The organism is Paenibacillus sp. FSL R5-0914 (assembly GCF_038004525.1).
Lineage (GTDB): Bacteria > Bacillota > Bacilli > Paenibacillales > Paenibacillaceae > Paenibacillus_AQ.
This window is the reverse complement of record NZ_JBBORH010000003.1, coordinates 1,153,428-1,211,098: the sequence shown is the minus strand read 5'-3', so window position 1 is coordinate 1,211,098 and position 57,671 is coordinate 1,153,428. Positions and strand designations below refer to the sequence as shown.

Genomic DNA, 57,671 nt, shown 5'->3' with positions numbered 1-57,671 from the left:
AGCTTCGTTAAATCAAGCAAGTCCTTCCGCAAAATATTGGCCGTCCCCTTCAGAGCCGCTTCATCCTCCGCGCGAATGACGATATTGGATTTATCCGTCAAGCGGAACTCGCCGGTTGTGCCCAGCCACTCACGCAAAGAAGGAATGACTCGCGGCTCCGGGTTCCGATCGCTCGTCTGCTCGTAGAGACCGGGTACGGTGACTAGCGCATTATCCGCTAACAGATATGTCGGATCGCTGTCGCTCTCGATTTGCAGCAGCAGCTGAACCTGAGTATCCACAAGCGGCGCATGAATATTGCCCTGCTCGTCGATCACCGGCAAGCTGTCCGTGTTCACCAGCGTCAGCGTATAACCATCCGGTACAGCGGGCAGGTTCAGCTGAGTGTCTCCCTCGGAGACGACGATGCTGTTTTTGACCGCATCCATCATAGGCGGCAACAGCGGTTTGCCCTTGTATACCTCGAATTCCCAGAAGGAGTATCCGTAATAGATACCCTCAATTGGACGTCGCGTTACTCCTTGGAACTTAACGTATTGCGCCAGTGTCGGCTCAAAATCGATCGTATCCTCGACTGATCCGCGGGCGACGAGCACGCGGTTGTCCGCGAATACGTTCCTCCAGGTTACCGCATCGTCAGACACGAGAACTTGATATTGTTCCGCCGGAGTCTGCCAGTTGATGATTACTCTTCCAATTTCTACAGGCTCGCCCAGATCAACGTAGAACCACTGGTCATCCGTTCTTTCCGAAGACCAGCGGCTTGCATCCCGATTGCCACCGTCGACCGCTTTCTCAGGCCCGAAAAAGTCTACTTCGTTCGACGACGAATAAGCCGTCTTTCCTAAAGCCAGATTACCTGTTGCGGCGTCGGACTTCTCCGATGAAACGGCAACTAAAATGAAAGCGGTAACAAAAAACACTAAAAAAATATTCCTATACCGTAAACGCACTAAGATCCCCCCCCGTTGTTTATTAGCTCGAATTTTACTCCAGCTTACCGCATGACCCTCCATGCTCAACTGCTGCAGCAATTTTATTATAAGTAGGGGCATTCGTTTCATCGATATACTTGTCTTTACAATACATATACAAATGTGGACATTCGGCCTTCTATGGTGAATCAAGCATGCCAACATTTCTGTCATATCTCATGCTAATTAATAGTACAAAATCGTGATCCTTTCGAAGAGTAGTGAAAAAGAAAAAAGCCATTTCAGTAGAATTGGCTTTTCTTCATGTTATGGAAATAGAGCCTAGGGGGATACGCTACGCCCTGCACATTCTCCGTCTACCCGTCATGGGAGTCTAAAACGACTATACCCATGAACAAATCTTGGCATTTGATGTGGAATTAAGGAGAATCGCCCTAGGCTTTAAGCCCTATTCTCGAGGGGGAGTATATCCGTTGCCCTATTCAGGACCCGCCGATCTTATAGGATAATATAGAAAATGTATCCACTTGAATAGGGATGGGAGTGATTCCTCTTGTTACAATTAAACAGCGAACTGTGGGGCAAGCTAACCGGTCCTTACGAGTCGGGCGAAATGGTACCTGAACTGTTGGAGCGTCTGATGCTTGATTTCGATAAAGAAGTTTTCGACGAGCTATTCCAGGAGCACTTATATCACCAAAATACGATCTATACCGTCACTTACGCGGCAGTACCTTATCTGGCCAAACTTGCTCTCGCATCAAAAAATATGGAAGTGCGCCATGAAATCTACATCACTTGCGGGATTATCGAGTCGTGTCATGACAAAACTAGATCTGAGCCGTATCCCTCGGATTGGAACGAACTCGCTGCTGAAGCGGGAAACGAGGTTTGCGCGGAGATGTACCAATCTTACTTAAAAGCGATAGCGGAGCTTGCTTCGCTGGTTCCAGAGATGTTGGCCTACGCCAAACAAGAAATAAGCAGCGATACCGAAAAAAGATATGTTCTCATTGCCGACGCGGCTTATCGGAAATCCCAGAGCGTGGCAAACATGTTTCTGAATTTTACGGCTGGCGACGAATATGCGGCCGTTTGCGCAGCATGTAATCAAGAGGCTTACTTGTGGCCGAGCGGAGAAGGCGGTCGTATACAAGCATTCGCGGAAGATCCGGTATTCGAACCCCTTCAGGCAGCACATGAGGTTACTCCGGTTGAGGCATTCGTTGAAGCGGAACATCAAATACTGGCGGAGCGAGCCGATCAGCTGGGCGATTCCTCTTTTTTGAACCAATTGCCGTATTTGGCCGGGGAAATGAATTGTCCTTCATGCGGCGCCAGAATGCAGGTTTGGCCTAGTTTGCTTTCGACTTTTGGAGGGTAATAAACAGGAACTGGATATCGCATCCATTTCTATGTTTGGGGGGGAATGACTTATCAGTGTTTCTATTTATTACACATGCACGAGGGAATACGTCCTAACAGAAAGCGAACAACAAGCAATCACAGCCATTGTCCAACGTTATGATCAGGATTTTGAAGGGAAAGACCGGGCGGAGTCTTTCACAGTGTACAAATTCGATTCGTCCAGATCAACGGAGATCTTCGCTGGCGCTACCAAGCTGTCCATGACGGATCAGATTGAAGATTTGCTGAACGATTTATTTCATTGGTTGAAATGTTTGACCGAGATACGTAGAAAAGTAGACGGTGGTGAATGGCATGTTCACCTGGATGATATCGATGCCGTGTGGGATGATGAATTAGGCTGGAAAATGCCTGAAAACTGATTTCCATAATGAATGCCATGCACTTGCTTGCCAGCATTCAAATCATAATCATTACCTTTTAGACTACTTACACTTGAAGTCGCTAAAAACGAGCTAATGTTCAATTTTAACGTCAGTTCTACTGAATCTCGGTAAACCCTAACACACTCAATGATCGTACTAAGCATCATTTTCTTTTTAGCAGTAGAAGCTTTCTTAAATACCTCGCGCCAAACAGGAATATAGGTCTGGAGAGCCTGCATTTCAACTTGTTCTACCTTTTTAGCATTGAGCTTCTGAATTACCTCAAAAAGAAATAGACCGCCCTAGTCCAAAGGATGCGGTCTATTTCTGCCCGTAATACCTGAAAGCAGCCGCCCTTAAAAGCGGCTATTGTACTGGGAGCCGTGTTTCCGCACGGCTGTCTTTGCATTGTACGATTTATCTACCCAAACTATACCACGATCAAAACCAAATAAAAAGTCACTCCGCTTCCTGAACAACAAAAGAAACGGCATTTCTGCCGTTTCTTTAGGATGGACTCTCAGGGGCTCGAACCCTGGACAAATAGATTAAGAGTCTACTGCTCTACCAACTGAGCTAAGAGTCCATATGAAGTTTGGTGGAGCCAAGGGGGATCGAACCCCTGACCTCATCGCTGCCAGCGATGCGCTCTCCCAGCTGAGCTATGGCCCCAAACGTAATTTTCAGATGTATGTAATCACACATTCTAAAATTCAGTTCGGTGTATTTAAGTCATTCTGACAAATCCAAGCGCCGTAGGCGACTCCTATATAATATAAAAAATCGCCTTCGCTGTCAACACTTTTTTTAGTCATTAGACTAGCCACAACTCTACAATCTGTCCAGATCCCCAGTGCTCTTAGATAGCAGACCCTTCAGTTCCTTCATAAACATGTTAATGTCCTTAAACTGGCGGTATACGGAAGCAAAGCGAACGTAGGCGACTTCATCTACTGGATAGAGCTGCTCCATAACCAACTCACCGATCTGTTGGCTCTCCACCTCAGCTACGGCGATACCGCGTAGGGATTTCTCTACCTCAGAGACGATCTTCTCTAGACGTTCTACAGAGACGGGGCGTTTCTCGCAAGCACGGATAAGACCACGCAGTATTTTATCACGGCTGAACTCCTCGCGGCTACCGTCTTTTTTGATCACGATTAACGGTGTTTCCTCGATCATTTCAAAGGTTGTAAACCGTTTGCTGCAACGCTCACATTCACGCCTGCGGCGGATGGACTTATTCTCATTCGCTGGTCGCGAGTCGAGCACTTTAGTATTTGTGTGATCGCAGTAAGGGCATTTCATAAGCTTCATCACTTCCTATTACATAATGTTTTTAGTCCCGGTATGTTAAACATCCGGCTTTTAAAGGGCTATTTCATTTTTTCCAGAAATCACCGTTTTTTTATTGTAATGATTATGGCAAGTCCGGCACATAATACAGTTACCAACAGAGGAGGTGAACAGCAATGAGCCAAAACAACAGCTCCAATAACCTTGTAGCTCCAAATTCCCGTGGTGCTTTGGAACAACTTAAATATGAAGTTGCCCAAGAACTCGGAATCACGCTTTCCCCAGATGGTTACCAAGGCAATAAAACTTCTTATGAAAATGGTTCGATCGGTGGTTACATCACTAAACGTCTTGTAACCCTGGCAGAACAACAATTGGCAGGTCAATACAAATAACCTGTCCACATAAGCTTACTGAAGAAGTATTAAACGATCGCAAGATCGTTTAATGCTTCTTTTTATACATAACACGGTTTTAGAATTCGTTGTAAATATCCGTGTACTGATCATAGTAATAGTTGACGCGCTGTACATAATGGCGGGTTTCACCAAACGGAATATCCTTAATGGTAGCATCCGTTCCATCCCAGATCCCCTCATCCAGCCATTTTTGAACTTTACCCGGTCCAGCATTATATGCAGCGATAACCGCTGTACGTTTACCTTCGAATTGACGGGATAATGTTGAAAGATACCAGGTACCTAGTTCAATATTTGCTGATGGTTCATGCTTTAGCTCCTCCATAGAAACATCAGGAAGCTTGGCCTTTTCAAGGGCCCATTTGGCGGTATCCGGCATAAGCTGCATTAAACCTATAGCACCTTTTCTGGATTCTCGTCCAGTTTTGAAGTTCGTTTCCACTCGGATAATCGAAGCCACTAGAAATGGGTCAATATCGTACGTAACGCTGTGCTTACGGATCTCATCTTTATAATGGATCGGATAAAACCAGGACATCCAGTTCGTACTCAGAAACAATATCGCAGTAAAACCAATGAATAACAGAAGAAGGACTCTTTTTTTACGTAACCATTTCATGATAAGCCCAGCCTGTCCCAAAGAACAGCAACCTGTTGCTCAGTGTGCGCAAGTTCGCCACTGTTGTCAATGATATAGTCCGCTTTGTTACGCTTCGCTTCAATATCCATCTGTGCATTTAAGCGTGCTTCTGCTTGTTCTATAGAAAGTCCGTTACGTTCCATTAATCGAGCGATTTGCACTTCACGAGGCACGTAGACCACCAGTATTTCATGGAACATGTTCTCGAGTCCTGATTCGAAAAGAAGAGGGATATCCACAATGGTTAACTTCTTTGGATCTTCTTCCTCCATGCTGTTCATACGTTCTTTAATCTCCCGCCGGATTGCGGGATGCGTCAGATTGTTCAGGGCTTGCAGGGCCGCCGGGTCTTGAAATACAATGTCCCCCAGCTTGCCCCTATTCAGTGTGCCATCCGAAGAGAGGATCTCGCTTCCGAATTGTTTCACAGCCGCAGCCAGCACCTCATGACCGGGGAGCATAACTTCTCTGGCGATCACATCCGCGTCAACCAGCCTCGCTCCCTTGCTCACAAGCAGTGCGGACACCGTGCTTTTTCCGGATGCAATGCCTCCGGTTAAGCCAATAATCATGTACTCACCTCATAATAGCTTCAGTATTCCCATTGTAATTAATAATAACGCGGGTAGTGCAGCAGCATGCTTCATCCAGTAGTTCCCGGCGAATCTTAATCCAGTCTTCATGCCCAGCAATAGAAATGTACCACTAAACAGAGCAATTGTAAGTGATGTCCATATCGGATTGAACCCCAGCAATGCTGCGCCAAGTCCAGCTCCAAAAGCATCTAGAGAGAGGGCAATCCCGAGCAGCATAGCCTCCATCGAAGAAATACTCCCGGAATCATCCATATCTGCAGAAGACGGAGTACGTAAGATCTGTACAACAATCCCCAATCGTCGTAACTCAAGGGAAAAGACAGCCGACTTTGCCTGCTCAGGAGCCATGGTAACCTGTTCTACAACATCTTCAGTATCAACAGCTACCTCTGCCCGAGCTTCTGTGGATAGCACATTTTCTTCACTACCTACTTTACGCTCACCTGTCTGTTCCTTCTCTTTCTGCATTAACATCTGGACGAGCGACCAGCACCCCATTAGCACGAGTATAACAGCGCCAACCTCAGAAGCTGCATGTGGAGACACTACCTTGGCAAGCAGAACACCCACTTGCATTGATACACAGATAACTACCCCCGAACAAAGCGAGATAATCAGAATGGAGAGCAATGGTATTTTCATTTTACGCAGTCCATATGTAATACCAACGCCAAAACCATCCAAACTCAAAGCAAAAGCTAGTAATATTAGTGAAAAAAATGGGCTGAGCACCCGCAATCCCTCCTGTGAAGAACCGGAACACTGAAGAATACACTTCATTCAGCTTCCGTTCTCTATTAAGCATTCTTCACACAGTATATGGGCGGGACAAGTAGTGGGTGCCAACCTAATTACTTCTTCAGTTTTCAACCTTACGCTGACAGCTTGGACAATAATGCGTGCCGCGGCCACCTACAACCGTTTTCTCAATCATCGTTCCACAGTGGTTACACGGCTGATCTTTACGACCGTAAATCAACAGCTGTTGCTGATAAGTGCCGCTCTCACCTTGACCATTCACATATGATTTTACAGACGAACCACCAGCGTTTACCGCTTCCGTTAGCGTACTGACAATAGCGTGATGCAGCTGATCAAGTTGCTCATCCGAAAGATCTTTGGCGCTGACTTCAGGATGTATCCCTGCACGATGTAACGACTCATCTACATAAATATTACCTATGCCGACGATATATTCCTGATTCAGCAGCAGTGATTTAATTTTTGTGCTTTTGCCTGATACAATCTGCTTAAACCTCTCCGGCGTAAAGGATGGCTCCAGCGGCTCCTGTCCTAGCTTATTAAGAGGAGGCAGCTGGAGGTCTTCACCAATCTGAAAAAGATGCATTGTACCAAACTGACGAACATCCGTGTAACGCAGCTCAGTGCCATCGGTAAAATGGAATATCACATGCGTATGCTTGTCCAGTGGATCTTCGTTCGAAAAAAGTCCGTAACGGCCCTCCATCCGTAAATGAGATACCAGCACCAGACCGTCTAACACGATGCGCAAAAATTTCCCTCTTCGTTCAACATTAACAATGCTATGACCTGCGAGCAGGTTGGCAAAAGCCTGAATATCATCCGGCCGCTGAATAATCCGGGCCAACCGGACGGTTACACTCTCTATCTGCTTTCCATTAACTAAATCATTCAGTGTTCTCTTGACTGTCTCTACTTCCGGTAATTCCGGCATGATGTCTTCACCTCAACTACATTATAGCTGATATGCACACCTTAAAGGGAGCCTATTTCGCTTCGTACCAGTTGCTGCCAAAACTTACCTCTGCTTTAAGCGGCACCGATAACTGCAATGCTCCACCCATTACTTCCGGCAAAAGCGTCTTCATGAGCTCCATTTCATCCTCTGGCACCTCGAATACAAGCTCATCGTGTACCTGAAGCAACATACGGCTCTTTAGCCCACGCTCAAATAGCGCCTTGTCCATATGCACCATCGCCAGCTTAATAATATCAGCGGCAGTTCCTTGTATAGGTGTGTTCATTGCTGTACGTTCCGCAAAAGAACGCAGATTAAAGTTCTTCGCATTAATCTCAGGCAAGTAACGACGGCGTTCCAGCAGCGTGGTTACATAACCATGTTTCCTTGCATCAACTACGATATCATCCATATATCGACGTACACCTTGGTATACCTCGAAATACTGCTCAATAAATTGAGCGGCTTCTTTGCGAGGAATATTCAAGTTCTGCGACAGACCATAATCACTGATTCCGTACACGATACCAAAGTTAACGGCTTTAGCAGCACGACGCATATTGCTATCAACCTGATCGGCGGTAACTCCAAATACATCCATCGCTGTCTTCGTGTGAATATCCATATCATGGAGAAAAGCTTCCTTCATCCGCTCATCACCGGAGATGTGCGCAAGTACCCGTAGTTCAATCTGCGAATAGTCCGCCGCCAAAATGGACCAGCCCGGTTCGGATGGAACAAACACTTTACGGATTTTACGTCCTTCTTCTAAGCGGATTGGAATGTTCTGCAGGTTCGGAAATTGGCTGCTAAGACGTCCTGTCGCAGCAATCGTCTGCCGATAGAATGTATGCACCTTCCCTGTTTTCGGGGAAATTTCCTTGAGCAGCCCCTCTACATAGGTGGATTGCAATTTGGCAATCGTGCGATATTGTAGAATCAAACGTACCACATCGTGATACGGTGCTAACTTTTCCAGCACCTCTGCGTCTGTAGAATATCCGGTCTTCGTCTTCTTGACGACAGGTAGACCCAGTTTTACAAATAAGATCTCGCCCAACTGCTTAGGTGAATTCAAATTAAACTCTGTGCCACAAATTTCATAAATTTCGGTGACCAGCTTGGAAATCTGAGCTTCGAATTCTTTTCCTAATTCTTTAAGATCCCCTTCGTTGACTGCAATCCCCTGTTTCTCCATATCCGCAAGAATACGTGATAATGGCATTTCGAGATCCTCGAACAGTCCGGTCATCGCCGTTTCAATCAATTCCTGCTGTTGTTTCTGTGCGATGCCAAGTACCGCAGCACTCTTACGTGCGACATGATTTCCTAAGATTTCAAGCTCAGGAATCTTATATTTGGCGCCTTTACCAAATACATCTTCATCAGGTGACAATCTTGGCAAGCCGTATTTCGTAGCGAGATCGTTTAGGTTCTGATTAGCTTCCGTCGGATCCAGCAAATAAGCCGCCAGCTGCACATCATGGGCTGCACCTGCAAAAGCAATCCCCTGCCAATGCAGTGCCAAATCAGCACGGTGAAGATCATATCCGCTCTTCGGAGCCTTCTCATCTCCTAACCAGTCGCGTAGCTTCGCAGCCGCTGGTTTCTGTAGTAATTCAAACGGCACATAATAATGTCGCTCCAGAGTAGATAGCCCTACCCCGATCACCTCGGCACGATGCGGATTATCCCCATTGGATTCTACATGCAGTGCCGAAATACTAGGGAGCGCTTCATTTAGCGCCTCAAGTTCATCTTCACTCACGATCGAAATATCGAGTGTAGCAGCTTCTACTTCCGCTGCACCCTCTTCTCCATCAGCTACTGGAGCATAGGCACTAAGTGACAACCTTTCCAGAAGTGATTTGAATTCTAATTTTGCGAGAGCGGGTCCTGCTGTATCCGCAGAAATTCCGTTAAAGATCATATCTTCCCACGAATGCTCAAGAGGCACTTCACGATAGATGGTTGCCAGTTTCTTACTCATGACAGCGTCTTCCGCGTGTGCTTCCAGTTTTTCTTTCATTTTACCTTTAAGCTCACCGGTTCCTGCTAATACACCTTCAACCGATCCAAATTGATGCAACAGCTTGAGCGCTGTTTTCTCACCAACACCCGGAACGCCCGGAATGTTATCACTCGCATCACCCATCAGTCCCTTAAGGTCGATGATCTGCTCGGGTGTTAAATCATATTTCTCACGAATTTGTTCTGGTCCATAAAGCTCAACCTCAGTAACTCCTTTGCGGATCAACGCAACGGTCGTATGTTCGGAAGCCAGTTGAAGCATATCCTTGTCTCCCGACACGATCATAACCTGCCGGCCTGCTTCATCTGCTTGGCGAGAAATGGTTCCAATAATATCATCGGCCTCATAATTGCCAATTTCAAACTGCGGTACACCCAGATTTCTGAGCAAATCTTTCAGCAGTGGAAACTGCTCGGAGAGCTCGGGAGGTGTCTTTTGCCGACCGCCTTTATAATCCTCATAACCTTCATGCCGAAATGTGACTTTCCCTGCATCGAAGGCAACAATCATATGTGTCGGCTTGTGTTCTTCAATTAAACGGAGCAGCATCGTTGTGAAACCGTACACCGCGTTCGTCTGTTGCCCTGCTGTATTCGTTAGCGGGGGCATCGCGAAGAATGCGCGGTAAATAATATTATTTCCATCTATAAGTATCAACTTGTCCATAGTGCACCTCGCCTTTTTCATGCTTACTTCTTACATCTTAACATATGGCCTGTCCAAGTAGAAACGGCTATACAACAAGTAGCCGTCCTAATATAAGGACGGCTACTCAATTTACCTAAAAATAAACAAAAGATGTGAAGGTGCAAGTAATGGAGGAGAGGTTTGGAACTGTAGGAGCAGAGCGCCCGCCTTTGTCTCTGGATTTACACCACTAAAGGTGGTTAAAATAAAATAAATCTGGAGACAACAGCGGCCGAAAATCCAAACACTCTCTGTAATTACCAGCCACTGAACATCTTTTGCAAAACACTACTCATTCAAATCTGGACGACTACCGGTAACCAGGTAAACTACGCTTTCACCAATGTTAGTAGCGTGATCGCCAATCCGTTCGATATAACGGCCTACCAGTGTCAATAACATAGCTTGGGATACTGTCTCCGGCTTTGTTACCATATAAGAATACAACTCATTGATCATTGCACCATATAATTGATCGACCTGATCATCATCCTGTGCCATTTTATAAGCCAGATCAGTGTTCTCATCCAGGTAAGACTGGATCGCCTCATCGATCATAATTGTCACGATTTCAGCCATACGAGGAATGTCTACAAGGGGCTTAATCAGCTGTTGGCCTTGAAGACGCATGGTCGCCTTAGCTACATCAATCGCCAGATCCCCCATGCGTTCCAAATCGCTTGATATTTTGAAGGCAACGATAATGCGGCGCAAATCCTTAGCTACGGGCTGCTGCGTAATAATTAAGCGTGAGCCAATTTCCATGATTTTATCTTCCATGGCATTCAGCTGTAAATCCGCTTCAACGACTTCCTGTGCGAGCGTTGTATCTAGATTTTGTAATGCATTAATTGCACCTTCAAGAGCATCCTTAACATGCTCACCCATCTGCTGCAGCAGACTGCGCAGCTCTTCCAAGTCTTTATCAAATTCTTTTCTGCGAATCATAATAAGAGCGATCCTCCTCATTAACGTATGGTCAGCTTGCCATTTCCAGGGACGAACACCCTTTTAAATCTGATCAGCCGAAACGTCCGGAAATATAATCTTCAGTGCGGGAATCTTTAGGGTTCGAGAAAAGCACCTCTGTGTCCGCCGCCTCTACAATTACACCATTTAAGAAAAACACGGTTCGACCGGATACACGTGCGGCCTGATGCATGTTATGAGTTACCATAACAATGGTATACTCACTTCTTAATTCCTGAACAAGCTCTTCTATCTTGAGAGTGGATACAGGGTCGAGCGCAGAGGTTGCCTCATCCATTAGCAGAATATCCGGCTGTACCGCTAACGCTCTAGCAATACAAAGCCGCTGCTGCTGTCCACCAGACAAGCTAAGGGCAGATTTCTTCAGAAAATCTTTCACTTCCTCCCATAGGGCGGAGTGACGCAAGCTTTTTTCTACGATCTCATCCAGTTCACTTTTGGAACGGATGCCGTGTAAACGGGGACCGTAAGCTACATTGTCGTAAATCGACTTAGGAAAAGGATTCGGCTGTTGAAACACCATACCGACCTGCTTACGCAGGCTTTCCACCTCTACCTCATCACTATAAATATTTTTGCCACCGATGTTTACTGTTCCTTCTATACGTGTGCCAGGAATCATATCATTCATACGATTCAATGTGCGAAGCAATGTGGATTTCCCACAACCGGAAGGTCCAATAAAAGCGGTAACCTGTTTCTCCGGGATTTGCAGATTCACATTCTTCAGTGCGTGGAACGACTCATAGTAGAGATCAAGATTCTCTATGTCAATGATGGATTTCATTAGTGTTTACGTCTCCTTCTCATCATCTTCGATCTCCATGATAAGCTTTTAGTGTAAATACAGTTGGAGAGAAATGTTAACGCAATGTAAAATCAGTGAGATGAATGGGTCCACATCACAGTATTTCCCCAGAAGCCAACTAGTACTCCGAGCATTTCTTATTTATGAAAAGTATAGAAAAAATAGAACTCCAGTCACTCTAAATGACCGGAGCTCTTTTTTTATTAACCACTAATTTATAGCCTACGCCTCGAATCGAATCGATATGAACGGATTCTGGATCCAGCTCAAGCTTTTTACGAAGTGAACTTACATGCACGTCCACCGTACGCTGCCCACCAATATAATCAAAGCCCCATACAGCATTCATGAGATCATCTCTCGTCAACACAACTCCTGGCTTACGAGCCAAATATAATAGCACTTCGAACTCTTTAGGCCGCAAGTTAATACTATGACCACCAAGGGAGACTTCATATCTCTCAGGGTAAATCTCTAATTGACCTAAGATAATGGTAGAAGCAGAGATAGGTGTTTCTGTAGGTGCTTCCTCAGCAAGTCCAGAAATCCTCCGAAGTACAGCACTTACTCTAGCGAGCAGTTCAGAGACGCCGAATGGTTTGGTTATATAATCATCAGCACCTGATTTCAGCCCTCTAACAACATCTTCTTCCGCATTTTTGGCGGTCAACACAATAATAGGTGTACGGATACCTTGTCCACGCAATTTATCAAGGATGTCAATGCCATTCATACCTGGCAACATCAGATCTAATACGATCAAGTCAAAAGGTTCCCTCGTCGCACGATCATATCCTGCCGTACCATGATCCTCTACTGTTACCTCGTAACCTTCCTGCGTTAAGTTATAGGACAGCAGCCGGGCCAGTGTCGGTTCGTCTTCAATGACAAGCAATCGTTGAGCCATAGGTTCCCCCGTCTTCCATATAGTTTGATTTTTACAAAGCAACAACAAAACAATCATATCACCACAATGTTAACTTGGTGTAAAATCAATAAGATGAATTTACAAAAAATCTAATCCACCTTTTCTTCCTGCAAGAGCGGCAACTCAATAATAAATGAACTTCCGATCCCCAGATCACTTTTAACCGAAATCACACCATGGTGCAGATCTATCAAGTGCTTCACAATAGACAGTCCCAGCCCCGTTCCACCGGAGCTTCTTGATCTTGCTTTATCCACTCGATAAAAACGTTCGAAAATGCGCGGCAGATCCTTTTTGGGAATTCCCATCCCTGTATCGGTAACGGTAAATTGGACATTCTCAGAACCATCTGGCTTCAGTATATTCTTAACATAGACTTTTACGCTACCCCCTTCATGCGTGTAATTAATCGCATTGGAGAGCAAATTCATAAAAATTTGACGTAGTTTATCTTCATCGGCCTCAATGAACAGCTCCTCAGGAACCTCTACGTTAAGACTAATACTTTTCTTCTCAGCCACTTTGCTAATGGTTCCCAGCACGGAATCAAAGAATTCAATGATATGAACAGGTGAGCAATCGAGCTGCACACGTTTAGATTCGATTTTAGATAATTCCAGAATATCTCCAATCAATCGATTTAAGCGTTCGTTCTCATCATAAATAATTTGCAAGAAGGAACGGGCTGTCTTCTCATCCTTAACCCCACCACCCAGCAAGGTCTCGGCAAATCCTTTAACAGCGGCAACCGGCGTCTTCAATTCATGGGATACGTTAGCGACAAATTCACTTCGCATCCGCTCCAGGCGACGAATCTCTGTTACTTCCTGCAGCAGGAAGAGCATGCCTCTATACGTCCCGTCCTGGATCATAGGTACTGCGTCCATACGTACAATCCGCTCTCTCGGATTGTAAATACTTCGTTCTTCATGGAGCGGTTCTTTATTCGATACCCCTTCTTCAAGCAGACGTGTTAACTCATAATGACGCTTTAGCTCCTTGTACGAATGACCCGCCATTTCACTGTTGCTAACATCCAGCATCCGCTCTGAGGCTCGGTTCAGCAGGGCAATTTCTTCGTCCGCATTGATCATTATGATGCCGCCAGTCATATTGTCCAGTACGCTTTGCAGCAGATCCTCATTATCACGAATAGTCTTAAGCTGAGCTTGAAGACTGTCAGCCATGGCATTTATTGCTGTCGCCAGCTGCCCGACCTCATCTTTACGCTTCAAATGGACTCTTGCATCATAATCAAGATCTGTAATACGCCGCGCGACTCTCGTGATTTGTTCAAGCGGTGAAGTCATGCTCGATGCCACTTTGTAGCTGACAATAGTTGCTGCCAGGAACAAAACAACTAACCCCCCAGCCATAATCATCCAAGCACGGTTAAGCCCTTCCGTTACTGCATCCAGTCCCATCGAGACCCGAATGTAACCGTCAAAACCATGATCTGAGGTCACCCGCTCAGCTACATATAACATCTCGCGATCTAAAGTTTCGCTGTAACGAATGGCTCGTCCAGTCCCCTCTTTAGCCGCAACAATCTCCTCTTCACGATTGGCGTGATTGTCCATCTCCAGAGGATTTTTCTCTGAATCCCCTAAAACTTCACCTGACTTACTGATAAAAGTAATCCGGGAATCTAGAAGCTCGGCGACATGCTCTGCCTGCTCCGTGTAATACGGAATGGCATTGGTGGCGTTCATATCTACAAATTCCAATGTGCCTGCGAGTAAATTTATTTCCCGGGACATGTTCTCTTCGAGAGCAGCTATATGGGAGCTCTTAAACAGATGAGCCATCGTAAATCCAGTGCCAATCATGGAAATACCGATTAAGGCCATAAGTATAAACGTAAGACGAGCGCGAAACGGTTTCATCTGAAGTGTGCCTCTCCCTTTTTCATTGTATCTTTTATCCTAACTTCATTTTCATCAAAAAACCAGTGCTACTATTTTCGTGACATAAATCCCTACTATAATAGATTATATAAAAATAACAGCCCAAGTTGATTATCTCTGGACTGTTACTTTGTATTACTTTTGTAAAATATCATGATTTCATTCTATACAGGTTGCAAGAAACCACTGATTGCCCTGAGCATCTCTAATACCCGCTCCTCTTTCTCCATAAGGCTTATCCAATGGTTCTTCAATGATGGATGCCCCGGCATCCAAGCACTTACGAAAGGTCTCATCCACATTTCTTACATATAGATGAATAGCGAGCTGTACTGGTGAATATTTCTCATTAGCTTCGGAAACCTCGATGATCGAATCTCCTATTCTAAGTTCTGCATGTCTAATCTTGCCTTCATCATTCCGCAGCATATCATTAATTCTTGCATCAAAGCAGTTCACAACAAAATCAATCAATTGATCTGCACCAGCCACGATAAAATACGGAGTAACGTTAAGAAGACCATTTCTAATATAATGTGGTACCATTCGTAAACCTCCTTTAGACAAGCATAAACACCTTCGACATCCCTATCTATATGGACGCTAAGTGATTATACGAGGAATATAAGGATAAATTATAGCGTGGAACATATAAATTCTTATATTTTCGATAAAACCGGAGAAAAAGCCATAGCAGCGGATGTCCCCACTTTATGACTAATTCACCGGACTGTACCCGACTTATTTAAATACAGGCTCTTTAAACTGAGTTAATTTTGCTGCGGAATCTTTCTCTACATCTGCGTGCAGACTGTTACCATGGGCATCCATCGTTACAATAGCAGCGAAACCATCCACATCCAAATGCCACATTGCTTCAGGAATGCCAAATTCCATAAAATCAACAGCATTTACCTTCTTGATGCATTCCGCATAATACTGTGCAGCGCCACCAATCGCATTGAGATATACGCCCCCGTGCTCCTGAAGAGCTTTTAACGTTTTAGGACCCATTCCACCTTTTCCGATGACGGCACGAATTCCAAATTTTTTGATAATATCGCCTTGATAGGGCTCTTCACGGATACTAGTAGTCGGACCGGCTGCTTTAACATGCCAGCCTTCCTCGTCCTTCATCATTACAGGACCACAGTGATAGATAACTGCACCGTTCAAATCCACCGGAGCCTCATGATCCATTAGATATTTATGAAGTGCGTCACGGCCCGTATGCATTTCACCGGATAAAATTACTACATCCCCAACTCGTAAACTACGGATATCCTCTTCACTAATCGGTGTAGTCAGGTGGACTTCGCGAGATCCAGTAGCTGCATTGTCTTCACCTGCATCTGCCACTTCCGTTTCCGACGCCTGGTCCCGTCCATCATCAACCGAAATCCCTGTACCACTCTCGTACAACCAGTCCTCTATATTGCCTGTTGACGGATCAACCAGCACACCTTGGCGACGGAAAGCCCAACAATTGTAGGCAACAGATACGAAAAAGCTGGCTGGCAAACGATTCATAACGCCGACCTTACAACCAAGCAGCGAAACTTCCCCACCAAAGCCCATCGTTCCAATACCCAACTTATTGGCATTCTCCATGATGTAGTCTTCCAGCTTGCTGAGATCCTCTATTGGATTAACATCCTCCACTTTGCGGAACAACTGCTTCTTAGCCAGCTCATAGCCAGTTGTGCGGTCGCCGCCGATACCAACACCTATAAAACCAGCGCTACAGCCTTGCCCTTGTGCCTGATAAACAGCATGTAAAATACATTTACGAATTCCGTCCAGATCACGGCCTGCCTTGCCCAATCCTTCTAATTCTGCTGGAAGGCTGTATTGAATATTCTTATTCTCGCAGCCGCCACCCTTCAGAATCAGTCTGACATCTATTTTTTCCTCTTCCCATTGTTCAAAATGAATGACCGGTGTCCCTGCTCCCAAATTATCTCCGCTGTTCTCACCTGTCAATGAATCTACAGAATTTGGACGAAGCTTACCATTCTTGGTCGCCCGTACAATGGCGTTGTGAATATCTTTTTTCATCTCAATCTGATTGATTCCCACAGGTGTGTGAATGATAAATGTAGGCATTCCCGTATCCTGACAGATCGGTGATACTTGCTGCTCAGCCATTCCGATATTTTGAGCAATCGTAGTTAACGCAAGACCTGACCGGGTAGCTCTGTCCTCTAGTGCGCGACCCTTGGCGACCGCCCGGCGTACATCACCCGGCAAGTTCGTGGACGTTTCAACAATTAGATTATAAATGCTGTCTTCAAAATGCTGCATATTCATTCAAGCTCCTCTCAGCAGATCCAGATTATCAAAAGTCTGATACAATTAGTATAATAATATCATACCTAGCAGCTCATGAAAGGGGTTACTTTAAAATTGAACTACCATTTTTCCGCCTATTTATATCGGCTTCAATACATTCAGCGCTGGAGCCTAATGCGCAGCACCGCACCTGAGAACGTTGCTGAGCATTCTTTCCATGTAGCTCTGCTCACACATATGCTCTGTTCCATTGGTAATATTCATTATGGACGTTCATTAAACGCCGAAAGAGCAGCAACTATGGCCCTGTTCCATGATGCCAGCGAAGTGTTCACGGGTGACATTGCCACACCAGTGAAATACAATAATCCTCGGCTACTAACCAGCTTCCGCGAAATGGAAAGAATTGCTGCGGAACGCTTGACCGGTATGATTCCTCCCGAACTTCAGGGCATTTACACGCAGCTCATGCAGCCAGAAGACAGTTCTCCCGATTCGGAGGACGTTCTCCTGCACAGCTACGTTAAGGCAGCCGATCGACTGGATGCTTACCTAAAGTGTGTCTGGGAGGTTGCTGCGGGCAACCGTGAATTCGCAGCGGCGAAAGAGCAGACAGGTGCGAAGCTACGCGGACTCGGCTTACAGGAAGTAGATTATTTCCTCACTCATATGGCTCCGAGCTTTGAAATGTCGCTCGATGAGCTGTCTGCTGGAAACTAAATCCCAAGATCAATACAAAAAGCTCTAATTCGGCTAACCCTGAATTAGAGCTTTTTATATAAGTATCTAGGTTTGGTTGGCTGAGCCTCTACCCGTTTACGACCTCGCCACCGTTTACATGGATGACCTGTCCGGTCACATAACTCGAATCGTCGGAGGCTAGATATACATAAGCTGGGGCCAGCTCCTCCGGTTGTCCCGGTCGCTTCATAGGCTGCGTACCGCCGAACTCACTAACCTGTTTTGCATCAAAAGTAGATGGAATAAGCGGTGTCCAAATTGGACCCGGAGCAACGCCATTTACCCGAATGCCTTTCTCTGCCAGATTCGTAGATAAGGAACGCGTGAAGCTCAGAATGGCTCCTTTCGTTGAAGAGTAGTCCAGTAATTGTGGACTACCACGATAAGCGGTAATCGAAGTCGTATTAATGATAGCTGATCCTGCTTTCAGATGAGGCATAGCCGCTTTGGTCAAATAAAACATTGCAAAAATATTCGTACGGAATGTACGCTCTAGCTGCTCGGACGTAATATCCTCAATCTTAGCTTGTGGATGTTGCTCCGCCGCGTTATTGATGAGAATATCCAGTTTCCCGAGGCCCTCTACCGTCTGTTTAATGAGATCTTTACAGAAGGTTTCCACACCAATATCTCCTGGAATCAGAATGCATTTGCGACCTTCCTGCTCCACCTGGCGTTTCGTTTCCTCTGCATCAGAGTGTTCATTCAGATATGAAATAACTACATCGGCGCCTTCTTTTGCAAAAAGAACAGCCACTGCCCGTCCGATCCCGCTGTCTCCTCCAGTAATAAGTGCCGCCTTGCCCTGCAATTTACCTGCCGCCTTATAATTAGCCGGCTCATATTTCGGCAACGGCTTCATTTCGCTCTCAATTCCTGGCTGATGATGCTGTTCTTGCGGGGGTAAGGTTTTCGTAGCTTGCTTGTCGTTTGACATAATCCTAGCTCCTCTCGTTAAGTAATTGATAGTTAACTGATCGTCTTAGGATGGCTCAAGCGTATACGTTTATACGCCGGCTTTATCATTTTTTTAAAATTGCTGTATGAAAAGTTACTTACCACATGGCTGAGAGAATCAAACAATCCGAAGTTTTTTGAACACAAATAAGGACTGTCCCCTAAGCCATGAAATGGCGATGTGGAACAGTCCTTATCGTTTAATGAAATTTAGCTTTGCTTCAGAAGAAGCAATTTTGCCTTAAGCTCTACAATTTTAGTTATAAGATCTCCCGCAATCAGATTCTTTTGATCGTCGGTTAGCTTGATATATCTGTCATACACCCAGTTTACTGCTGCCTCATCATTCAATACTAACAAATCTACAGCAGGAAGCTTGCCAATCTTAAAACCCACATTATTTGCTTTCTGTTGGTCGGTTAAGTTAGTCTTTCCCTGATAGTAACCCAACACCTTTAACTCCGAGTCATATAGAAGAACCATATATTCCTCTTCAAAATTCGGTTGAGTATAAAATGGTGATTCATCGTAATCAAAACTTTCATACGAATACTCAACAGCGCTATAACTTTTAGAAACCTCATTAAGATACGCTACCGTAGATGAAATATGTTCTACATTAAAATCCTTAATAGGGTCCAACATATAGAATGCTGTATTTGGGGTTGTAGTAAAGTACTTCACTTCAGGATGTTGCTGAACAAATGCACTAGCTATCGAGATGCTATTTTGAATGTATTGCGAATTGCTCGCTCCTGTAATGTTTACTCCTTCACTATATTTAGTTACCATTGACATATCAAGAGTAGTATATTTCACATTAAGATACAATTTTATTGTCTTATAGCCAATGGGTGCACCATTCTTATCAAATAAAATTATCGTCATGTAATCCTTTACATGCTCTGAGTAGATTGGAAAACTAATTAAAGGAGATACAGGGAAGCTCTCACGTTCTTTTTCCCAATCTAATGCTTCTTCAGGAACGGTAGTGAAATAATACTCTGCGTGATTAGTTTTGCTAAATATTTCGTGTGATAATCCAGTCATCTTAATTGTAATAGTAGCTGCATTCGTATATTTATATACAGCCTCCTGTACTAAAGTTATGCCGTTCACTTCGGGAACATTCACCGCAGGTGTCGGTGTTGGTGTTGGTGTTGGCGTTGGTGTGGTTGTTGGTGTTTCCCCGCCACTACCGCCTCCACCACCGCTCGAACCACCAGCAGCCGCTCCTACAGTAGGTGTAACGGTGGGAGTAGGCATAGTGATGGAATCCTTCAGAGATCCCTCTAACAGATCGGGCTTTTTCTCAAACGAAGACCCTTTAGCCCCATCGTTCACTGTTGCAGATAATAGCTGACCTTGTCCAGTTACCTTTGTGAGTGCATCCAGAATAACCTTATTCACAGTAGTACCTTGGCCTAGTTTAAGAATTGCTCCAGTCTGTACAAATATACTCTTGATTTGGGTTGCTCCTTCAGTTACAAGACGAACAACTCCGCCTTTTCTCTGAACGACTACTTGCTCTATGATAGAATTCTTGAAGTGTATAGAATCAACACCTCCACCCTTAACAAAGACTTTTCCTTTTACAGTTACATTATCTAGTGATACTTCACCTTCTCCAATGCCTTCATCCAAAAGCAAATCCCCGTATATAACAGCGTTCTGAAGGTTAACCCCATAAGTACTCACTGTTACACTCTCATAACCCGTTAGGTGAGCAGGGTCTTTGCTGCCAAAAACTCCTGACTGCGTGATATGAAATCCACCACCCATTGGTGTATTCAAGGATTCCAATATAGCTACTGCTTCAGCCCGGGTCATAGCTTGCAATGGAGCAAAATTCCCGTTAGGATATCCTTTCATTGCTCCTAGATTCACCATTCCCGCTACCTTGCTCTCACTCCATGACGCTATCTGGTCCCGATCTTTGAATTGATCCAATACGACAGGGTCTGGATCTTCCAATTTCAGCAGCATACTGATTATTACCGCAACCTCCTGGCGGGTAACAGGATCATTTGGGCGAACCTTATCGCCATAGCCCTTTATGTAGCCTTGCGTAACTGCCTTGGAGAATTCCTCATACAACCAGCCAGTTGCAGGCAAATCAGTAAATTTAACTGGGTTACTCTTTGTGATCTCGAAGAAACGATTCACAAGGGCAACAAATTCAGCTCTCGAAATGCTTTGATTGGGCCTTACTGATCCATCTTCAAATCCTTTTAACCAGCCCTTCTCTAACCAGCTTTCGATCTGCTGCTGCGCCCAGTGACCCTCATAGTCTTTAACCGAGCTATCTGCTGCTGCGGATACGGAACCCAACGAACTAAATACTAAACTGAGACCCAAGCTTACACTCACAATCCTTCTTAACTTCACACCCATCCAAACTCCCCCGTAATCCCTCAGATAATAAAATAATTGTAATTTTAAACCAATCGCATAAACATTTTTATATTACTCTATTACTACGTAATTGAAAACGTCTTTTTCTCTAAGAAATAACTACTGTGATTTTCTCAACACACAAAAAAACCCGCTCTCCATTACGGAAGCGGGCTCATAGTGCTACAGATTAAATAATATCGTTAAATACCATGAAGAATACCATCAGCAGCAATGACACGGACAGTAGCGCACTAAGCGTACGCAATTTGCCTGTTTCTGCTTTGACATCACGGTTCTCACGAATTCCAGCAGCAGCAAGACGCAAAGGCTTGCTCATAATACCACCAAGCGCAAACATTGCTAGCAACAATACAACGATAATGATCATCCATGCTACAGAATAATCACCTTTGGTCATCATGTAACCACCTGTAAGTAGTTGAATCACTAAACCGTACTGTGCAAAGCGGTTAAATCCAGTTACTGCACTTAACGTACCTTCTTTTGCTGCAGGCGACAATTTTTCAGCACGACCGATGATGAAAGGTAGTACAAGGTAAAATCCTAGTGCCAGCGTCCCGATCATATGTAAGAAAAACAAAACGTTCCAATCCATATCATATCTCCTCCAATTTAACTGTGATAATAGTTACATATAATTATACCCATAATATTAGAATAAGAAAAGCAACTTAGGTGTCCATTCTTTGAAGTTGTTGATATAAAAAAAGAGAGCGCCCTTAAGCCATTTCACAGCCTTAAGGACCCTCCCCTTTCATCTGACACAATCTACACAGATAATATTGCTGTTACGTTACGTACGGACTCTGCGGACTTATCTAAAGCCGCTTTCTCCTCAGCCGTAAGCTCCAGTTCAAAGATCTTCTCAATCCCATTCGCACCAAGAAGAGCTGGAACGCCCAGAAACAGATTGTCATAACCATATTCGCCTTCAAGCAAGGCAATAACCGGAATGATCCGTTTCTTATCCTTCAAGATCGCTTCCGTCATCTGAACTAAAGAGGCTGCAGGAGCATAATACGCACTACCATTTCCTAAAAGGTCAACGATTTCCCCGCCACCCACACGTGTACGCTTCACAATCTCCTCGATACGATCCGCAGGAATCAATGTATCGATTGGAATGCCTCCGACACTAGAATAACGAACGAGCGGTACCATATCATTGCCGTGTCCGCCTATTACGAAACCACGTACATCTTCAACGGATACGTTCAGCTCTTGCGCAATAAAAGTGCAGTAACGCGCTGTATCCAGCACGCCGGATTGTCCAATTACGCGGTTTTTCGGAAAGCCTAACGCTTCAAATGCAGCATAAGTCATCGCATCTACCGGATTACTCAAAATAATTACGATGGATTCCGGTGCTACATCTCTTACGTTCTCGCATACCGACTTTACAATCCCTGCATTGATATTCACAAGATCGTCGCGGCTCATTCCAGGTTTACGGGCAATCCCTGCAGTGATTATTACAATATCAGAATCTACAGCATCTTCATAACTTGAGGTTCCTATAATATGACTGTCGAATCTCTGCACAGGACCTGCTTCTTGCATGTCAAGCGCCTTACCCTTGGTTGGGTTTTCCATTTGTGGAATATCGAGCAGCACAACGTCTCCAAGTTCCTTTTGAGCTAACATAAGAGCTGTAGTAGCGCCGGTAAAACCGGCGCCTACCACTGTAATTTTATAACGCTTAATCGCCACAGATTCGCCTCCTAGAAATGATAAAGGTAAGGCTAATGTTATCTGGCTAATCTAACCTATAGGTGGTTAATAATTTCGTCTGCAAATGCGGAGCATTTCAGCTCAGTTGCACCTTCCATCAGACGGGCAAAGTCATAAGTCACGGTCTTATTGTTGATAGCAGTTTCCATACCTTTATAAATCAGGTCCGCTGCTTCCTGCCAGCCCAAGTGCTCCAAGAGCATTACGCCGGACAGAATAACAGAACCAGGATTCACAACGTCTTTGTCTGCATATTTAGGAGCTGTACCATGGGTAGCTTCAAAGATGGCGTGGCCAGTAATGTAGTTAATGTTCGCTCCAGGAGCGATGCCGATGCCGCCGATTTGTGCAGCCAGTGCGTCGGACAGGTAATCCCCGTTCAGGTTCAACGTAGCAATAACATCGAAATCAGTTGGACGAGTCAGAACTTGTTGCAGCGCGATATCCGCAATTGCATCCTTGATAATGATTTTGCCAGCAGCTTCAGCATCCTTCTGAGCAGCATTAGCGGCAGCCTCACCGTCACGTTCCTTAATCACATCATATTGACTCCACGTGAAGACCTTATCTCCGAACTCTTGCTCAGCTACTTCATAACCCCAGTTTTTGAAGGCACCTTCAGTGAACTTCATGATATTTCCTTTGTGAACAAGCGTTACACTCTTGCGTCCGTGTTTGATCGCATATTCAATTGCAGCGCGCACCAAGCGCTTCGAACCTTCGGAGGATACCGGTTTGATACCAATACCAGAAGTTTCAGGGAAACGGATTTTGTTAACTCCCATTTCTTTTTGCAGGAATTCGATAACTTTCTTCACTTCAGCAGAGCCTTCTTGATATTCAATTCCTGCATAGATATCCTCTGTATTCTCACGGAAAATAACCATATCCACCAGCTCAGGACGTTTAACAGGAGAAGGAACACCTTGGAAATAACGAACTGGACGCAGACATACGTACAAATCCAATTCTTGACGCAAAGCTACATTCAATGAACGAATACCGCCTCCGATTGGAGTAGTAAGTGGTCCCTTAATAGCTACAAAATATTCGCGGATTGCTTCCAACGTATCATTTGGCAACCATTCACCATATGTATTGAAAGCTTTTTCGCCAGCAAATACTTCGTACCAAGCGATTTGCTTAGTGCCACCATAAGCTTTAGTTACTGCTGCATCAAGTACGCGCTTGGAAGCTTTCCAAATATCACGGCCTGTGCCGTCACCCTCGATAAAAGGAATGATTGGATTATTCGGAACTTGTAGTTTTCCTTCTTTAATCGTGATTTGTTCGCCTTCTGTAGGTAGATCGAATTTTTCTAGTTTCAACATTTGAGTGTATTCCTCCTAAAGTTTTGTGGGATTTAAATAGCATTGACAAGCATCGAACAAAACTCTCATCATCATTAAAATCAAAAATTTAAAACACTATTGCTAGGGTTCATTCTACTAAACTTTAGGAGCAGCCCGCAAGGCTGCTCTTCTATCTTTCGTCTACTGGAACGTATTTCTGTTCAACCATACCCGTGTATTCTGCACGTGGACGAATAATGCGGTTATCTGTATATTGCTCCAGAATATGCGCAGTCCAACCTGAAGTCCGGCTAATTGCAAAAATAGGAGTGAACAGTTCACGATCTATGCCTAGCTGTGTATAAACAGAAGCCGAATAGAAATCAACATTCGGTCTTAATCCCTTTTGCCCGGTAATCAATTGTTCAATATTTACGGACATGTCGTAAAGGGTGGTGTCATTTTTCATCGTGCCAAGCTCCAGCGACATTTTCATCAAATGTTTTGCACGTGGATCACCATTCTTATATACTCGATGACCGAAGCCCATGATTTTCTCACGGTTATCCAGTTTCTTACGGATAAACGGTTCAACCGCTTCCAAACTTCCGATCTCCTCTAGCATCTTCATAACTGCTTCATTCGCCCCACCGTGAAGCGGGCCTTTGAGCGCACCAATAGCGGAGGTGACCCCAGAATAAATATCGGATAATGTCGCAACTGTAACCCGGCCAGCAAAAGTTGAAGCATTCAGCTCATGGTCCGCATGAAGAACAAGTGCGGTATCAAGTGCTTTGACAGATACGCTGTCCGGCTCTTTTCCCCACAGCATATACAGGAAGTTCTCAGCAATAGAAACGCCTTCTTTCGGAGCCACTGGTTCAAGCCCCTTGCGAATACGCGACAGTGCCGCCACAATAGTTGGGAGTTGTGCTTGCAGTTTTACCGCCTTAATCTCGTTCGCTTCTCTGCTCATATCGTCAGCCGCTTCATCATAGAGAGCAAGGCTTGATACAGCCGACCGCAATGCTGCCATGGTGTTGGCGTCTTTTGGATAGAGCTTCATTTGCTCGATTACCTGTTCAGGAATCTGTGCGAAGGCACTAAGATCCCGCTTGAGCGCTTCCAGCTCTGGCACCGTCGGCAGACTGCCGAACCATAACAAATAAGCTGTTTCTTCGAAGGTAGCATGTTCTGCAAGTTCATCAATATCATAACCGCGGTAAGTGAGTACACCATCCACAATAGAACTAATGGATGAAGTTGTTGCAACGATACCTTCCAAGCCTTTGGTAGCTGTCATAGCATATCTCTCCTTTGCCAACAAGGTATAAAAACAATCTTAGTTCCATGAAAACATTTCCAATTCAAAGCATTAAAAAATCTAATAAGTGCGTGTAAGAACATTTCCGTCAGGAATGCTGTATGACCAACATGCTTCGTATCTTTATTCATCATACTGGATTTTGTCGGTTATGTGAACAATGTGGAAGCTTTGGAGCGCATCAAATGATTTTATCAGAGAGATAGAAAAAAACTTCTAATCCTCTGATTCAATTTTTTCATTTCAGTTTAGAGATTCCGGCCCATTCTAATATTTATCCCGCATTCTAGTCTTTAAATCGATCCTATGAATATATATGAAGACGAGCTCTTATTCCCCTGTCTATGCAGGAATGAAGAAGGTGTGGTCTCGGTATGGATCGTTTGGTATTAAAAAGACTGCTGCGCGGCCTGTGGGTCGTTCTGGCAACTTCCATCCTCCTGCTCGCAATCTATTTATTACTTCCGCTGTTATACCCCCTGTTGCTCGCTTGGCTGCTCGCATATATCATGCATCCATTAGTACTTATTCTTAAAGGCTTTAAATTACCCAGCTGGCTTGCGGTATCACTTGCACTGCTATTTTATATAGGCGGAATCACACTAGTCTTAACCGCGATGATTACAAGACTCGTAAAAGAATTAATCGTCTTGCTGCAAACCTTTAATCTCCACACCGACCAATGGAAGGATCTTCTGATGTCCTTAAGCCAGAATGCAAGCATTCAGAACATCATCAACCAGATTAATCAATTCTACCGAGACAATCCTGACTATCATGCTACGATTGACAGCAATATCAGCAGAACAACGGAAACTGTAGGTTACGCAGTCACGCAAGTGGTCACGGGATTTTTTAATGTAATATTGAAACTGATCTCCGCACTTCCTAGTATGGGTACGATTCTTATCGTGGTTGTCCTTGCTGCCTTTTTCATTAGTACGAGTTGGGAGCGTCATAATGATAAACTTACAGGCTGGCTGCCGACAGTATTCCTAAAGCCTGTGTCAGATATCTGGAGAGATTTACGCAGAGCGCTCTTCGGTTATCTTCGCGCACAGGTCATCCTGATCTCCATCACAGCGATCATTGTAGTAATCGGGCTGTTGCTGCTGGGTGTGAAGTCTGCATTTGCTATCGGCTTAATGATTGGCTTTGTGGATCTATTGCCTTATCTCGGTGTGGGAATTGTGATGCTGCCTTGGGCGTTATATTCTTATATGACGGACAATTTGGCACTAGGGATAGGACTATCCATACTTTACGCTGTTATTCTTATTACCCGGCAGGTGCTTGAGCCGAAAGTGCTCGCCAGCAGCATCGGACTCGATCCCCTTGCCATGTTGATTGGCATGTTCGCCGGTCTGCAGTTGTTCGGTATGCTAGGGCTGATCATCGGACCCGTTGTCCTAGTAGTCCTTGTTGCCTTTAACCGAGCGGGCGTATTCCGAGCTTTGCACAGCTACATTGTTAGCGGCAGATTAAGATAGGAACCGATAATCATCAATTCGTAAAATAGCAAACAGAGCGGTCCCTTCAGCAATGACAGGGGGCCGCTCTGTTATTGTTGTAAAAAGTATACTAACGACGGTAAAAGGTGAAGGTGCCATTCTTCATCTTCTTCTCAATCCACTTCAGCAAAAATATACGGTACAAAGGCCGAGTTAATGGAAATACTAACGTGAAACCGACAATATCGGTTACGAAGCCCGGCAATATCAGTAGCAATCCTCCGAAAAAAATACATAAACCATCCAGCATCGTCCGACCAGGAACGCGGCCCTCCTGCATATGTGTTCTGCTGTCCTGCAGCACTTTCTTACCTTCAAATCGCATCATTAGTAGACCGATTACTGAAGTGGTCAGCATAAGCAGCAACGTTTTAAATGCTCCAAGTTGATCTGCTACGTAGATAAAACCGAATAATTCCACAGCAGGAATAATAAATAGTCCAGCCCATAACCATTTGCTTCTAATCATACTGAACCCCCTTCTTCCCGCAGCGCCTCTTTTATTGCGTGAAAGAGCTCTGGAAGGGCTCTATCCAGCCTAGCAGGCCTCCATTCCCGGTTCACCCAAACATGACTTGTCGTGCCGGTAACCAGCAGCTCCCCAGGTGGATCCATCGACCGCAACTCCCCTAGAGTAGCCAATAAATCTTCTGAATTTCCACCTTCTTCTTCCGAAAGCCTCCGCACTTGATACTCAAATACGACTCGTAACGCTGAGAAGGTAGTCATTCGCGCATACACGGAGATAAGATCATCATATCGCGCCGGACTTTTAAATTGCAAATCTGCTGAGGTGACAGGAAGTAAGACGCCTTGTTTCTCAAGTTCACGATAAGTAAAACCAACCTGACGAAACATCTCCGTACGACCAGACTCAAACCAGTTCAAATAATTCGCATGATACACGACACCCATCTGATCACTTTCCTGATAGCGAACACGCAGGGTTGACTTATACCATCGGCTGGGCAAGCCAGCTCGTTCTAATTCCATCTATAAATACTCCTTTCAGCATAGCAGCAGGGAAGCGTTAAGCCTGGGTCCCGCCTGAAGATAGCGTCGTCGATAATTTGCGCCGAGAGTTTCTGGCAACATAGAACAGCAGCATTGCTCCTGCGATAGAGCTCAACATACAAGACAGATTCATTACTTCTACCCCGCCTTGATTGAGCAAGAATCCATTCAGTAAATTACCGACAATGCCAGAAAAACCTGCAAACACCATATTAAATACACTTTGGCCAGTGGCCTGCATCTCGTTAGACGTGATCTGAGATACATATTCGACTGCAGCAATATAAAAGAACCCAAATGAAAGACCATGCAGCACTTGCACTCCGATCATTACCGATGGATAAGGAAAAGCAACCTGAATACCCCACCGCAAAACATAAATAAGAGCCCCAAGGAGCAAGGTCCGCTCACGACCCAACCTCTTAATCACCTTAGAAGCAAAAAGCATGGAAGGCACATTCGTCACCGATGCGAGAAAGAGCGCAATCCCTGCATAGCGAGTAGACCCTCCAACCGATTGAAAAGCAATTACAAAGTATGTACCAAAAGCAGCCATCGTCTGGTTCACAAGAAAGCTGCCACCCAAAAACGCAAGGAAGACCCGATTCCCCAACAGTTGTCTTACCCCCTGAGTAAACGATTGCCTCATCATATGATTCTCTTCCGCCTGCTTCGGCAATGTAAACGCAATAAGGACTGCAATCAGATTAAAAAAGAGAAAAGGTAGCCATATCGTGGATACAGAGAAGGTAGATACGTACACCCCTCCTGCATAAGCTCCCAGAGCCGCCCCAATGCTCATCATAAGCCGGATGCTACCGTAAGTGGCTCCAGCTCTATTCGCCGCCGAGATCGCGTAAGAATCGGCTATAGGAGCCTGTGTAGAGGAGAAGATCGTTGAGCACGTATACACCAGAAGAAGTACAATGAAATATTCCGAACGATAAAAGACAGCTAGTAAGGCCGGAACCGCCACACTTAGGATAAGTACTAAACGCGTCTGATTATACCGATCAGAGATAATCCCCCACATCGGCTGAATGGTGATTGCAACTAGTGTGCCTGTTGCCATTAGTATACCTATCTGTCCACTATTAAGTCCATTATGGACCAGCAGCAGCGAAAGATAAGAGCCAAATGAACCGCCGGCCAATCCTAAAAATAGATAAAAGCCGCGCAGCTTCGATAATTTTTCCATTTGTACTATGAGTCCTCCAGCTTTATATTTTTATATTTTAACAGAACACCCGTACTTCATATGTAATCATCGCATTTAATATAGCAGTACTATAAAGGCGGTGGACAAGTTGAGCATAAAATATAACTCTCTCATGGTAAATCATCCTTGTCTAACAGACAAATCTAATGCGAGCAATAGACAAAGCTCTGCTTTTGGCTGGTCATCTAAGAACTGGAGTGGCTACACTGTTACTGGTAGAAAAGGTGCCTTCAATCGCATTTCCGGTGAATGGACCGTCCCATACGTAAAACCAACCCACAAATCCACCTATTCCTCCGCATGGATTGGCATCGACGGCTTCAAGAACAGCAACCTTATTCAGACGGGAACAGGTCATGAATTCGTAAATGGGATTGCCCGTTATTACGCCTGGTGGGAAATACTACCTGACGTCGAGACCGTAATCCCTTTTCCAGTATACCCCGGAGATCATATGAAGGGTACTATCACAAAAATAAGCCACACGAAGTGGTCTATCACACTCCGGAATTTAAGCCGAAATTGGACCTTCCGAACGCTTCAGCGATATACTGGTCCGCAGACCTCCGGCGAATGGATTATGGAGGCTCCTGAGGTCGATGGTTCCATCGCAAAGCTGGCCCGCGTGGGCACTACCTGCTTCAACTGCTGTCGAATCAATGGAAAACAACCTAGGTTAACTCTTTCTAATGGAGGGATCATGGTCCAGAATAACACCACCGTTGCGGTTCCTTCCAGTCCAAGCCCTCGAGGGGACTCTTTTAGCGTCAAACGTATATACTAACAGCATAAATGGATTCAGCACAAAAAAAAGAGCTGCCTCATTTGTAGATTTTCACTACATCTGAGACAGCTCTTCTATTTTGCGTAAAATCTACGAATCAGGCAAAGCACAGTCGAGTACTACTCGATTGTGCTTACTTTTACCAAGTTAGTGGAACCGGAACGTCCAAGTGGAATTCCTGCAGTAATCACAACTAGGTCGCCAGCTTGAACCAGACCGGAATCCTTACCACCTTGGATTGCTGTTTCAAGCAATTCATCTGTGGAAGTAGCTACTTTACCGAATACTGGCGTTACGCCCCAAACGAGGGACAATTGACGCATAGTTCTTTCTTGTGTCGTAACAGCAATGATTGGTGCTTTAGGACGGTATTTGGAAACAACGCGTGCAGTATGACCTGTAACAGTCGAAGAAAGAATAGCCTTAGCGTTCAGATCCAAAGCGGAAATTGCAACGGATTGGCTGATAGCTTCTGTAACTGTAGTTTCTTGTAAAGTTTGTTGTTTTGAGAAAATTTCACGGTGGTCCAAAGCGGACTCCGCTTTCTCAGCAATACGGGACATTGTAAGAACGGATTCTACTGGATATTTACCAGCGGCAGTTTCTCCGGAAAGCATGATTGCATCTGTTCCGTCGAAAATAGCGTTTGCTACGTCACTTGCTTCAGCGCGAGTAGGACGTGGGTTACGTTGCATAGAATCCAGCATTTGTGTAGCTGTGATTACTGGTTTGCCAGCAACGTTACATTTTTGAATCATCAATTTTTGAGCCAAAGGTACATCTTCAGCTGGAATTTCAACACCAAGGTCACCACGAGCAACCATCAGGCCATCGGAAGCTTCTAAAATTTCATCAAGGTTGTCAACACCTTGTTGGTTTTCGATTTTGGAAATGATTTGAATGTGAGAAGCGTTGTTTTTCGAAAGCAGCTCACGAATTTCCTGAACGTCGCTAGCTTTGCGAACGAAGGAAGCGGCGATAAAATCGATGTCCTGTTCGATACCAAAAAGAATATCGTTGGTGTCTTTTTCCGTAATACCCGGCAAGGAGATGTTTACTCCTGGTACGTTAACGCCCTTCTTGCTCTTGATCGTACCACCGTTTACAATACGGGTCTTGATTTCAGTTCCTTGAATGTCGACAACTGTCAAACCAATCAGACCGTCATCAATAAGGATGGTGGAGCCTACTTGAACATCATTAGGAAGCTCGCTGTACGTGATGGAAATACGTTCTTGGGTGCCAAGGATTTCTTCCGTAGTTAGTGTCAGGTACTCGTCCTGAACTAGTTCAATCGGTTCTACTTCCAACTTGCCTGTGCGAATCTCCGGTCCTTTTGTATCGAGCAGGATAGCAACAGTTTTGTTCAGTTCCTTAGATGCTTGACGGATCGTTTTAATCCGAGCACCATGCTCTTCAAAATCGCCGTGGGAGAAATTCAAACGGGCCACATTCATACCAGCCAAAATCAATTTTTTGATATTCTCCAACGATTCACTCGCAGGTCCGATCGTACATACAATTTTACTTTTCCGCATTAGGTTTTCCTCCGTTTTTTCGTTCTCTCTGTCTCACTTTTTCCAACTACAAAATCTACTACAAGGCTAACTAATTAAATAGGAACTTTGTCACATGTGCCTTTAACTACGCCCTTATGAATATTACTGCAACTTAGACACAAAATCAATGTTGTAGGCTCTTTTAGATGTAATTTGAGCTCGAATTATCTGAACGCACAAAAAAAATTAAAATAATCCCGGCATTGCGTCGAGATTATTTTAATTCCAATAAAATGTATAATTTACACTTAATTCAATATGGTCCACTAAGTATGGTTATATGTCTTAAAGTGCAAATGGAAAGGCACTATTCACACTTCAGATTCCACTTCTTCTTCAAGGAAAATCTGCTCCTGCTGGACTTCAGCAAACTCACCTATTTTACGGAATTTACGATAACGATCTTCTTTCAATTCCGCTCTATCCAGAAGAATCAGCTCCTGCAAGTGACGCCATAATGCATCCTTAATTGCAGCTGCCGTAACTTCGTAATCACGATGTGCGCCGCCTTTTGGCTCAGGAACAATCTCTTCGATAACTTCCATTTCAAGCAGATCAGATGCCGTTATCTTCATGGCTTCTGCCGCTTGATCAGCCTTCGAAGCATCCTTCCATAGAATTGATGCAGCACCGTTAGGAGATATCGCCGAATAAATGGCATGTTCCAGCATAAGCACTCTATTACCAACTGCCAGTGCTAATGCGCCCCCACTTCCGCCTTCACCGATAACCACACAGATTACAGGAACACCAAACTGAGACATCTCGCGTAAATTACGGGCAATTGCTTCGGATTGTCCTCTTTCCTCAGCTGTATTGCCTGGATATGCACCTTTCGTATCTACAAAGGTTATAATGGGACGATTGAACTTGTCCGCTTGCTGCATCAGACGCAGTGACTTACGGAAGCCCTCAGGGTGTGCACTGCCGAAAAAGCGTAAAATATTCTCCTTCGTATCTTTACCGCGCTGCTGGCCAATGACCGTAACCGGGACACCGTTAAGTTTGGCGATACCGCCTACAATTGCAAGATCATCCCCAAACATTCGATCCCCGTGAAGCTCGATAAAATCTGTGAAGATCTGCCCCATAAGATCAAGAGAAGTCGGACGTCCTTGATGTCTAGCTAGATGCATTTTTTGGGAAGGGGAGATATTAGAATAAACTTCCTCCTCAAGCACACGGTACCGTTCTTCCAGTCTTGCTACCTCATCCGTAAAATCAATACTTTTCTCTTCGCCAAACTGCTTTAGCTCGGCAATTTTCTTGCGCATTTCAACCAGAGGCATTTCAAAAGGCAACTCTCCTGCCAACCTAAAATCCCCCTTTCACATCATGCAATTCCAAAATTTTGGTCAGTGTGGCGCGCATTTCTTTACGGTGCACAACCATATCAATCAAGCCATGCTGCAGATTAAATTCAGCCGTCTGGAAATCATCCGGAAGCTTCTGGCGAATTGTCTGTTCAATGACTATACGTCCTGCGAAACCGAATACCGCCCCAGGCTCAGCAATAATAATATCGCCAAGACTAGCAAAACTCGCAGATACTCCGCCAGTTGTCGGATCCGTAATTATAGAAATATAAAGGCCGCCCACTTCGTTGAAACGAGCAAGCGCTGCACTGGTCTTCGCCATTTGCATAAGACTTAGAATACTCTCCTGCATTCTCGCTCCGCCAGAAGTAGAGAAAATAAGGAGTGGAAGCTGCTTCTCCGTGGCTTCTTCAATCGCCCGGGTAATCTTCTCACCAACTACAGATCCCATACTGCCGGAGAAAAATTCGAAATTCATCACAGCTACGATCACTGGATGTCCGCCAATAGATCCCTGACCCGTAATCACGGCATCAGTTTGTCCCGATTTTAGTTGCTGTTGCTCCAGTTTAGAGGCATAACCCGGGAATTTCAGCGGATCTATAGAATACATTTCACTATCAAACTCAATAAAGCCCTCTGGGTCTAACGTCATAGCAATACGCTCTACGGCGTTCAAGCGCAAATGATGACCACAAGTAGGACATACTTTTAGATTCTTTTCCAATTCCTTGCTATACTGGATCGTTCCGCATTTATTACATTTACTCATTAATCCTTCTGGAATTTCCCGTTTGGGGCGTTCGCCTTCTGCAGGCACGCCGCTTCGCTCCAGACGTTCTGAAGGAATAGTCGCGTACTTCCGTTTCTTCTGAAATAAATCTTTGAACACACCCGCACCTCTTCAGCCGTTTATTTGCGTTATGCAGCTTGCCGCTGTCATGACTTTTCTCTTGATAGAAATTCAGGGATGCAGAATAAGATTAAGGACTTCCTGTACTTCCTCCAGTTCACCCGAAGGAACCAATATCTCAAACTGCTGCTTGGACATATTGATTGGACGGCATTTTACTAAAAAACCTTCTTCAGTCAGCTTACTCTTAATCATATCCGCCACTTTGGCGGTCGGCGCGATATATATTACCGTCCACATGCCTTGCAAGGCCTCCCCAATCTTAATTCCCAGCCGTATCCCGTATAATGGAATTATGATAACACAGTTTTCTTTTTTCCCGCAACAGGCGTAGGGCAAAGGAAGCAAGACTGAGGAACTCGTTCAAACGAAATGAATCGGGTCATTTATTCCGTATCCGTGACCAGAGGATATACTTTTGCCCCTTCCTGCCGATGAGCGATTCTAGCAGAAGCAGCTGCAGCGATACCCGCTACTAAGTCATCCAAGAACACGTGAATCCTCCCCTTATCATCGTTCAATTCACCAATGATTCCAAGCTTTATTTTGTCCAAGTACCCAAATCCTGTAAGTCCGATCATCCCATATACCCCTGTGATGCCAAGGGCTAGAGTCTCGTCCGCTCCATAAAGTGATTCATCCGCTTCCATTACTGCCTGGAGCGGCTGCGGAAGCAGTCTTTTCTCTGCCAGCTCATCAAGTGCGATCCCCGTCATTAACGTGTACTGCACTTCTCTTTTTCCCAATACAGATTTCACACTGGAAAGGCATTCTTCCTTGGATAAACCGGGATAATAGACCGATTGTAAAATATATACGATTTCAGCAATGGAAGAAAGTGATACGCCTCTACGTTCCAACAGATCAACTGCCATTTGATAGGACATGATGTGATTCCCCTTTCCGCCCAGGGATTCGCCCTGTGGTTTCCTAATGTATGCGGAAAAGGGTGGAATTGTTCTTATTTTATTCTTACGGTACCTGCCCCCAGCATAGACTCGATAGCCGCGATTAGCTCCTCGGTAGGCTTAATCCGATAATTATCGCTAAGGGCCAGGAGCTTCTGATCCCGTTCGTAGAACAGAATCGTCGCTACTGGGCCTGGATGATTCTGCAGCAGCTCCTTCAGGCGCGACAGCTGCGCAGCATTCTCGGCGGCCGGCGTGATCTTGATAAAGACACGCTGGCCTGAGCCCGGCGCTGACGCAGCAGCCGGTGCAGGTGTTGCAGGCGCAGCTGCGCTGCCTGCAGGGCCAGTGGCGGCCCCGCTAGCCCGCGAAGCAGGAGCCGCGCCACGCGGCTGCGCTCCTGCTGAGGCCGAGCGTCCCGCGCTATACGGACGGGACGCGGCGGCACTACGGCGCTGCAGCAGACCGCGGAGTGTCTCCGCGGATAGCAGCGCCACTTCCTCGGCCAGCAGCTTGAAGCCTTCGTCCTCCTGCTGCACCTTGGCGCGCAAGGCCAGCAGCGCGCCCTTGGCAATCAAGCTGCGGCTTCGCTTCCACACCTCGGGGAAGAGCACGACTTCGCAGCGCTCGATCTGATCTTCCCATTCGATGAAGGCCATCGATTTCCCTTGCTTCGTCGTAATTTCCTTAACGGATACGACCATGCCGGCCGTAACCGTCTGGCTCTCATCTGCGGCTTCACCGAGATCCATCAGCCGCTGTATACCCGGCTCCTCAAGCAGCTCAACACTATCGTCGAGCGGATGACCTGATAGATACAGCCCCAGCAGTTCACGTTCCATCTCCAGCTGCTGTCCTACTGTGAACTTAGGGATATCCGGATAGCGAATCTCCCAATTCGGCGTCTCCACCAAATCGTCGAACAACTGAATTTGCAGTTCATCCCGCTCCTTGCGCCATTTCGTTGCGGCGTCAACGGTCTCGTCCAGCATAGCTAGCAGCTGGGCCCTATGACCCGGCAGACAGTCAAAGGCTCCTGCCTGCAGCAAAGACTCCACTACCCGCTTGTTGCAGACCCGCAGATCCACACGTCGACAGAAATCGAGCAGGCTGTCGAACGGTCGCTCCTTGCGAACCGACATAATATTCTCCACTGCTAACGTGCCGACGTTCTTAATCGCTGCGAGCCCAAAGCGAATATGCCCTGTTCCCGTTTCCTCTCCTGGAACAGGGGTAAACAGTACGCCGCTCTCATTCACATCCGGCGGTAATACGCCGATGCCCGTGCGGCGGCAGTCCAGTACATATTCCGCCACCTTACGGTGGGTTCCCATCACAGCGGTCAGCATAGATGCCATAAACTGTACCGGATAATGCGCCTTAAGATAAGCCGTCTGAAAAGCCAGCACACCATAAGCCGCCGCATGCGCACGCGGGAAGCCGTAATCGGCAAATCGTACGATCATATCATAAACGGCATTCGCATCCGTTTCGTTATATCCTTGCTGCAAGCTCCCCTGTACAAAATGACTGCGTTCCTTATCCAACGTCTCGCGCTTCTTCTTAGAAACCGCTCGGCGGAGCAGATCCGCTTCACCAAGCGAGAATCCAGCCATAAGCGAAGCAATCTGCATAATCTGTTCCTGATACACAATTATCCCATAGGTATCCGCTAATATAGATTTCAAATCAGGATGCGGATACTCTACTTCGATCTGACCGTGCTTACCTGCTATATATTTCGGGATAAACTCCATCGGACCCGGACGATACAAGGCTAGGACCGATACGATATCTTCAAAACCATTAGGCTTCAAATCCTTAAGCACACGTCTTACACCCGCCGACTCCAGCTGGAAGACCCCAGTCGTCTCACCAGCACCTAACATTTCATACGTGAGCGGATCATGATCTGGTATGATTTTAAAATCTGGAACATTGCCACTCATTTCTTTAATCGAATTCATGCAGCGTTCGATAATCGACAAAGTACGCAGGCCCAGAAAATCCATCTTCAGCAGCCCAACACTTTCCAAATGCTCCATAGAGTACTGAGTTAACGCTGTACTTTCGTTGCCCTCTTGAAGGGGTACAGCATCAGTCAGCGGACCTTTGGAAATAACAACCCCGGCAGCATGTGTCGAAGCATGACGAGGCATACCTTCCACTTTCATTGCCATATCCAGCAAGCCTTTGATCTTCGGATTACTGTCATACAGCGCTTTTAGGTCTGGAGTAGTCTCCAGCGCTCTAGCAAGGCTGATGCCTAGTTGTCCTGGGATGAGCTTGGCAGCCTTATCTACCTCGTTATAAGGTAAATTCAGTACCCTGCCCACATCACGAACTGCAGCCCGTGCAGCCATGGTTCCGAACGTAATGATCTGTGCCACATGTTCTTTGCCGTATTTCTCCACCACATAAGCGATAACCTCATCACGACGCTCATCACTAAAATCGATATCAATATCCGGCATCGTGATCCGTTCTGGATTTAAGAAACGTTCAAAGAGCAAGTTATACTTAAGCGGATCTACATCCGTGATTCGTAGGGAATAAGCGGTAAGACTCCCCGCGGAAGAACCCCGGCCCGGACCAGTAGCAATCCCCTGACGATGACAATAAGCGATAAAATCCCACACAATTAGAAAATAATCGCTAAAACCCATATTCTCGATGACGCCAAGCTCATAGGCAAGACGCTTTTCAGCGGTTTCTCTTTGCTCAGGCGATGCCCAAAGCGGTGTGTCTATATACCGTTCTTCAAGCCCTTTAAAGCACAACTCTCGCAAATATGCAGCGGAGTCCTTACCTTCTGGAATTGGTGAATAGGCAGGCAGAATATGTTGACCGAAGGTAAGCTCCAAATTACATTTTTCTGCGATCAATAGCGTGTTACTGATAGCTTCAGGCACATGCGGGAACAACGCCGCCATCTGATCACTGCTTTTGAGAAACAGCTGATCTGTTCCGATCTTGAGCCGTTCCTCATCATCCACAGTTTTACCTGTTCCAATACAGATCAGAACATCCTGTACCTCTGCATCTTCCTTGGCCAAATAATGGACGTCATTCGTAGCTACAAGTGGGATCTCACAGGCCTTGGCAAGTGCGATCAGCTTCGGATTTACTCGTTTTTGCTCGGAAATTCCGTGATCTTGAAGCTCCAGGTAGAAGTCTTCGCCAAAAATCTCCTTATATCGCAGCGCAGCTTTTCGCGCCTCGTCATCTCTTCCATGCAACAGATGCTGCGGCACTTCGCCGCCAAGACAGGCACTGAGGCATATGATCCCCTCCGAATGAGCGGCCAGAACCTCCATATCAATACGAGGTTTATAGTGATGACCTTCCAGATGACCGATAGAGATCAGCTTCATCAGGTTCTTGTAGCCGGTCTCATTCTTGACGAGCAGAATCAGGTGATAAATCGGTTGATCTTTACGACTGCCTCGCTCACGGCGAGAGCCCGCGGTTAAATAGGCTTCACAGCCGATAATCGGCTTGATTCCATTCTCTTTACACGCTTTATAAAAGGGGATCGCCCCATACATCACTCCATGATCCGTAAGCGCCAGCGACTTCATGCCGTATTCGCCGGCCCGGCGCACGAGATCGGTAATGCGCGCCGCCCCGTCCAGTAAACTGTATTCGCTGTGCACATGCAAATGCACGAAAGGGCTCATCATCCCACTTCCTTCCTACTACATAAATCAAACATAAATAGTTGTTCAAAAAAGTCCGTTTTTATCACGAAGTAACCCAAGAAGCTTACTCGACATCGAAGATTGAATTCAGGCGAAACTTCCGGTGCTCACGTAGCTTCCACTACGCTCCACTCCTCATTTTCTACCTTCTTTCAATCTTCTCGGTGCTGAAAACCGTACTTTTTGAACTCGCACTATAAGATGAAACTATTTTATCATATTAAAGGGGGACCCGCCCATAGAATGGATTAAGAGCACATGGACAGGCAACGTTTATAGATGCCTCGTCCGGGAAGGGGCCTTTATGAGCATTTTTATGAGCAAAGCCATCCTCGATTTCTTTATCGCCTTCGGCATCGTACTTGGCGGAGCTATGGTCGGCGGAATCGGCGCCGTAGTATCCCTGCAACCACCGACGCAAACGATGCTAGATGTAGCAGACCGGATTAAAATATGGGCACTTGCCGCCGCTGTAGGGGGTACTATGGACCCTTTACGGGTCATTGAAAGCAATGTGATTGGAGGTAACCTCTCCCCCGCCATCAAGCAAATCATGTATATTGCCTTCGCTTTTCTCGGAGCTCATATGGGCAGCGAGCTAGTAAAATGGGTGTGCGGCAGGGGGTAACGCCAGTGAGAGTTCCACCATTCAGTCGTTTTCGTAGATTCACCCAAATTTCCGCTATATTCATGCTGGGGATCGTCGTAGGAGCCGTCATATACAACGGTATATACCATGTTGGATATAACGTGTTATGGCTGAATAATGCAGACCTGCGTGTACAGATCGAGCAATATCAAGAGGATATTAAAACACTCAAAAAATACAATAATACCTCTACAGTAATCAGAGAAATAAAAATTCGATCAGAGGAAAGCAAAGCCCAAGCAGAAGGCTCAACCTCAGTTGACCCCGTAACTTTAAAATTAATACTTAGTGAAATACGATCAGATCTGGAGCCCATGCGTGGCCGCAGCATGTTCGATATTGACACAGACAGTAAACTGGTTAGGCTGCTGCTGGATGGCAAGCTTTACATTGTGCGTGATAAGGAATACTCTGTCAAAATCCGGACGATGCTCGTCATGGAAGGTGTTCTGCAAATCTGGGTGGAAATCAGTCCTTTTAAGCGCAACTGACAACAATCGTGTGATACAATAATGGACAGACAAAAGTGGAAATTACTTCAAGGCTTTTGCACGACATGATAAAGGAGCTGGCTGTCCATGGTTTTATTTATCAAGTACTTATTGTTTATCCTGCTGGTGATCTTTGTAATCGGCGCCGCTGTGTACAGCTTATCCTCTCGCCGTGCCTTAAATCCCCAAGATAAGGGGCTAAAACGCTCCGTCATGAATGTGATGCTGGGCGCTATGCTCGTAACGCTTTCCCTGATTTCCATGTTTCTATTTCGCGGCTCCACCGTTAATATCATTGTTGAAGCTGCCTTTCTTCTAATCGGTGTGTTTAACATCTTCTCAGGAATACGCAGCTATAGTTATTACAGCCGTAGCCGTAGCCAGGAACAACACCAGTCGAAAGCCTAGACTATCCCTCTGATAGGATTACAAGAATAAAATAGACTACCCTCACTATCATCGTTGAGGGCAGTCTATTTAAGCATGTTTGTGATTCATTATCTATTAGCCGTGATCAATGGATTGCAGCATCAGAACAGCTTTCGCTACCAGGGTATCCGAATAGCTGATCTCTATTTCAAGCTTACATGTACGGCGACTAATCTCGAGCAGTCTCGGCATTACAATAATCGCGTGTTCGATCTGTACCGGCCGGATAAAATAGGTGGACATATTATCTAATACATAGTCATTTCCTGTTATATCCTTAGCTGCCTTAAACGCAGAGAGCGTCATTAGCGTAGACAATACACCTTCAGAAATGGTACCAAGGTCTGTGGCCATCTGAGGCGTAATAAAGCCGTGAAAAAACAATCGTCCCTCTTCATCCCGCTCATCCGCAAAACCGTTCCAGATGAGATGATCGAAGGTCTCCCCAAGCTGTGGAGTGTTACGGACATCTCGCAGACTTTGCAGCACTTCTTTACGGGTTAGGGAGCCCACCAATTTGCGGTTACGGTCTACAATGGGGAGGAAATCGACACCTTCCCACATCATGATCTGCGCAGCTGAAGCTAGTGAGGTATGCAGCGCAGCGGTAACCGGACTCCGAACCATAGCCTTTTCAATACTTTGCCCTTCTGCCAGGTCCTCTACTTCGCGTCGGCCGATAATCCCAATCACTCGGTTCCATTCATCTGTAACGGGAAAACGTTGCTCTCCAGTATCCTCAGAAATCTGTCGTAGCTCACCTACAGTGCTTGAAATTTTTAACGTAATCATACGCGGTTTGCTGTCGACAATATCTTCTACCAGCATAATTTTTTTCTTAATCAATCTATCAAAAATTGCTCGGTTAATCATTGATGCCACGGTAAACGTGTCATGTCTTGATGAAATGATGGGGAGATCCAGTTCGTCGGCTAATGCCTTCACTTCACGACTCGTCCCGAAGCCACCTGTAACCAGAACTCCGGCACCCTGCTCTAGCGCCAAGGAGTGAACATCATCGCGGTTACCCACAATAAGCAGACTGTCTGCGTCTATATAACGAATCATCGCGTCGACCTTCATCGCACCGATTACATATTTATGTAGATGTTTACTCAGTCCGCTAGCCCCACCGAGAACATGACCTTCCACAATATCAACCACGTCACCAAACGTCAGCTGTTCAGAAATGTTACGAGGCTTCTTTTCTACACGTACTGTACCAATCCGTTCCTTCGTAATGACAATTCCAAGATTCTCAGCTTCCTTAACGGCACGATAAGCCGTCCCCTCACTGACCAACATTTCTTTTGCAAGCTTACGAACAGATATTTTGGAGCCTACCTTAAGACTTTCAATATGCTGCAGCAGTTGCTCGTGTTTAGTAATTGCATCGCCTTGACCTTCCAACTGTTACACCCCCGTACTCCGATCTGTACTATACTGTACTCATTATACACGGAGAGAATGGCACAGTACAACCGATTCATAAGCATCGAATTCGAATTTAATTGCCCGTTATTTAGCAACCTTTTCCTCTTTTTTATAGTCTGAGAGTTAAAGAAAGAGGAAAGGAGCATTGTGGATATGAACAAGACCACGTTAATAATATTTACCATTACTTTGCTTTTCATAGGACTGATCGGCTGTGGAAATACGAGAACCGAAGTAAAACAATCAAGCCAAATAGAGCTGGATGCACAAAATATAGTTTCTATTAACTTAATAGAAGAAGACCAGCCGGTGACGACTATTTCTGAAGCATCATCCTTGGAACATTTCGTTCAAGTCATAACTGCTGCTGAATATGATAAAGGACAACTAGATATTGCTCCAAGCGATTACAGAACCACCGTAAACATGAAGGACGGTATAAGTTATGAGTTCTCTTTTTGGATCGTCGGAAGCAACAGTGGGTTACTCATTAAATCGGGCCAAATGGGTCACTATCGCCTGTCAGATATCAGCAAAAAAGATCTGTTGGACTTATTCCAATCGACTGTTAAAGAAGATAAGATTTCTCCAGCAGACACTACTAACCCACGGCCCCCTAACGTTCAAGTTACTGTTGGTGGTGAGCAATTCGATGCCATTCAAGGCTCTTATTGCTGGAATGACAATGGCAAAGGCGTCTGTGTAGATATGGCTTCTTACGATCAATTGGTTTCCAAACAGAAGATACATCCCAAAGCCATCAGCCGTGATCAGGTAGAACTCAAATTCTCATATGCACCCAAGGAGATAGAGGTTGTGGCTTCATTTCCTGGTGAGGAACGACCGGACGAAGCTCTTTCCGTAGAAAATAACAGTTTTCAACTCGCAGCAGGTAGCGGAAAACATCTGTATATAATCCAAGCAAGATGGCCTCAGGGGAGCGCCAGTTATGTATTTGAAGTAGAATGCTCTGCCAGTAAAGAGTAACCCGTTTGTTAGACAAACTGGGTAGTGGGTAGGCGAATAGAGAATAGTCCCTTAAGAAAAAAAGGAAAAATATGTTATGATGGAGAGGTGAAAGGGGATGACTTTATGCAATTTCTTTTTATACTCGCGATTCTCGTTCCTGCGGTGTGGTACTACGCGGCTCTAGGTAAACGGATATCTGCAGAAGAAAAGAAAGCTGGAAAAGATCTCTCGGATGAGATCAATCCTTTTACAGGTGCAAGATAACTTTAATCCCCCTGCTTTGCAGGGCAATTTTAAAGCCCACTGGCTTAAGCTAGTGGGCTTTTCTGTGAATCTAGGGGATTTATACCCTTCTTTTAGCTAATTCGGCGCTTTTCACTGCAATCTAGGGGATTTATACCCTTCTTTTAGCCATTTCAGCGCTTTTCACGGCAATCTAGGGGATTTATACCCCTCTTTTTACTAATTCGGCGCTTTTCACGGCAATCTAGGGGATTTATACCCTTCTTTTAGCTAATTCGGCGCTTTTCACGGCAATCTAAGGGATTTATACCCTTCTTTTTGCTAATTCGGCGCTTTTGTCGGGAATTTAGGGGATTTATACCCTTCTTTTCGCCAATTCGGTGCTTTTCACGGCAATCTAGGGGATTTATACCCCTCTTTCTGCTAATTCGGCGCTTTTCACGGGAATATTTAAATCTAGTTACTTAAGGAAGCACCCCAATTCTATGATCTTTGTGAAACTCTAGTTTCTTCTTTCCATTTGGACTGCCATTGCTCCAATTTTGCTTTTCGCACAGCTTCCAAACGCTTGGTCTTCTCCTCATCAACACCGATAATAAAATGCAGATGTGCCGCAATGACCATAAAGGCAAAAAGTGACCAGACCACCCCAAAACCAAACACCCAGCTAGGCCCATTCGCAAGCGATAACTTCGGCAGAGCATACAAAAGCATGGCCAACGCCAGCAACAGATAGACACCATGTTTAAACTTGTTTCTTTTTCTCATTACTAACAGCTCCTCGTAGACAAGATATTCGATTGAATCTATATCTCTACTCTATGAACATGAAGCCCGTAATATGAGACAAGTCCATAAAAATATACTTCTACTCAAAAAATTATATAAAATAGTATGCATTTATGTAGCTAGCAAAGCTTATATATGAGATGATTATTTCATTTAGGGGGCGATTTAGAATTGAATGCAACTTATACTCATACCGAATACATAATTCGAAAAAAGGTATTTTCGATCATGGGTGCGAAGCTTCATATTTATGATAACGCCGAGCAGCTTGTACTCTATTCACAAATGAAAGCATTCAAGTTGAAAGAGGATATTGCATTGTACACGGATGAGTCTATGCAAAAGGAGCTTCTGCGTATAAAAGCCCGCAATGCCATCGACTTTAGTGCCGTTTATGATGTGCATGATTCGGAGACTGGCGAGCATGTTGGTGCTCTTCGGCGTAAGGGACTCAAATCGATTTTGAAAGATGAATGGACGATTCTCGATCATCATGATCAGGAAATCGGAAAAATCAAGGAAGATAGCACCGCGATGGCTATACTCCGCCGCTTCATCTCTATTATTCCTCAAAAATATAATATCGAGATGAATGATACAACGATCCCGACTTTCAAACAAAATTTTAATCCATTCGTTACAAAAATCATTGCTGACTTCTCTGAGGATCCCAAGGGAATGCTTGATCGTCGCCTAGGTTTGGCTGCTGGTATTCTTCTCTGCGCAATCGAAGGAAAACAAGATTAGCGAGTTTACTCATGTGCTAGTCACAAGAATAAATAGGGTGTTCCCAATGCCAACCGGCTTCGGGAACACCCTATTTAGATTGCACTGATCAAACTTTTCAGGTGAATACCCGCTTACTAAAAGCGTTTATTCGCCATACAATTGCGACAAGCTCTCGGTAATGATCTTGTTTACATCCTCGATTACAACACTCAGACGGCGTTCTGCATCGAACAGACGGCGAATCCCAAGATTCATGTTAAGCACCTCGAATAATTTCTCCATCTTCTCCATTTCTTCCTGTGGAGGCATATCTCCGCTCATCATCCGTTGTTGAAGCTCCAATTGGCCATTACGGAAGTTGTCGAGCATCGCCTTGGCTTCAGGATCTGTTTCTACCAGTTTCATCGCGTTGGTGATATCCGCTACCTCAGTGCTTTCTTTAATGGCTTTCGCCAGTTCATGTGCTTTGTCGTGAATACTCATTATGATTCCTCCTAAAAGTTTTGTAAGTCACTACTTCTCGATTCGTCTTCGTACAAAACTCACTTCGAAAGCGTTGCTTAAGTTTTGTTAGCGTTCGCTTCCTAGAGTTACTTCGTACAAAACTCGCACCGGAAGCATACGCTTAAGTTTCCAAATATTGATTCATCCCATGCTTGTTTCGCTTCTTGGGTCAGACTTATGAAATGATGCGGCAAGGTTTTTAAAGAGTAGGTCAATCACCAAGGGTCATATGTCTCCATATGATGAATGATATGTAACCCTTAGCTACCAAATTGCCGGCATCATGCTGCCTACCGGAAGGAGATCCACGATGTCCCAATTCAAGATCCCGGTCCATACGGTCCACACGGGCATCCTGCAGGAAAACGCTATAATGCTTGGCGAACGATCCATGAAAAGACTCAAAATCCCGGCTCACGGAACGCTCCAGCTGGCTTTCGGCTCTTTCCGGCAGGAGGTTACCATTATCCCGGCTCCCAAATCCGAAAGCCTGCGTGTAAGCGAAGGACTGGCGCGGCGGACCGGATGGAAACATCGGCAAACCCTCAACGCCTCATACAACTCCGTAAGTCGTACCTTGCGACTTGGACCGTTGATCGGTGTACTCGTCAGCCGTGACCATCCAGATAATCTCGACAGGCTGTTTGGACCCATTACCATGTTCTGTCGAGAATTAACAAATGCCTGCCACTCACAAGGCGCCTATGTATATTTCTTTACCCCGGAAGCGCTGGAAACAAGCAGCTCTTCCATCCAGGGCTGGGTATACAACGAGGGTTGGAGGAAAATGAGTCTGCCCATCGCCGATGTAATCAACAATCGGCTAACGACGCGAAAGGTGGAGAATAAACCTAGCGTACAGCATTTTTTGGCGGATGTAAAATCACGGTATGGAACGCATTTCTTCAACGAAAAATTTCTTGACAAGACAGAAGTATTTGAAGCTTTAGCGCAAGACCCTTCATTGAAGCGGTATTTACCGGAATCGCATGCTTTAAACGGTTTTGCCGTTGTAAAGAAGATGTGCAGCCAATATCCAAGCGTGTTTCTAAAGCCTGTACGGGGCAGTCTCGGCAAAGGCATTCTCCGAATCTCCAAAGATGAAGGCGGAGGATACCGTTTGTTATCTACTACCTCAATAGGTACACGCAAGCAAAGCTACCCGACTTTAGCTAAACTGTACCAGTCCATTGCTCCCAAGATGAAGACAACGCGCTACCAGATTCAACAAGGATTACCTTTGATGGAGCTCGGTAAGCGTCCTGTAGATTTCCGAGCACTTGTACAGAAGAATGGTACCGGGAAATGGGGCGTTACCTCCATTGTCGCTCGCACCGCTGGTAGCAATCATTTCGTCTCCAATCTAGCAAGAGGTGGCAGTCTCAGTACTGTCCGTGAAGCCGTTAGCAAGAGCAGCCTTCCTCCAGGTACCAAGGATAGCGTACAGCTTCAGCTTCCAAGAGCAGCACTAGCCATTGCAAGAGGAGTAGAAACCTTTATCCCTGCTCATTTCGGAGAGCTCGGAATCGATCTGGCACTGGATCAATCCGGACGAATATGGCTCTTGGAGGTTAACTCCAAACCTTCCAAGAACGATAATACACCGCTAAACGATCAAAAAATCAGACCGTCCGTCAAGCAAATGATTCTGTATTGCCGCTATTTGGCCGGTTTATAAGGAGGACACAATGACTGAAACAGCTATGGGGTTCCTCGGCATTATGACGGGCCGTCGCCACGGGAATCCTCCGATTGCCGAGCCAGAATTTTGCAGTCATTTATGCCGTGCAGCTCCGCGCTATAACCTTAAAGTCCTCGTGTTTCATCCGGACGGAGTAGCGGCAGACGGGTCATCTATAACCGGTTATACATGGAAAGACGGAAGCTGGCACAATACGACCTCTACACCACCAGATATCATTTATAATCGTTGTTTTTACAATAGTCCGAAAGAAAGAAAAGAAGCCTCGTCTGCACTCTCTTTCCTTCACCGCTCACTACCTTGGTCAAGAGGTCTACCTGATAAATGGGGCGTATACGAGATCTTGAAGCGTAACCGAAGAGCCGCTATTTTACTGCCGGAAACTGTTCTTTATACCGGTACACGCAAGTTAAGCAATATGCTCGCTGAAAGAGAATACGGGGTCTTCCTAAAACCCAAAGCAGGCTCTCATGGCAAACGTACATTACATGCCATACTGCAGAACAGACGCTCTGGAGGAGGCATAAGAGTACGAGGGCGTGATGGGACAAATACACCCTTTCAATATGTATTCAGCTCGCAGGATGAAGGACTGAACTGGATTCATGAATTTATCGGCACACGCCGCTATATTATACAGCCTTATCTGCACCTAACTAATCGTAAGGGGCAACCGTTCGATGTGCGTGTATTGATGCAAAAGAATGGCCTCGGTCGCTGGGATCTTACTGGCATGGCCGTTCGGCTGGGTAATCATGGTTCACTGACTTCGAACCTGCATGGCGGTGGAACTGCGGTTCCTCCTTTGCCCTTTTTGCTTGCAGAATATGGTCAGGACGGAAAAGACATCATGCAGGAGCTTGCTGCAGAAGCTGCATACTTGCCTCCTCTTCTGGAGGCTGCATGCGGTAGGCTTGGAGAACTCGGCCTAGATTTCGGTATTGATTCGAGCGGTCGGATTCATTTACTTGAAGCAAATTCCAAGCCAGGGCGCACGGTATTCCGGCTGACGGGCGACCGCCGGGCTGCTAAGCTCGCCGCCGAGAATCCACTGTCTTATGCGCGCCATCTGCTACTCACACAGCGACGGATACCATCCCTATCTACGGACAGCTCCGTTATAAACGGGAGAATGATAACAATGGTTCCTAAGGAGGATTCATAAATGAGTCTCACTTTTTGCAATGTGCATTTTACTAAGCAGCCCCAAAGAGTTGTATATGTATCAGGTGCACTGATGAAAAGCTTGAAATTAACCGGGAAGAAGAACATTCGCCTTAGACTCGGTAAAGATGCCATCCCGACCATGATCAAGCCCATCAAGCGCGCCGGAAATCATCTATTCCTCGCCACTGGTGTAAAGAGTGCTATCAAGGTTCCGAAATCTGGTGGTATCTATTTACGCAATCTGCAAAACGACGAGGTACAGCTTGGACCTTTGGTCGGTGTATTGACCGATGGGCCAGCATCTCCAAATCAACCCTTCGGTTCTCGCACTGGCTTTATAAAGCAATTACTGCGGGAAGGCAGTAACAAATGTTATATATTTGCCTTTATGCCGCGTGATATCAACTGGCAACAGGAGCAGGTCTATGGTTATTTCTTAACCGCAGGCGGCAAATTCGAACGTAAAATGGTTCCTCTGCCTGATGTCGTCTACAATCGGCTACCCAGTCGGAGAGCGGAGACTTCACCTTATATCAACCAGCTTCGCGAACGCTTTATGCGCAAGAAAATCCCTTACTTCAACTGGAGCTTTTTCAATAAGTCCGATATTTATCGGTTGCTAGAGAATGACGGAGCTGCAAACCGTTACGTACCTGAGACACACAGCAATCCCTCCTCCGAAAAAATGAGAGAAATGCTGGATCACCACCATTTTGTATATTACAAACCTTCCGCAGGCAGCCTGGGTCACGGGATTTACCGACTTACCTATCTGCCGAAAAAAGGATATTTTGCCCGCTACCGCAAAGGTGGAAAAAACGTACTTCTGCGCTTCACTACCTTTGAAAGCCTCATGCGTATGCTTCGGTCACGACACGGTCAAGGCCTGCAAAATTATATCGTCCAACAAGGAATACGTTTGATTGAAATTGATGGCTGCCCCATTGACTTCCGATTCCATATGCATAAAAACGGCAGTAATCAATGGATTGTAGTCGGTATTGGCGCTAAGAAAGCCGGCCGGGGCAGTGTCACCACTCACCTCAAAAACGGGGGGGCATTGCTTACACCTGGGCAGGCGCTCGGGCGTGTATTCGGCAGCCGAGCAGATGAAGTATTACAGCGTGCGAAGAGTACAGCCATTAAGCTGGCAGAATCCTTAGAAATCCAGCATCGTCATTTGCTCGGTGAAATTGGCTTTGATCTCGGCATTGATCAGGATGAAGACATCTGGATGTTCGAGGCCAACGCCAAACCAGGACGTTCCATCTTCCGTCATCCTTCCCTGCGCGCTGAGGGCAAAGCTTCCATCGAGCACATTCTGGAGCATTGTCTATACCTCAGCAAATTCCGCAGGAGGGATGAGATGTGAACACCCATATTCCGGATGAAACAAAACCCGTTATTGCCATACTGACAACCAGCGATAAAGTAAGGCATTTTAATGGCAACCGTAATAATTTCCGGGACATCATTCGCACAGGCAAGGAACTGGGATTTCTTGTCTACGTCGTCACTGTCCGTGACTTGAAGCTTGAGGAACGGATGGTGAACGGTTATGTCCCATCATCCAGCGGAAGAATATGGTACAGCATTCCGGTACCTCTTCCACAAATCATATATAACCGAATTCCTACCCGTGAGGATGAGGAAAAACCTGCTGTCGTACGCAAAATAGCTCAATGCCTGGAACATCCAGGCATTAAGCTATATAATCCATATTTTTTCAATAAATGGAGTCTATTTGAATGGTTGAAAGGCTCGTATGCTACCTCGAAGCATGTTCCAAAAACCAGACGTTTACGCAGTGCAAACACGCTTATTGCCATGCTAAATAATCATACCAGTCTCTATCTTAAACCTGAGAATGGCAAAGCAGGTAAAGGAATTATGCGTTTAAAATACCGTGCAGATACCACATTACCCTATCGGCTGCAAATTCAAAGCGGCAAAAAAAATGTGACCTACAAAGCTGCCTCAGTAGAACGCCTCTGGGCACGGATAGGCAAAGAAAAGGGAAACTCGCGCTACATCGTACAGCAAGCTATTGAACTAGCGACTCACCGAGGACGACCATTTGATCTACGTGTACTTCTGCAGAAAAACGGCAGAGGCGGCTGGGCAATGACCGGCATAGGTGCACGTCTAGCTGGTGCCCGCAGCATCACTACGCATGTACCTCGTGGCGGAAGTATCGAGGAGCCCTCCACCATGCTGGAAAGCACATTTGGAACCGAAAGAGCAGCCTCTATCTTAAAAAGTGTACCTACAACTGCTCTGTTAATTGCCAGACAAATTGAAAGAGCCTCTGATTCTATGCTCGGGGAGATGTCGATGGATCTCGGTGTCGATGAGAACGGCGGACTCTGGTTCTTTGAGGCAAACTCCCGGCCGATGAAATTTGATGAGCCTGCGATTCGCAAGCTTTCTTTGGAGCGAATCTTTCAATATGGCCAGCACTTAGCACGCCATATCAAATAGAATCCATTAAAGGATGTGACACAGCATGCAGATATCCTCTATCTACGACACTGATGCTAAAAAGTGGAAATCGCGGCTAACCGGACTGCTTGAGTTTATAAGAGAGCATGGGGAGCGTCGGATTACAAACCAAGCTTGCAAGGTAATGGCCCGATTAACTCCAGAACAGTTGTCAGAGCCGGGTGTCTCGCTGCTTGTCGCCACCGTACGCGGTCAGAATGGGCGCCAGCTAGCAGGAGTAAGCTTCGTATCCGGTTTCGGTGAAGAGGCTTGTCTCGTTGCCGTGCATCCCTTATACCGAAATAGGCATACCGGCACCGCCCTTATGGCCGCCCAGTTAAAGCGTTTAGGCCGTCTGGAATGCAGTGTTGCCAGCGATAATACAGCCAGTCTGAAAATGTGTTTCAATGTTGGTCTTGCCGCAGTGGCGCTTACTAGTGGCCCTACTGGCAAGCCAACTCTATTGATCCGGTCACCACAGAATACCGTCAGTACCACAAACTCTCCACAAGAAGGTGAACTCCTGTGCCAGAGCCCGTCTTAGGCATTCTTACTTTGTATATAAATGAAGCCAAGCAGCTTGAAGAAAAGGCCGTGTACCGGAGAATGATCATTGAGGGCAATCGAATGGGCTTGGATGTTTTTGTGTTTACCCCCATGGATGTCCATCCCAGCAAAGAGCAGATCCATGCCCTTGTCTTTGATCCAAAGAGCGGGAAATGGTCACGCAAATGGCGTTCCTTCCCGAACATGATTTATGACCGTTGCCGCATCCAGCGCAGCACGCGCTTTCAACAATTGCTTCGTTTCCGTGAACGCTATAAACATCTGCTGTTTCTGAATCGTCCACTGCGCAACAAATGGACCATTCATCAAACGTTCTCACAAAAGAGTCGCTTCCGGCAGCATATGCCAGAAACATTACTGTATAACTCCTCTGCGGATCTGCACCGAATGTTAAAGCAGAGCCCGGTACTCTATATCAAGCCAGCAAACGGCACAGGTGGACGCGGTATCCTTAGAATTGAGCGGGTAAAGGACAGTAAAGGGGGATTTGATATTCAAGGCCGTCGCCAAGATCGCCGGATTATTCCACCCCGAAAGGTCTCTGCCTCCCGATTGGATTCCATCGTTCGACAATGGTGTATTGGTGGACGTTTCCTCGTCCAACAGGGGATTCCACTACGTCTGCCTGGTGGACGTTTCCATGATTATCGCATGCTCGTTCAAAAGAATGGGCAAGGCGTCTGGGAACTGACAGGTATGGCAGCAAGGGTCGGTGCGGCGCGAAGCGTAACCTCCAATCTTCATGGCGGTGGGCACGCCGTTCGAGCTGAAACGCTCCTGAAGGAATGGCTGGGTAGTCAAGATAAAACCGATAAGGTTATGAAAACAGCCGAAAGGTTAGGTCTTGATGCCGCTGCCTTCTTGGAAGAAAGTTTCGGAGCCTTATGTGAACTTGCACTGGATCTTGCCATTGATCGAGAAGGAAAAATCTATGTGCTGGAGGTTAATCCAAAGCCTGCACGTGAAGTGTTTGCCCGATCAGGGGACGGCAACACCTATCGCAAAGCACTAGTGCGACCTTTAGAATATGCGTTATGGCTATATAATAACAAAGGTGCCCCAACCACAGCTAAGACTACTGAGGAATAAATTGATACTCAACAACAAAACGACCGCCTCTCTGCAATATGCAGAAAGTGCGGTTGTTGTATGACTTCTGATGTTCTGAGGAACTTATATTAGAAAAACTCGTTGTATTGAAGATTTTGATTAGCTGAGCCAAGGCGTTAGAAAAAAGAAGAGTATAGTGGTACCCACACAAATATGGAGCAAGAGCTGTAAGTCCTTCTCTAATAGATGTTTTATAAACAAAAGATAGCTCACGATACACAACAAAAAAACAGCAATATAAAAAAATAAGGAATCATAATGAGTAACTATAAATAAGTCTCCGCCACCAATAGAAAAGACTATACCTATTACTAAAAACCACATGCCCACTCCAAGTGCAGCGCTTAAAGCAATAAAAAGGAAGCTCATTATCATTTTTTATACTCCTTTAACATGCTTCTCGATTCCTTATCATCACATAGGAATAACCCCTTTCCATGATCTATCGGATCATCCCCTTTGTTTATGTATATCTTTTTAGCTTTGAGCTATTCCTGCATCTGCATTTAGAACCTTAACATTAAAAAAGGCAACCCTCTGCTTAGATGAGGTTTGCCTTTTATTCGTTTACCAAATATAAATCGCAATATTCCTATTCGCTAACCGATGCGTTGTCGTACAAGTCTATCAACTCATCAAAGGAAGTGATAATTACATCGGAGCCCTTTAGCTCATCCTGACGGCCAAAACCTGCATACGCACAGCCGATGACGGTTTGAGCATTTCCCTTACCTGCCTCCACATCAGACGAGCGATCACCTACCATCCAGGCACTCTTGATTCCATGATTGTCCAGCAAAATGCGTAGCAATTCTGTCTTCGTCGCAGTGCCTTGACCACCCGCACTATACAATCCTTCAAATAACTCTTTAAGCTCATGCACCACAACTATACTGTGAATGTATTCCTCCAGCCCATTACTAGCCACAAACAATCGTACTCCACGCTCTTTTAGGGCAGTCAGTGTTTCGACCACCTGAGGATACAGTAACGTCCCACCTGCTTCAAGTCCTTCGACCTCAAGCTGCAATAGCAGCTCATCTGCACGGCGGTGCACTGCCTCATCGGCATCAGGCATAACCTTCTTCCAAATATCTGCCAATAGCATCCCTAAGCCGCTTAGAATAAGCTCTTCCGGCGGTGTTGGTCCTGAGTATAATCCCTCTTCCCGCAAAATATCGAACATTTTATGATATGCAGGTAATAAAAGACTTTCAGTCTGGAACAATGTTCCATCCATATCAAAAACAATCGCTTCCGGCTTGTTCAACTCCGAGTGAACCGCGTTCAGTTCTGTTCCTTGTACCTCTTTACTCATCTGTTGTTCCTCCCCATTCTCTTTTGCTTCAGGTAAGCACATTCATCTGCACGAAATTTCCAGTACAAGCCCTATGATATATGATATCACTTCGGAATGTCCATGCTCTCCACTTTTCTTGTTGCAGTTTATATTTCAACATGTTATATTACAGTCTGTAATATAACATGTTGAAATATAAAGGAGAGATAACCATGTCACGTCCATTAATCATGCGCTTCCTCAAGCAGCCTGCTACCATCGTCGGGGTTATAACTGCACTGTTGTTCCAAGTCTTTTTCAGCTTAATCTGGATTACAGGGTATGACCATGTAACTGATCGGGTAGATCGGTTGCCCATTGCTATTGTGAATGAGGATGGTGCGAATGCTCAGCCTTTAGTCGATGGTATTACCCATTCCCTTCAGTTCGTAACCAGACAGGACCTTCTACTAAAAGCTGCCAAGGAAGCCCTTGAGCATAGAGAAATCCGCATGATTATCAATATTCCACAAGGGTTCACCGGAGCGATTAGTAATCCATCCGGAAAGACTGAACTCCGTTACCTCATAAATGAATCTAATCCGCAAATGGTTAGCAATGTTATGCAGACGGTAGCCCTTAAAGTCACAGCTGCCATGAACACTCAAAGCAGTAATACAGCACTAAACCAAACCCTCGAAGCTATGAAGCTGCCGCAAGCACAAGCAGAGATCATCAAAAGTGCGGCAAGCAGCCGAATCTCCGCAAACGTTGAAGTCATCCATCCCACAACTAATTTTGCACAAACTATGGTTCCGTTAATGATTGTTACTGCCTCCTTTACCGGAGCTATGCTACTCGCCATGAATCTGCAAAAAGCTTCTTCCAACTTATCGGGTCAATTTGGTAAATGGGATCGCCTTGCAGCCCGTTTTGCCATTATGAGTGCAACGGCTGTATTAACCTCTCTAGTGGGGACTATCATGGTTAACTCGCTCGGGATCCACTCCAGCCATGGCTTTCTGCTCATGTGGCTGTTCGAGTTCACTGTGATTCTCTCCTGCATGATTCTTGCACAGTTCAGTCTGCTGCTACTCGGCGACGCTGGCGCCTGGCTAAATATCGCACTTCTCTCCATACAAATGTTGGCTTCCGGAGCAACGATTCCTCGTGATGTGCTTTCTCCTTTTTATAGCTGGATCGGTCCCTTCTCACCTGCTTACTACGCGGTAAATGGCATGCTCGACCTAGTTATCGGAGGCAATGGTGTATGGAAAGATATGTTCTATCTACTCTGCATTGGTGCAGCAATAGCTGGATTAAGCATTATCCTAACCTTCATTCGCAAGGAAACTCAGTTATCACAAGAACAAGAGCCCGTACCAGCAAATGCGTAATTATTTAGTTTGCCTCCTTGGTTATGCCTTTTCAAATTGAGAGCGAAATGCAGTTGTGATATGGTAGGAGGTGAAAGAGAGGAGCGACAACGATTCATGAATATACAAGATGTCATTCTAGGGATATTAAGTGAAAAACCTCATTCGGGTTATGAGATAAAACGGCATTTCGAGGAATACTTTTCTTTTTTCTTTGATGCCAGCTACGGCACCATCTACCCAACCCTGAGCAAGATGGAGAAGCTGGACCTAATCACCAAAGAATCCATACGGCAGGAAGGCAAACCTGACAAAAATGTATTTACCATTACCCGTGCCGGCTTGGATCAGTTCCATGCTTACTTGCAAACACCGGCAGAAAAGGAAGTTCTGCGTTCAGACTTTTTTATGCATCTGTATTTCGGAGATAAGACCGATAAAGAGAACATAGATAATCTACTTCGGCAAGCATTGATAGAAAAGCAGGCAATGTACGATGATCTTGATCAGAAATTAAAGCAACTAGATTGCAAACTGTCCCCTTACCAAAAGCTGTGTATGGAATTGGGCCTTGTGCAATATGAAGCCTTTATCAAAAAAATTCAAAGTGTGCTGGAGTCTGAATAAGGATCATGTGGGCAGTAGGTTTCCTATTATTCTAGGGGATTTGCTGCTTTTTTTGTTGTGCTATCATAAAAAAGAACCGGCAGCATGCACAAATTGTGCTTGCTGTACCGGTTCTTTTTTAGCAAAAATGTGTAATCTATCGATTATACTCTGTCAAAGCTAGAAATCAGCTCATCGAGAACATCTTTGCTTACCATTTTACCTTTGAAATTGATGAGGTTCTCTGCGCTTCCGGAGAAGATACAAGTTGGCTCGTATTTTCTAAGAATAATTTTCTCTCCATCTACAAAAATCTCGAGCGGGTCTTTTATGTCAATTCCCATCGTTCTACGTAGTTCAATAGGAATTACGATACGTCCCAATTCATCTACTTTTCTTACTATGCCTGTCGCTTTCATCATCGTACATCCTCCCTTAAATTCACATTAATAATCATTTTTGCTAAAAGCTATGTAGGCTTCTATGTGATAGTAATGATTACGCTATACTCTAATATTAAAGTGCTATTCATTCCCTGTCAATTTTATTTCTACAAAATATGATATTTATCGACAATTATTCGACAAAAATATGTACACTTTCGACAAAATGCTGTAAAGCAATCCAATTTATTCGTCTTGAAATTAATAAATATCCAACATTGCGATTACAAATCAGCTTGCAGAGTATCCCAATTGATACCATCATTTACCCAATACATCAAGTCTGGAAACACTCCGACGTATATCAGAGCAAAGAAACGTTTAGTAGAATTAATACAGACTATTTATGCTTTATGCATCTACTTTTTTCGACAATCCAGCTTTCTACTATGTACTGATTTAATATAAGTATTACATATTATTAATAGAAAGATCAAATATTGGATAAATTTAGCATAATTAATTGAATTTAATTACAAAAAAAACCGACCAGTGATCTCTGGTCGATCTATTCTATCGTTATAATGGCTTCTCCGTAACCCTGCCATTCGCATCAATAATTGCATTATAAGATAGGCTATTCATTAGCTTGATCGTCTTCTTATTATAAGAATCGTCCATGAAGTTCGGCTGTCCACCAATAATTTTGACTGGCGTAATCTTACTAGTCACCTTGGCCTCATTAATCTCAAAATTCACCAGCATCGAGTGAAGCGTCTTTTCTCCACCACGTGTTGAACGATTAAACACAAAGTTTCCAAGTGAATAATAGATCGGTTTATTTTTGTAGTATTCGATGCCCATCAGGCAATGGCTGTGTGCGCCGAGTATGATATCTGCACCACTATCAATCATCTGTTTGGCTAGCGTGCGGGCGTATTGTTCAGGATAATCCTTAAACTCTTCATTCCAGTGAATGTACACAATCGTGTAATCATTCTCCTTAGACATCTTCTGAATAGCCGTAAGCATAGGCTGCGAGGTGTACGCTGAGGCAGCTCCCGGTTTATTGTTGCCGGCATACCAAGAAGGGCCTGAAAGCACTCGACTTACACCTAAGATAGCGATCTTCTTCCCCTTTACCGTCCTTGTATACGGTTTGAACGCTTCCTCTACATTTTTACCAGCTCCTGTATGGCCAATCTTGTTTCGATCCAGATGCACCAATGTATCGAGCATAGCGTCTGTTCCGAAATCTAAAATGTGATTATTAGCCAAAGAAACGCCGTCAATCCCAGCATAGGTTAAGCCACTAAGCACTGCTGGTTTAGACCTAAAGGCAAAGGTTTTCTCTGCTGCCTTCCCTCGAATAGACACTGGCGTTTCCAGATTCGCGAAGGCGATATCTGCCTTTTGCAAGGTAGGTGCGACTTTCACAAACGGAAAGTTCACTCCGTATTTCGCGATCTGATCACCCACAAAACCGTCCAAGAGAATATCACCAGCAAAAGCAAGTCTGATAGGTTCTGAAGATGGCGAAGCTGCACTAGATGCAATCGTCGAAGGGAGAATCAGTGATAATAGAAGTGTAGTAAGTAGCATGCTGCGAAGTACATTCGACCCTAATCTCAAAAAATACAGCCTCCTATCCTCATTATGGAATCTATAATAGCTATTATTCTAGCTTACTGGAAATAGATTACTAATTTAAGGGTAAGAAGACCTGTTATCCCTTTGATTTTTTCAAAACAGCCCGGAAGCATTGTAACCCACCCCACAAATCTGTGGACACAGCATCTGCAGGCAACTCAAAATCCGTCTCCCCCCAATATTGAAATCCAGCCTGCAGCAGCAAATCATTCATAAGATTTAAGTTTACCGTTGGGTAATCAAACGTTAGCACGAGCAGCCCTTCTTCGTTCAACGTTCGGTGAAATTCCCGTAAAGTGCCGACCGTATCCTCTAAGGTCAAATGCTCCAGCACTGATATGCAAAAAATAGTGTCAAAGCTCTCGTCCTCATATGGAAGAGCCGCAAGATTGGCCTGAGCAAGATGCAAGTTGTTCGTTCTTCTAGCTATAACCTGCTTTGCCGCTTTTTCCCCGATCTCATCAGTAATCGCATCTAGGATGTCCTCCCGGTAAATAACCCTGCTGTCCATATCGCAAGCATGAACCTCTGCACATACCCCAGCTAAATAAAATTTCAAGGGATGAGGAATTCCACAAGCAGCATCCAGCACCACACCATGTGGAGAAATAAAGTTAATACACCACTCGTATTCAAAGGGACGGCTCCACCAGGATTCTGGCAAATCATAAATTAACTTCTC

56 protein-coding genes and 2 tRNA genes (2 of these 58 cut by a window edge) are annotated in these 57,671 nt (G+C 45.2%); 20 read left to right on the top strand and 38 right to left on the bottom strand.

Annotation, left to right across the window (positions count from 1 at the left end; translation table 11 throughout):
• On the bottom strand, positions 1 to 953 hold the 5' end (the start) of the coding sequence (locus MKX60_RS28595) for a discoidin domain-containing protein (protein WP_341061640.1). It extends 3,358 nt beyond the left edge of the window; only the first 953 of its 4,311 coding nucleotides appear in the window; its start codon is at positions 951 to 953; its stop codon lies off the left edge, out of view.
• 535 nt (positions 954 to 1,488) lie between these two features.
• On the opposite strand from MKX60_RS28595, the gene MKX60_RS28590 reads away from it, so the two are divergent.
• Positions 1,489 to 2,319, top strand: a complete 831-nt coding sequence (locus MKX60_RS28590) for a hypothetical protein (RefSeq protein ID WP_341061639.1) — start codon at positions 1,489 to 1,491, stop codon at positions 2,317 to 2,319.
• Between the two features lie 184 nt (positions 2,320 to 2,503).
• A complete protein-coding gene (locus MKX60_RS28585) occupies positions 2,504 to 2,725 on the top strand; it encodes a hypothetical protein (protein ID WP_231573411.1) in 222 nt (73 codons plus the stop codon).
• A 516-nt stretch (positions 2,726 to 3,241) separates the two neighbouring features.
• On the opposite strand, the gene MKX60_RS28580 is transcribed toward MKX60_RS28585, so the two are convergent.
• The 3 genes from MKX60_RS28580 to nrdR form a co-directional block, all read right to left on the bottom strand.
• Positions 3,242 to 3,314 (bottom strand) — tRNA-Lys (locus tag MKX60_RS28580).
• 10 nt (positions 3,315 to 3,324) lie between these two features.
• Positions 3,325 to 3,400: transfer RNA gene (locus tag MKX60_RS28575), tRNA-Ala, on the bottom strand.
• Between the two features lie 159 nt (positions 3,401 to 3,559).
• Positions 3,560 to 4,036, bottom strand: coding sequence for a transcriptional regulator NrdR (gene nrdR, locus MKX60_RS28570; RefSeq protein WP_042126015.1), 477 nt, complete (start codon positions 4,034 to 4,036; stop codon positions 3,560 to 3,562).
• 164 nt (positions 4,037 to 4,200) lie between these two features.
• On the opposite strand from nrdR, the gene MKX60_RS28565 reads away from it, so the two are divergent.
• Positions 4,201 to 4,419, top strand: a complete 219-nt coding sequence (locus tag MKX60_RS28565) for an alpha/beta-type small acid-soluble spore protein (protein ID WP_042126012.1) — start codon at positions 4,201 to 4,203, stop codon at positions 4,417 to 4,419.
• 79 nt (positions 4,420 to 4,498) lie between these two features.
• Here MKX60_RS28565 and MKX60_RS28560 read toward each other — a convergent pair whose 3' ends face one another.
• From MKX60_RS28560 to MKX60_RS28510, 11 genes are all read right to left on the bottom strand, one after another.
• Positions 4,499 to 5,062: a lytic transglycosylase domain-containing protein gene (locus tag MKX60_RS28560; protein ID WP_076283312.1), complete on the bottom strand. Its 564-nt coding sequence runs from the start codon at positions 5,060 to 5,062 to the stop codon at positions 4,499 to 4,501.
• Positions 5,059 to 5,655, bottom strand: a complete 597-nt coding sequence (gene coaE / locus MKX60_RS28555) for a dephospho-CoA kinase (RefSeq protein WP_076300911.1) — start codon at positions 5,653 to 5,655, stop codon at positions 5,059 to 5,061. The genes MKX60_RS28560 and coaE overlap by 4 nt, the downstream gene beginning before the upstream one ends.
• 9 nt (positions 5,656 to 5,664) lie before the next feature.
• Complete coding sequence (locus MKX60_RS28550) at positions 5,665 to 6,411, bottom strand: MntP/YtaF family protein (protein ID WP_076283314.1); 747 nt, start codon at positions 6,409 to 6,411, stop codon at positions 5,665 to 5,667.
• Positions 6,412 to 6,538: 127 nt separating this feature from the next.
• Complete coding sequence (mutM, locus tag MKX60_RS28545) at positions 6,539 to 7,375, bottom strand: DNA-formamidopyrimidine glycosylase (protein ID WP_042186551.1); 837 nt, start codon at positions 7,373 to 7,375, stop codon at positions 6,539 to 6,541.
• Between the two features lie 52 nt (positions 7,376 to 7,427).
• Positions 7,428 to 10,097 (bottom strand): DNA polymerase I, encoded by a 2,670-nt coding sequence (gene polA, locus MKX60_RS28540; protein WP_042186549.1) that lies wholly within the window; start codon positions 10,095 to 10,097, stop codon positions 7,428 to 7,430.
• Positions 10,098 to 10,406: 309 nt separating this feature from the next.
• On the bottom strand, positions 10,407 to 11,066 hold the full coding sequence (gene phoU / locus MKX60_RS28535) for a phosphate signaling complex protein PhoU (protein WP_042186547.1): 660 nt from the start codon (positions 11,064 to 11,066) through the stop codon (positions 10,407 to 10,409).
• A 73-nt stretch (positions 11,067 to 11,139) separates the two neighbouring features.
• Positions 11,140 to 11,895: a phosphate ABC transporter ATP-binding protein PstB gene (gene pstB, locus MKX60_RS28530; protein WP_042186541.1), complete on the bottom strand. Its 756-nt coding sequence runs from the start codon at positions 11,893 to 11,895 to the stop codon at positions 11,140 to 11,142.
• Positions 11,896 to 12,094: 199 nt separating this feature from the next.
• Positions 12,095 to 12,823, bottom strand: coding sequence for a response regulator transcription factor (locus tag MKX60_RS28525; protein ID WP_042125998.1), 729 nt, complete (start codon positions 12,821 to 12,823; stop codon positions 12,095 to 12,097).
• Between the two features lie 110 nt (positions 12,824 to 12,933).
• The gene (gene pnpS, locus MKX60_RS28520) at positions 12,934 to 14,730 is read right to left on the bottom strand and encodes a two-component system histidine kinase PnpS (protein WP_076300910.1); all 1,797 of its coding nucleotides are present in this window, start codon (positions 14,728 to 14,730) and stop codon (positions 12,934 to 12,936) included.
• 180 nt (positions 14,731 to 14,910) lie between these two features.
• Positions 14,911 to 15,297, bottom strand: coding sequence for a VOC family protein (locus MKX60_RS28515; protein WP_339269977.1), 387 nt, complete (start codon positions 15,295 to 15,297; stop codon positions 14,911 to 14,913).
• Positions 15,298 to 15,492: 195 nt separating this feature from the next.
• Positions 15,493 to 17,055: a fumarate hydratase gene (locus tag MKX60_RS28510; protein ID WP_042193545.1), complete on the bottom strand. Its 1,563-nt coding sequence runs from the start codon at positions 17,053 to 17,055 to the stop codon at positions 15,493 to 15,495.
• Between the two features lie 102 nt (positions 17,056 to 17,157).
• On the opposite strand from MKX60_RS28510, the gene yfbR reads away from it, so the two are divergent.
• Positions 17,158 to 17,763 (top strand): 5'-deoxynucleotidase, encoded by a 606-nt coding sequence (gene yfbR / locus MKX60_RS28505; protein ID WP_143764010.1) that lies wholly within the window; start codon positions 17,158 to 17,160, stop codon positions 17,761 to 17,763.
• Positions 17,764 to 17,851: 88 nt separating this feature from the next.
• On the opposite strand, the gene MKX60_RS28500 is transcribed toward yfbR, so the two are convergent.
• From MKX60_RS28500 to MKX60_RS28475, 6 genes are all read right to left on the bottom strand, one after another.
• Positions 17,852 to 18,721 carry an SDR family oxidoreductase gene (locus MKX60_RS28500; protein WP_042186532.1) on the bottom strand — a complete coding sequence of 290 codons (870 nt, stop codon included), beginning with the start codon at positions 18,719 to 18,721 and terminating at the stop codon, positions 17,852 to 17,854.
• A 230-nt stretch (positions 18,722 to 18,951) separates the two neighbouring features.
• The gene (locus MKX60_RS28495; RefSeq protein ID WP_341061638.1) at positions 18,952 to 21,135 is read right to left on the bottom strand and encodes an S-layer homology domain-containing protein; all 2,184 of its coding nucleotides are present in this window, start codon (positions 21,133 to 21,135) and stop codon (positions 18,952 to 18,954) included.
• A gap of 190 nt (positions 21,136 to 21,325) precedes the next feature.
• Positions 21,326 to 21,754: a hypothetical protein gene (locus MKX60_RS28490; protein ID WP_042125989.1), complete on the bottom strand. Its 429-nt coding sequence runs from the start codon at positions 21,752 to 21,754 to the stop codon at positions 21,326 to 21,328.
• A gap of 173 nt (positions 21,755 to 21,927) precedes the next feature.
• Entirely contained in the window at positions 21,928 to 22,869 is a 942-nt protein-coding gene (mdh, locus tag MKX60_RS28485) for a malate dehydrogenase (RefSeq protein ID WP_341061637.1), read from the bottom strand.
• A 56-nt stretch (positions 22,870 to 22,925) separates the two neighbouring features.
• Positions 22,926 to 24,221: an NADP-dependent isocitrate dehydrogenase gene (icd, locus tag MKX60_RS28480; protein WP_042125986.1), complete on the bottom strand. Its 1,296-nt coding sequence runs from the start codon at positions 24,219 to 24,221 to the stop codon at positions 22,926 to 22,928.
• 151 nt (positions 24,222 to 24,372) lie between these two features.
• A complete protein-coding gene (locus MKX60_RS28475; protein ID WP_042186527.1) occupies positions 24,373 to 25,485 on the bottom strand; it encodes a citrate/2-methylcitrate synthase in 1,113 nt (370 codons plus the stop codon).
• A 395-nt stretch (positions 25,486 to 25,880) separates the two neighbouring features.
• Here MKX60_RS28475 and ytvI point away from each other — a divergent pair, with 395 nt between their 5' ends.
• Positions 25,881 to 26,996, top strand: coding sequence for a sporulation integral membrane protein YtvI (gene ytvI / locus MKX60_RS28470; RefSeq protein ID WP_076283318.1), 1,116 nt, complete (start codon positions 25,881 to 25,883; stop codon positions 26,994 to 26,996).
• 91 nt (positions 26,997 to 27,087) lie between these two features.
• Here the strand turns inward: ytvI and MKX60_RS28465 are convergent, their stop codons facing one another.
• The 3 genes from MKX60_RS28465 to MKX60_RS28455 are packed head-to-tail and all read right to left on the bottom strand — an operon-like array spanning position 27,088 to position 29,229.
• Positions 27,088 to 27,486 (bottom strand): FxsA family protein, encoded by a 399-nt coding sequence (locus MKX60_RS28465; protein ID WP_042186523.1) that lies wholly within the window; start codon positions 27,484 to 27,486, stop codon positions 27,088 to 27,090.
• Positions 27,483 to 28,010, bottom strand: coding sequence for an acyl-CoA thioesterase (locus MKX60_RS28460; RefSeq protein ID WP_076283319.1), 528 nt, complete (start codon positions 28,008 to 28,010; stop codon positions 27,483 to 27,485). The genes MKX60_RS28465 and MKX60_RS28460 overlap by 4 nt, the downstream gene beginning before the upstream one ends.
• Positions 28,011 to 28,047: 37 nt before the next feature.
• Positions 28,048 to 29,229: an MFS transporter gene (locus tag MKX60_RS28455; protein ID WP_076283320.1), complete on the bottom strand. Its 1,182-nt coding sequence runs from the start codon at positions 29,227 to 29,229 to the stop codon at positions 28,048 to 28,050.
• A 109-nt stretch (positions 29,230 to 29,338) separates the two neighbouring features.
• On the opposite strand from MKX60_RS28455, the gene MKX60_RS28450 reads away from it, so the two are divergent.
• A complete protein-coding gene (locus tag MKX60_RS28450) occupies positions 29,339 to 30,034 on the top strand; it encodes a G1 family glutamic endopeptidase (RefSeq protein WP_256716421.1) in 696 nt (231 codons plus the stop codon).
• Positions 30,035 to 30,153: 119 nt separating this feature from the next.
• Here MKX60_RS28450 and pyk read toward each other — a convergent pair whose 3' ends face one another.
• The 6 genes from pyk to MKX60_RS28420 all read right to left on the bottom strand — a co-directional run bounded on the left by pyk (position 30,154) and on the right by MKX60_RS28420 (position 38,410).
• Positions 30,154 to 31,572, bottom strand: coding sequence for a pyruvate kinase (pyk, locus tag MKX60_RS28445; RefSeq protein WP_042186514.1), 1,419 nt, complete (start codon positions 31,570 to 31,572; stop codon positions 30,154 to 30,156).
• 332 nt (positions 31,573 to 31,904) lie between these two features.
• Positions 31,905 to 32,906, bottom strand: a complete 1,002-nt coding sequence (locus MKX60_RS28440; protein ID WP_340968402.1) for an acetyl-CoA carboxylase carboxyltransferase subunit alpha — start codon at positions 32,904 to 32,906, stop codon at positions 31,905 to 31,907.
• A 1-nt stretch (position 32,907) separates the two neighbouring features.
• Positions 32,908 to 33,801: an acetyl-CoA carboxylase, carboxyltransferase subunit beta gene (gene accD, locus MKX60_RS28435; protein WP_042186509.1), complete on the bottom strand. Its 894-nt coding sequence runs from the start codon at positions 33,799 to 33,801 to the stop codon at positions 32,908 to 32,910.
• A 72-nt stretch (positions 33,802 to 33,873) separates the two neighbouring features.
• On the bottom strand, positions 33,874 to 34,062 hold the full coding sequence (locus MKX60_RS28430) for a hypothetical protein (protein ID WP_042125966.1): 189 nt from the start codon (positions 34,060 to 34,062) through the stop codon (positions 33,874 to 33,876).
• Between the two features lie 146 nt (positions 34,063 to 34,208).
• The gene (locus MKX60_RS28425; protein ID WP_042186505.1) at positions 34,209 to 34,709 is read right to left on the bottom strand and encodes a phosphatidylglycerophosphatase A family protein; all 501 of its coding nucleotides are present in this window, start codon (positions 34,707 to 34,709) and stop codon (positions 34,209 to 34,211) included.
• Between the two features lie 74 nt (positions 34,710 to 34,783).
• The gene (locus MKX60_RS28420) at positions 34,784 to 38,410 is read right to left on the bottom strand and encodes a DNA polymerase III subunit alpha (protein ID WP_341061729.1); all 3,627 of its coding nucleotides are present in this window, start codon (positions 38,408 to 38,410) and stop codon (positions 34,784 to 34,786) included.
• A 325-nt stretch (positions 38,411 to 38,735) separates the two neighbouring features.
• Here MKX60_RS28420 and MKX60_RS28415 point away from each other — a divergent pair, with 325 nt between their 5' ends.
• The 3 genes from MKX60_RS28415 (at position 38,736) to MKX60_RS28405 (ending at position 39,979) form a co-directional block, all read left to right on the top strand.
• Entirely contained in the window at positions 38,736 to 39,059 is a 324-nt protein-coding gene (locus MKX60_RS28415) for a YtrH family sporulation protein (RefSeq protein WP_042186502.1), read from the top strand.
• Between the two features lie 5 nt (positions 39,060 to 39,064).
• The gene (locus tag MKX60_RS28410) at positions 39,065 to 39,571 is read left to right on the top strand and encodes a DUF4044 domain-containing protein (protein ID WP_076283323.1); all 507 of its coding nucleotides are present in this window, start codon (positions 39,065 to 39,067) and stop codon (positions 39,569 to 39,571) included.
• 87 nt (positions 39,572 to 39,658) lie between these two features.
• The gene (locus tag MKX60_RS28405) at positions 39,659 to 39,979 is read left to right on the top strand and encodes a YtpI family protein (RefSeq protein ID WP_042186497.1); all 321 of its coding nucleotides are present in this window, start codon (positions 39,659 to 39,661) and stop codon (positions 39,977 to 39,979) included.
• 96 nt (positions 39,980 to 40,075) lie between these two features.
• Here MKX60_RS28405 and MKX60_RS28400 read toward each other — a convergent pair whose 3' ends face one another.
• Positions 40,076 to 41,410, bottom strand: coding sequence for a DRTGG domain-containing protein (locus MKX60_RS28400; RefSeq protein ID WP_341061636.1), 1,335 nt, complete (start codon positions 41,408 to 41,410; stop codon positions 40,076 to 40,078).
• A gap of 177 nt (positions 41,411 to 41,587) precedes the next feature.
• Between MKX60_RS28400 and MKX60_RS28395 the strand changes: the two genes are divergently transcribed.
• Entirely contained in the window at positions 41,588 to 42,421 is an 834-nt protein-coding gene (locus tag MKX60_RS28395) for a hypothetical protein (RefSeq protein ID WP_341061635.1), read from the top strand.
• Between the two features lie 105 nt (positions 42,422 to 42,526).
• Positions 42,527 to 42,667 (top strand): hypothetical protein, encoded by a 141-nt coding sequence (locus MKX60_RS28390; RefSeq protein ID WP_179085720.1) that lies wholly within the window; start codon positions 42,527 to 42,529, stop codon positions 42,665 to 42,667.
• Positions 42,668 to 43,129: 462 nt separating this feature from the next.
• Here the strand turns inward: MKX60_RS28390 and MKX60_RS28385 are convergent, their stop codons facing one another.
• Positions 43,130 to 43,414 carry a hypothetical protein gene (locus MKX60_RS28385; protein ID WP_341061634.1) on the bottom strand — a complete coding sequence of 95 codons (285 nt, stop codon included), beginning with the start codon at positions 43,412 to 43,414 and terminating at the stop codon, positions 43,130 to 43,132.
• 192 nt (positions 43,415 to 43,606) lie between these two features.
• Between MKX60_RS28385 and MKX60_RS28380 the strand changes: the two genes are divergently transcribed.
• Positions 43,607 to 44,182, top strand: coding sequence for a hypothetical protein (locus MKX60_RS28380; RefSeq protein WP_042186488.1), 576 nt, complete (start codon positions 43,607 to 43,609; stop codon positions 44,180 to 44,182).
• 126 nt (positions 44,183 to 44,308) lie between these two features.
• Here the strand turns inward: MKX60_RS28380 and MKX60_RS28375 are convergent, their stop codons facing one another.
• A complete protein-coding gene (locus tag MKX60_RS28375) occupies positions 44,309 to 44,647 on the bottom strand; it encodes a YlbF family regulator (RefSeq protein ID WP_042186485.1) in 339 nt (112 codons plus the stop codon).
• 331 nt (positions 44,648 to 44,978) lie between these two features.
• Between MKX60_RS28375 and MKX60_RS28370 the strand changes: the two genes are divergently transcribed.
• Genes MKX60_RS28370 through MKX60_RS28345 form a run of 6 tightly spaced genes read left to right on the top strand, consistent with a single transcriptional unit; the run spans position 44,979 to position 51,674 of the window.
• Positions 44,979 to 46,346 (top strand): YheC/YheD family endospore coat-associated protein, encoded by a 1,368-nt coding sequence (locus tag MKX60_RS28370; protein WP_341061632.1) that lies wholly within the window; start codon positions 44,979 to 44,981, stop codon positions 46,344 to 46,346.
• A gap of 10 nt (positions 46,347 to 46,356) precedes the next feature.
• The gene (locus MKX60_RS28365) at positions 46,357 to 47,535 is read left to right on the top strand and encodes a YheC/YheD family endospore coat-associated protein (protein ID WP_052404216.1); all 1,179 of its coding nucleotides are present in this window, start codon (positions 46,357 to 46,359) and stop codon (positions 47,533 to 47,535) included.
• Positions 47,536 to 48,909 (top strand): YheC/YheD family endospore coat-associated protein, encoded by a 1,374-nt coding sequence (locus tag MKX60_RS28360; protein ID WP_076283328.1) that lies wholly within the window; start codon positions 47,536 to 47,538, stop codon positions 48,907 to 48,909. It abuts the gene before it with no gap.
• Positions 48,906 to 50,018, top strand: a complete 1,113-nt coding sequence (locus tag MKX60_RS28355) for a YheC/YheD family endospore coat-associated protein (RefSeq protein WP_339269949.1) — start codon at positions 48,906 to 48,908, stop codon at positions 50,016 to 50,018. The genes MKX60_RS28360 and MKX60_RS28355 overlap by 4 nt, the downstream gene beginning before the upstream one ends.
• A gap of 25 nt (positions 50,019 to 50,043) precedes the next feature.
• Positions 50,044 to 50,562: a GNAT family N-acetyltransferase gene (locus tag MKX60_RS28350; RefSeq protein WP_076283330.1), complete on the top strand. Its 519-nt coding sequence runs from the start codon at positions 50,044 to 50,046 to the stop codon at positions 50,560 to 50,562.
• Positions 50,544 to 51,674, top strand: a complete 1,131-nt coding sequence (locus MKX60_RS28345) for a YheC/YheD family endospore coat-associated protein (RefSeq protein WP_341061631.1) — start codon at positions 50,544 to 50,546, stop codon at positions 51,672 to 51,674. Before MKX60_RS28350 ends, MKX60_RS28345 begins: the two co-directional genes overlap by 19 nt.
• Positions 51,675 to 51,794: 120 nt before the next feature.
• Here the strand turns inward: MKX60_RS28345 and MKX60_RS28340 are convergent, their stop codons facing one another.
• Entirely contained in the window at positions 51,795 to 52,070 is a 276-nt protein-coding gene (locus MKX60_RS28340; RefSeq protein WP_076283332.1) for a hypothetical protein, read from the bottom strand.
• Between the two features lie 217 nt (positions 52,071 to 52,287).
• A complete protein-coding gene (locus MKX60_RS28335; protein WP_076283333.1) occupies positions 52,288 to 53,013 on the bottom strand; it encodes an HAD family hydrolase in 726 nt (241 codons plus the stop codon).
• A gap of 194 nt (positions 53,014 to 53,207) precedes the next feature.
• Between MKX60_RS28335 and MKX60_RS28330 the strand changes: the two genes are divergently transcribed.
• Both MKX60_RS28330 and MKX60_RS28325 read left to right on the top strand, forming a co-directional pair.
• Positions 53,208 to 54,371 carry a YhgE/Pip domain-containing protein gene (locus tag MKX60_RS28330; RefSeq protein ID WP_341061629.1) on the top strand — a complete coding sequence of 388 codons (1,164 nt, stop codon included), beginning with the start codon at positions 53,208 to 53,210 and terminating at the stop codon, positions 54,369 to 54,371.
• 96 nt (positions 54,372 to 54,467) lie between these two features.
• Complete coding sequence (locus MKX60_RS28325; protein ID WP_042186461.1) at positions 54,468 to 54,977, top strand: PadR family transcriptional regulator; 510 nt, start codon at positions 54,468 to 54,470, stop codon at positions 54,975 to 54,977.
• A gap of 143 nt (positions 54,978 to 55,120) precedes the next feature.
• Here the strand turns inward: MKX60_RS28325 and MKX60_RS28320 are convergent, their stop codons facing one another.
• The 3 genes from MKX60_RS28320 to MKX60_RS28310 all read right to left on the bottom strand — a co-directional run.
• Positions 55,121 to 55,378 (bottom strand): AbrB/MazE/SpoVT family DNA-binding domain-containing protein, encoded by a 258-nt coding sequence (locus tag MKX60_RS28320; RefSeq protein WP_042125931.1) that lies wholly within the window; start codon positions 55,376 to 55,378, stop codon positions 55,121 to 55,123.
• Positions 55,379 to 55,918: 540 nt separating this feature from the next.
• Entirely contained in the window at positions 55,919 to 56,941 is a 1,023-nt protein-coding gene (locus MKX60_RS28315) for a CapA family protein (protein ID WP_042193538.1), read from the bottom strand.
• A gap of 124 nt (positions 56,942 to 57,065) precedes the next feature.
• Positions 57,066 to 57,671, bottom strand: partial view of a class I SAM-dependent methyltransferase gene (locus MKX60_RS28310; RefSeq protein ID WP_339802047.1) — the 3' portion only. The gene runs 54 nt beyond the window's last position; only the last 606 of its 660 coding nucleotides appear in the window; its start codon lies off the right edge, out of view — the gene reads right to left on this strand; it ends in the stop codon at positions 57,066 to 57,068.

Excerpts from the sequence above, each read along its gene's own strand:
- nrdR (WP_042126015.1), bottom strand. The coding sequence starts at position 4,036 with ATGAAATGCCCTTACTGCGATCACACAAATACTAAAGTGCTCGACTCG.
- MKX60_RS28565 (WP_042126012.1), top strand. The coding sequence starts at position 4,201 with ATGAGCCAAAACAACAGCTCCAATAACCTTGTAGCTCCAAATTCCCGT.
- MKX60_RS28560 (WP_076283312.1), bottom strand. The coding sequence starts at position 5,062 with ATGAAATGGTTACGTAAAAAAAGAGTCCTTCTTCTGTTATTCATTGGT.
- coaE (WP_076300911.1), bottom strand. The coding sequence starts at position 5,655 with ATGATTATTGGCTTAACCGGAGGCATTGCATCCGGAAAAAGCACGGTG.
- mutM (WP_042186551.1), bottom strand. The coding sequence starts at position 7,375 with ATGCCGGAATTACCGGAAGTAGAGACAGTCAAGAGAACACTGAATGAT.
- polA (WP_042186549.1), bottom strand. The coding sequence starts at position 10,097 with ATGGACAAGTTGATACTTATAGATGGAAATAATATTATTTACCGCGCA.
- phoU (WP_042186547.1), bottom strand. The coding sequence starts at position 11,066 with ATGATTCGCAGAAAAGAATTTGATAAAGACTTGGAAGAGCTGCGCAGT.
- pstB (WP_042186541.1), bottom strand. The coding sequence starts at position 11,895 with ATGAAATCCATCATTGACATAGAGAATCTTGATCTCTACTATGAGTCG.
- MKX60_RS28525 (WP_042125998.1), bottom strand. The coding sequence starts at position 12,823 with ATGGCTCAACGATTGCTTGTCATTGAAGACGAACCGACACTGGCCCGG.
- pnpS (WP_076300910.1), bottom strand. The coding sequence starts at position 14,730 with ATGAAACCGTTTCGCGCTCGTCTTACGTTTATACTTATGGCCTTAATC.
- MKX60_RS28515 (WP_339269977.1), bottom strand. The coding sequence starts at position 15,297 with ATGGTACCACATTATATTAGAAATGGTCTTCTTAACGTTACTCCGTAT.
- MKX60_RS28510 (WP_042193545.1), bottom strand. The coding sequence starts at position 17,055 with ATGCAGCATTTTGAAGACAGCATTTATAATCTAATTGTTGAAACGTCC.
- MKX60_RS28500 (WP_042186532.1), bottom strand. The coding sequence starts at position 18,721 with ATGTCAAACGACAAGCAAGCTACGAAAACCTTACCCCCGCAAGAACAG.
- MKX60_RS28495 (WP_341061638.1), bottom strand. The coding sequence starts at position 21,135 with ATGGGTGTGAAGTTAAGAAGGATTGTGAGTGTAAGCTTGGGTCTCAGT.
- MKX60_RS28490 (WP_042125989.1), bottom strand. The coding sequence starts at position 21,754 with ATGGATTGGAACGTTTTGTTTTTCTTACATATGATCGGGACGCTGGCA.
- icd (WP_042125986.1), bottom strand. The coding sequence starts at position 24,221 with ATGTTGAAACTAGAAAAATTCGATCTACCTACAGAAGGCGAACAAATC.
- MKX60_RS28475 (WP_042186527.1), bottom strand. The coding sequence starts at position 25,485 with ATGACAGCTACCAAAGGCTTGGAAGGTATCGTTGCAACAACTTCATCC.
- ytvI (WP_076283318.1), top strand. The coding sequence starts at position 25,881 with ATGGATCGTTTGGTATTAAAAAGACTGCTGCGCGGCCTGTGGGTCGTT.
- MKX60_RS28465 (WP_042186523.1), bottom strand. The coding sequence starts at position 27,486 with ATGATTAGAAGCAAATGGTTATGGGCTGGACTATTTATTATTCCTGCT.
- MKX60_RS28460 (WP_076283319.1), bottom strand. The coding sequence starts at position 28,010 with ATGGAATTAGAACGAGCTGGCTTGCCCAGCCGATGGTATAAGTCAACC.
- MKX60_RS28455 (WP_076283320.1), bottom strand. The coding sequence starts at position 29,229 with ATGGAAAAATTATCGAAGCTGCGCGGCTTTTATCTATTTTTAGGATTG.
- pyk (WP_042186514.1), bottom strand. The coding sequence starts at position 31,572 with ATGCGGAAAAGTAAAATTGTATGTACGATCGGACCTGCGAGTGAATCG.
- MKX60_RS28430 (WP_042125966.1), bottom strand. The coding sequence starts at position 34,062 with ATGTGGACGGTAATATATATCGCGCCGACCGCCAAAGTGGCGGATATG.
- MKX60_RS28425 (WP_042186505.1), bottom strand. The coding sequence starts at position 34,709 with ATGTCCTATCAAATGGCAGTTGATCTGTTGGAACGTAGAGGCGTATCA.
- MKX60_RS28420 (WP_341061729.1), bottom strand. The coding sequence starts at position 38,410 with ATGAGCCCTTTCGTGCATTTGCATGTGCACAGCGAATACAGTTTACTG.
- MKX60_RS28415 (WP_042186502.1), top strand. The coding sequence starts at position 38,736 with ATGAGCATTTTTATGAGCAAAGCCATCCTCGATTTCTTTATCGCCTTC.
- MKX60_RS28405 (WP_042186497.1), top strand. The coding sequence starts at position 39,659 with ATGGTTTTATTTATCAAGTACTTATTGTTTATCCTGCTGGTGATCTTT.
- MKX60_RS28395 (WP_341061635.1), top strand. The coding sequence starts at position 41,588 with ATGAACAAGACCACGTTAATAATATTTACCATTACTTTGCTTTTCATA.
- MKX60_RS28390 (WP_179085720.1), top strand. The coding sequence starts at position 42,527 with ATGCAATTTCTTTTTATACTCGCGATTCTCGTTCCTGCGGTGTGGTAC.
- MKX60_RS28385 (WP_341061634.1), bottom strand. The coding sequence starts at position 43,414 with ATGAGAAAAAGAAACAAGTTTAAACATGGTGTCTATCTGTTGCTGGCG.
- MKX60_RS28375 (WP_042186485.1), bottom strand. The coding sequence starts at position 44,647 with ATGAGTATTCACGACAAAGCACATGAACTGGCGAAAGCCATTAAAGAA.
- MKX60_RS28370 (WP_341061632.1), top strand. The coding sequence starts at position 44,979 with ATGTCCCAATTCAAGATCCCGGTCCATACGGTCCACACGGGCATCCTG.
- MKX60_RS28365 (WP_052404216.1), top strand. The coding sequence starts at position 46,357 with ATGACTGAAACAGCTATGGGGTTCCTCGGCATTATGACGGGCCGTCGC.
- MKX60_RS28360 (WP_076283328.1), top strand. The coding sequence starts at position 47,536 with ATGAGTCTCACTTTTTGCAATGTGCATTTTACTAAGCAGCCCCAAAGA.
- MKX60_RS28350 (WP_076283330.1), top strand. The coding sequence starts at position 50,044 with ATGCAGATATCCTCTATCTACGACACTGATGCTAAAAAGTGGAAATCG.
- MKX60_RS28340 (WP_076283332.1), bottom strand. The coding sequence starts at position 52,070 with ATGATAATGAGCTTCCTTTTTATTGCTTTAAGCGCTGCACTTGGAGTG.
- MKX60_RS28335 (WP_076283333.1), bottom strand. The coding sequence starts at position 53,013 with ATGAGTAAAGAGGTACAAGGAACAGAACTGAACGCGGTTCACTCGGAG.
- MKX60_RS28330 (WP_341061629.1), top strand. The coding sequence starts at position 53,208 with ATGTCACGTCCATTAATCATGCGCTTCCTCAAGCAGCCTGCTACCATC.
- MKX60_RS28325 (WP_042186461.1), top strand. The coding sequence starts at position 54,468 with ATGAATATACAAGATGTCATTCTAGGGATATTAAGTGAAAAACCTCAT.
- MKX60_RS28320 (WP_042125931.1), bottom strand. The coding sequence starts at position 55,378 with ATGATGAAAGCGACAGGCATAGTAAGAAAAGTAGATGAATTGGGACGT.
- MKX60_RS28315 (WP_042193538.1), bottom strand. The coding sequence starts at position 56,941 with ATGCTACTTACTACACTTCTATTATCACTGATTCTCCCTTCGACGATT.